The organism is Pseudomonas kielensis, assembly GCF_030505375.1.
Taxonomy (GTDB): domain Bacteria; phylum Pseudomonadota; class Gammaproteobacteria; order Pseudomonadales; family Pseudomonadaceae; genus Aquipseudomonas; species Aquipseudomonas kielensis.
Genome location: NZ_CP130043.1, coordinates 1,760,650 through 1,818,000, shown reverse-complemented (window position 1 = coordinate 1,818,000; position 57,351 = coordinate 1,760,650). Strand labels below are relative to the sequence as shown.

The window sequence follows — 57,351 nt, the reverse complement described above, 5'->3', positions numbered from 1 at the left end:
CAGGTTGGTTTGTTCGGCGATGCTGTGGATCACGTCGACGATTTTCCCGATGGAATTGGAGTGCACGGTCAGTTGATCGAGATCGCTCGAGGTCTGGGTCACCAACTGCGCGATTTGCTGCATTTCAATGATGGATCGGTCCATGGCGGTCATGCCCTGGACGGTGATCTGTTCGGCTTTTTGCGTGGTATCGCGTGCTTGCACGGCACTCTCGGCGATGTGGGTGATGTTGGCCGACATCTGTTCAGCGGCCGCGGCGATGGAAGACGCGGCACTGGTCTGTTCGGCGGCCTGTTTCAGGCCTTGCTCGGACGAGGTACCCAGGCGTCTGGTCGAGGCCTCGATGTGCCGCGAGGCCTCGCGGATTTTGCCGATCATGCTGCGCAGGCTGCGTCGCATCGCCTCGACGGATTGCATGACTCCCGTAGTGGTTGCGCTGAAGGTGGGCGGTTCGAAGAGTTGGCCCTGGGCGATGTGTGTGCTGATCGCGGCCAACTCGTGGGGTTCGGCACCGAGGTAGCGCACCAGTCTGGCGCAGAAAATCGCGGCGTAGAGGCTGGCGAACAGCAGCGTCAGCGCCAGGACAATGACCTCCAGCTTCCTGTAGAACTCGTAGCGAGCTTGGCTGAGCTCGTACTGTTTTCGTGCCTCTTGCAGTTGAACGTCGGTCAGTTGCGAAAACAGCGAGGTCAACGGGTCGATCAAGGGGTAGAGCTGTTGGGCGGCGAAGTGCTCCAGGCTCGGGTTCGACAGATCACTGCGGTTGAGTAGCGCCTGCAAGTGCCGTAGCGGCGCTTCGGTTGCCTGCATCAGTGGGGCGATTTCGCCGATCAGTTGCACTTCGTCGGCAATCAAGTGCGTCGACTGGTAGCTGAGCCAGCGTTGTTCGATCTCCGGTAACGCCAGGCTGATCTGTTCAGCGGCTTGTGCGGCGGTGTAGATGCCGTCCCGGGCCTTGTGTGTGGCGTCGACGATCTGGACGGAATACAGCTCGGAAATTCTCTTCAAGTCCTGCAGCGGGATGACCCGGTCGAGGTATACCGTCTCCAGTCCCTGGACCGTGGAGCGCATCCCGTACAACCCGAGTGCGCCGATGCACATCAAGCTGGTCAGCAGGGTGCCGGCAAGCAGCAGGAGATGGGTTCTGACTTTCCACTGTTTCATTGCGGGTTCCTCGCAGGCGTGACTTCAAGGGGGGGTGGTTATGAAGTCGGCGAGGATCGGTGGCGGTAGAGTCGGACGCTTCTAATGAGGTTGTAGGGTGTTTCTGGAGTGCGCTGAATTGAGCAGCGCGTGTTACCGAACGCCCCAACGTGGCGCAAAACCACGTTGCAGTAACAACGGGCATGCCCTCGAAAACGTCCCCGCGAAAAAAATCATCCACGCAAGAACCCTTGATTCAGGCGCCCTCCAGCCCTTTCAGCGTTTTTCTTGAATGCCTGCCCGGCAAGTTGGCCGCTCGATTGCATATGCTTGTATGTACAAGTAAAGACGTATGCGTATGAGTCACGGAGACTCGACCATCGTCCACTGATTCGCTGGTGCGCATCGTTGTTCGCCGGCTTGCTCGCCCGCCGCCTGGGTTGGTTTGGATTGATTGCTGAGGAGTTCTGTTCGTGACCGAGAATAAGCCTACGAAATACCGTGACGTTGAAATCCGCGCTGCCCGCGGTAACAAGCTCACCGCCAAGAGCTGGCTGACCGAAGCGCCGCTGCGCATGTTGATGAACAACCTCGACCCGGAAGTTGCCGAGAACCCTAAAGAACTGGTGGTTTACGGCGGTATCGGTCGCGCAGCGCGTAACTGGGAATGCTACGACAAGATCGTCGAAAGCCTGACCAACCTGAATGACGATGAGACCCTGCTGGTGCAATCCGGCAAGCCGGTCGGCGTGTTCAAGACCCACACCAACGCCCCGCGCGTACTGATCGCCAACTCCAACCTGGTGCCACACTGGGCCAGCTGGGAACACTTCAACGAACTGGATGCCAAGGGCCTGGCCATGTACGGCCAGATGACCGCCGGCAGCTGGATCTACATCGGCAGCCAGGGCATCGTCCAAGGCACCTACGAAACCTTCGTCGAAGCCGGTCGCCAGCACTACAACGATGACCTCAAAGGTCGTTGGGTGCTGACCGCAGGCCTGGGCGGCATGGGTGGCGCCCAGCCTCTGGCTGCAACCCTGGCCGGCGCCTGCTCGCTGAACATCGAATGCCAGCAAGTGAGTATCGATTTCCGCCTGAAAAGCCGCTACGTCGACGAGCAAGCCAAAGACCTCGACGACGCGCTGGCCCGCATCGAAAAATACACCAAGGAAGGCAAGGCGATTTCCATCGCCCTGCTGGGCAACGCAGCTGAAATCCTGCCGGAACTGGTCCGTCGTGGTGTGCGCCCGGACATGGTCACCGACCAGACCAGCGCCCACGACCCGCTCAACGGCTACCTGCCCGCCGGCTGGACCTGGGATCAGTACCGCGAACGTGCCAAGACTGAGCCCGCCGCTGTGATCAAAGCCGCCAAGCAATCGATGGCCGTGCACGTCAAGGCGATGCTCGACTTCCAGAAAATGGGGATTCCGACCTTCGACTACGGCAACAACATCCGTCAGATGGCGCAGGAAGAAGGCGTGGAAAACGCCTTCGACTTCCCAGGCTTCGTACCGGCCTACATCCGTCCGCTGTTCTGCCGTGGTATCGGCCCGTTCCGTTGGGCTGCGCTGTCGGGCAATGCCGAAGACATCTACAAGACCGACGCCAAGGTCAAGGAACTGATCCCGGACGACGCTCACCTGCACAACTGGCTGGACATGGCGCGCGAGCGCATCAGCTTCCAGGGTCTGCCGGCCCGTATCTGCTGGGTGGGCCTGGGCCTGCGCGCCAAGCTGGGCCTGGCGTTCAACGAAATGGTGCGCAGCGGCGAGCTGTCGGCACCGATCGTGATCGGCCGCGACCACCTGGACTCCGGTTCGGTATCGAGCCCGAACCGCGAAACCGAATCGATGCAGGACGGTTCCGATGCCGTGTCCGACTGGCCACTGCTCAACGCTCTGCTCAACACCGCGAGCGGCGCGACCTGGGTTTCCCTGCACCACGGCGGCGGCGTCGGCATGGGCTTCTCCCAGCACTCGGGCATGGTGATCGTCTGCGACGGTACCGACGAAGCGGCTGAGCGTATCGCCCGTGTCCTGCACAACGACCCGGCCACTGGCGTCATGCGCCACGCCGACGCCGGTTACCAGATCGCGATCGACTGCGCCAAAGAGCAGGGCCTGAACCTGCCGATGATCACCGGCCAGTAACGCACTCCCTGTAGGAGCCGGCGGGCAAGCCAGCTCCTACATCAGTTATGTCGGCAGAGATTGCTTGTGCAGGCTGAAACCGTGGACTTACGCGGTCATCGAATAAAAAGCTGAGTGGAGCCCACCGCATGACAGCAGTGAAGCTCAATTGGAAGTGGACAGGCCTGGATGCCTCTTGACTGCCGTAAGCCAATTCCTGAATAGGAGCGTCATACAATGAAAATCAACAAGACTCTGCTGGGCACTTTGATTGCTGTAGGCCTGTTGGCCAATGCTGGCGCCTCCCAGGCGGCCGGCTGGTGTGAATCAGGCAAACCAGTGAAATTCGCCGGGCTGAACTGGGAAAGCGGCATGCTGCTGACCGACGTGATGCAGGTGGTGCTGGAGAAAGGTTACGACTGCAAGACAGACAGCCTGCCAGGCAATTCCATCACCATGGAAAACGCCCTGAGCAGCAACGATATTCAAGTCTTCGCTGAGGAGTGGGTTGGCCGCAGCGAAGTCTGGAACAAGGCCGAGAAGGCCGGCAAGGTCGTCGGTGTCGGCGCCCCGGTGGTCGGCGCCGTTGAAGGCTGGTACGTGCCGCGCTACGTGATCGAAGGCGATGCCAAGCGCAAGCTGGAAGCCAAGGCGCCGGACCTCAAGGCCATCGCTGACCTGGCCAAGTACGCCAGCGTGTTCAAGGATCAGGAAGAGCCGAGCAAAGGCCGTTTCTACAACTGCCCGGCCGGCTGGACCTGTGAGCTGGACAACAGCGAGATGCTCAAGAGCTACGGCCTGGAAAGCAGCTACACCAACTTCCGCCCAGGCACCGGTCCGGCGCTGGATGCCGCGGTGCTGTCGAGCTACAAGCGTGGCGAGCCGATCCTGTTCTACTACTGGTCGCCAACCCCGCTGATGGGCCAGGTCGACCTGGTGAAACTGGAAGAGAAGCCCGGTGTGGACAAGAGCGTGGACATCAAGGTCGGCCTTTCCAAGACCTTCCACGAACAAGCACCCGAACTGGTGGCCGTGCTGGAGAAGGTCAATCTGCCGATCGACCTGCTGAACCAGAACCTGGCCCGCATGACCAAAGAGCGGATCGAGTCGCCAAAACTGGCGAAGATCTTCCTCAAGGAACATCCTGAAGTCTGGCGCGCCTGGGTCAGTGAAGACGCTGCCAAGAAAATCGACGCGGCCTTGTAGTTCGAGCCTTTCCGGCGGTCTGCAAGGGCCGTCGGACGCTTGATCACAACCCCTTGATTGAGAGTCTCCTATGTTTCCTGAAAGCTTTACCTTTTCCATCGCCGACTGGGTCAACAGTTGGGTCGATTCGCTGGTGACCAACTACGGCGATGTGTTCCGGCACATCTCCGACACCCTGCTCTGGGCCATCGTCAACCTCGAAGGCCTGCTGCGTGCGGCGCCCTGGTGGCTGATGCTGGCCATCGTCGCGGGCGTGGCCTGGCACGCCACCCGCAAAGTGCTGACCACGAGCGTGATCGTCGGCCTGCTGTTCCTGGTCGGTGCCGTTGGCCTGTGGGACAAGCTGATGCAGACCCTGGCGCTGATGATGGTGGCCACGGTCATTTCGGTGCTGATCGGCATTCCGCTGGGGATTCTCTCGGCGCGCAGCAACCGCCTGCGTTCGGTGTTGATGCCGCTGTTGGACATCATGCAGACCATGCCCAGCTTCGTGTACCTGATCCCGGTGCTGATGCTGTTCGGCCTGGGCAAGGTGCCGGCGATTTTCGCCACCGTGATCTACGCCGCGCCGCCACTGATCCGCCTGACTGACCTGGGTATTCGCCAGGTTGACGGCGAGGTTATGGAGGCCATCAACGCCTTCGGTGCCAACCGCTGGCAACAACTGTTTGGTGTGCAACTGCCACTGGCCCTGCCGAGCATCATGGCCGGGATCAACCAGACCACCATGATGGCCCTGTCGATGGTGGTGATCGCCTCGATGATCGGTGCCCGTGGCCTGGGTGAGGACGTGCTGGTGGGTATCCAGACTCTCAACGTTGGGCGGGGCCTTGAAGCCGGTCTGGCGATCGTGATTCTCGCTGTGGTCATCGACCGCATTACCCAGGCCTACGGCCGGCCACGGCATGAGGTGAGCAAATGAGCAACGCAGCCAAGATCGAAGTCAAAAACGTCTTCAAGATTTTCGGCAATCGTTCCGCCGATGCGCTGAACATGATTCGCCAGAACAAGAGCAAGGACCAGGTACTGGCCGAAACCGGCTGCGTGGTCGGGGTCAACGACCTGTCGCTGAGTATCGGCAGCGGTGAGATCTTCGTGATCATGGGCCTGTCGGGTTCCGGCAAGTCGACCCTGGTCCGCCACTTCAACCGCCTGATCGACCCGACCAGCGGCGCGATCCTGGTGGACGGCGTGGACATCCTGCAATACGACATGGACGCGCTGCGCGAATTTCGTCGGCGCAAGATCAGCATGGTGTTCCAGAGCTTCGGCCTGTTGCCACACAAGAGCGTGCTGGACAACGTCGCCTACGGCTTGAAAATCCGTGGCGAAAGCAAAGCCATGTGCTCCGAGCGTGCGCTGCACTGGATCAACACCGTGGGCCTGAAGGGGTACGAAAACAAATACCCGCACCAGCTGTCCGGCGGTATGCGTCAGCGGGTGGGCCTGGCCCGTGCCCTGGCGGCAGACACCGACATCATTCTGATGGACGAAGCCTTCAGTGCCCTCGACCCGCTGATCCGCGCTGAAATGCAGGACCAGTTGCTCGAGCTGCAAAAGACGCTGCACAAGACCATCGTGTTCATCACCCACGACCTCGACGAAGCCGTGCGCATCGGCAACCGCATCGCGATCCTCAAGGACGGCCGCCTGATCCAGGTCGGCACGCCGAAAGAGATCCTGCACTCGCCGGCCGACGAGTATGTCGACCGCTTCGTGCAGCGGCGGGCGGCGGTGGTTTAAGAGGTTTGTGGCGACTGTGCCGGTCTCATCGCGAGCAAGCTCGCTCCCACAGGGGAATGCATTTCAAATGTGGGAGCGAGCTTGCTCGCGATGGGGTCGGCAGGGCTGCATCAATATTCAGGTTGTACACGCGAGGTTGAAGATGTCCCAGGCTGAAAAAATCGTTATCACCGAAGCGCAGGTAACTTGGCAGGACGTCGTCGCTGTCGCCCGTGATGGTGCACCGCTCGAGCTGTCGGCGCCGATCTGGGCGCGCATCGAAAACGCGCAGGCCATCGTCCAGCGCATCGTCACCAGCGGCGAACGTGCCTACGGTATCAACACCGGCCTGGGCGCGCTGTGCAACGTATCGCTGCAAGACGAACAGCTCAGCCAGTTGTCGCGCAACACCTTGCTCAGCCACGCTTGCGGCGTGGGTGCGCCGCTGACGAACGAGCAGACCCGCTCGATCATGTGCGCGGCCATCGTCAACTACAGCCACGGCAAATCCGGCCTGCACCGTCAGGTCGTCGAAGCGCTGCTGGCGCTGCTCAACCGGGGCATCACCCCGCAAGTGCCGTCACAAGGTTCCGTGGGCTACCTGACTCACATGGCACACATCGGCATCGCGCTGCTGGGCGTGGGCAATGTCAGCTATCGCGGGCAGATCGTTTCCGCGCAGCAAGCGCTGGCCGAAGAAGGCCTGCAACCCGTCAAGCTCGGGGCCAAGGACGGCTTGTGCCTGGTCAACGGCACGCCGTGCATGAGCGGCCTGAGCTGCCTGGCGATTGCCGATGCCACGCGCCTGCTGGAATGGGCCGACGTGATCGGCGCCATGAGCTTCGAAGCCCAGCGCGGGCAGATCGATGCATTCGACGCAGAAATCATCGCGCTCAAGTCGCACCCGGGCATGCAGCAAGTCGGGATCAACTTGCGGGCCTTGCTCGACGGCAGCGAAGTGATCGCCCAGAGCAAAGGCATTCGCACCCAGGATGCCCTGAGCATCCGCTCGATCCCGCAGGTGCACGGTGCTGCGCGCGATCAACTGGTGCACGCGATCAAACAGATCGAAACCGAACTCAACGGCGCCACCGACAACCCGCTGGTGCTGGGCACCGCGGACAATTACCGCGTGGTTTCCCAGGCCAACCCCCACGGCCAGTCGGTGGCCCTGGCGGCCGACCTGCTGGCGATTGCCATGGCGGAGATCGGCTCGATTGCCGAGCGCCGTCTCGACCGCCTGATCAACCCGCACGTCAGTGGCCTGCCGGCGTTCCTGGTGGCCAACCCCGGGGTGAACTCGGGGATGATGATCGTGCAGTACGTCGCGGCTTCGCTCTGCGCGCAAAACCGCCAGTTGGCGCAACCGGCGGTACTGGACAACTACGTGACTTCGGGCCTGCAGGAAGACCACCTGAGCCTGGGCACCAACGCTGCGCTGAAACTGCACGGGGTGCTGGAGAACTGCACACAGATCCTGGCCATCGAGTACCTGCTGGCGGCCCAGGCGTTTGAATTCCTCAAGGACCAGGGCTTCGGCGTTGGCACCGATACCGCCTGGCGCCTGTTGCGCGAGCGGGTTGCCGCCTACGACCAGGACCGTTGGTTGGCGCCGGACATCGCCAGTGCCGCCGCGCTGTTGAAAGACCCGGATTTGCTGCAAAAGACATTTGCCGATTTGTACTGATTTCTAACAAAGCCAGCGTGCCAAGGCGCCACCCCTCAAAAGCGGGAAGCGACGGACAACGGACACTTCCGGAGCGTCTGGTTAATAAAACTCTCAAAAGGAGAATGAATGTGACTGCGCTGAACCTTATCCCAGGCCAACTGAGCCTTGCCCAACTGCGTGCCGTGTATCAACAGCCGGTGCGTGTGACCCTGGACGACAGTGCCTCGGCACAGATCGACGCCAGCGTGGCCTGCGTGGAACAGATCCTCGCGGAAAACCGCACCGCCTACGGCATCAACACCGGTTTCGGCCTGCTGGCCTCGACCCGCATTGCCAGCGAAGACCTGGAAAACCTGCAGCGCTCCCTGGTGCTGTCCCACGCCGCCGGTGTCGGCGAGCCGATCAGCGATGCGCTGGTGCGCCTGATCATGGTGCTCAAGGTCAACAGCCTGAGCCGTGGTTTCTCCGGCATTCGCCGGGTGGTGATCGACGCCTTGATCGCCCTGATCAATGCCGAGGTGTACCCGCACATCCCGCTCAAAGGTTCGGTTGGTGCATCCGGTGACCTCGCGCCCCTGGCCCACATGTCGCTGGTCCTGCTGGGCGAAGGCAAGGCCCGCTACAAAGGTGAATGGCTGGAAGCCACCGAGGCGTTGAAAGTCGCCGGCCTGGCGCCGCTGACCCTGGCCGCCAAAGAAGGCCTGGCGCTGCTGAACGGCACCCAGGTCTCGACGGCCTACGCCCTGCGTGGCCTGTTTGAAGGTGAAGACCTGTTCGCCGGTGCCCTGGCCCTGGGCGGCCTGACCGTGGAAGCGGTGCTGGGTTCGCGCTCGCCGTTCGACGCGCGCATCCACGCAGCCCGTGGCCAGAAAGGCCAGATCGACGCGGCCGCGGCCTACCGCGACCTGCTGGGCGAGCGCAGTGAAGTGTCTGATTCGCACCAGAACTGCGACAAGGTCCAGGACCCGTACTCCCTGCGTTGTCAGCCACAAGTCATGGGCGCCTGCCTGACTCAGTTCCGTCAGGCCGCAGAAGTGCTGGCCGTCGAAGCCAACGCCGTGTCCGATAACCCGCTGGTCTTCGCCAGCGAAGGCGATGTGATCTCCGGCGGTAACTTCCACGCCGAGCCAGTGGCCATGGCCGCCGACAACATGGCCCTGGCCATCGCGGAAATCGGCTCCCTGAGCGAGCGCCGCATTTCGTTGATGATGGACAAGCACATGTCGCAGCTGCCGCCGTTCCTGGTGGCCAACGGTGGCGTCAACTCCGGCTTCATGATTGCCCAGGTGACGGCAGCGGCCCTGGCCAGCGAGAACAAGGCCTTGGCCCACCCGCACTCGGTAGACAGCCTGCCGACGTCGGCCAACCAGGAAGACCACGTGTCCATGGCCCCAGCGGCAGGTAAGCGCCTGTGGGAAATGGCTGAAAACACCCGTGGTGTTCTCGCAGTCGAGTGGCTGGCTGCCTGCCAGGGCCTGGACCTGCGCGACGGCCTGAAAACCTCGTCGAAGCTGGAACAAGCCCGCACCATCCTGCGCGCCAAAGTGCCGTTCTACGAGAAGGACCGCTTCTTCGCGCCGGACATCAACGCGGCCAGCGAGCTGCTGGCTTCGCGCTGCCTGAATGAACTGGTGACGGCCAAGTTGCTGCCAAGTCTGTAAGGGACCCATCACGGGCAAATCGAATCGTCGCACCGCCACTCCCACAAGGATTGCGCTGAACCTGTGGGAGTGGGTTTGTTGGTGATGCGATTATTGCGTCGATAAGAATAATTAGGGACGAGCAATGCAACAGCCAGACAAAGGCTTGAAACGCGGGCTATCCGCCCGACATATTCGCTTCATGGCACTGGGGTCGGCGATCGGCACCGGGCTTTTCTACGGTTCCGCCTCGGCCATCCAGATGGCCGGCCCCGCCGTGCTGCTGGCCTACCTGATTGGTGGTGCCGCCGTCTTCATGGTCATGCGCGCCCTCGGCGAGATGGCCGTCCACAACCCGGTCTCGGGCTCCTTTGGCCATTACGCCAGCACCTACCTGGGCCCCATGTCCGGCTTCATCCTCGGCTGGACCTACGCCTTCGAGATGATCATCGTCTGCCTGGCCGACGTCACCGCCTTCGGCATCTACATGGGCTTCTGGTTCCCGGAAGTCGCACGCTGGATCTGGGTGCTGGGCATCGTGCTGCTGATCGGCGGGCTGAACCTGTGCAACGTCAAGGTCTTCGGCGAAATGGAGTTCTGGCTGTCGCTGCTGAAAGTCGCCGCCATCGTGGCGATGATCCTCGGCGGTTTTGGCATCATGCTCTTCGGCATCGGCACGGCCGGCACTGAACAGGCTCCCGGCCTGAGCAATCTGTGGGCCCACGGTGGTTTCATGCCCAATGGCGTCGGCGGTTTGATCGCCTCCCTGGCGGTGGTGATGTTCGCGTTCGGCGGCATCGAGATCATCGGCATCACCGCCGGTGAAGCCAAGGACCCACAACGGGTGATTCCACGGGCGATCAATGCGGTGCCCCTGCGGATCCTGCTGTTCTACGTGCTGACCCTGTTTGTGCTGATGGCGATCTACCCATGGCCACAGATTGGCAGCCAGGGCAGCCCGTTCGTGCAGATCTTCGACAGCCTGGGCATCGGCGCGGCGGCGACCGTGCTCAACATCGTGGTGATCTCGGCGGCCGTGTCGGCGATCAACAGCGACATCTTCGGCGCCGGGCGCATGATGTACGGCCTGGCGCAGCAGGGCCACGCACCCAAGGGGTTTGCGCGGCTGTCGAAACAGGGTGTGCCGTGGATGACCGTGGTGGTCATGGGCGCAGCGTTGCTGGGCGGCGTGGTGTTGAACTACCTGATTCCCAAGGATGTGTTCCTGGTGATCGCCTCGATCGCGACCTTCGCCACCGTCTGGGTGTGGTTGATGATCCTGGTTACCCAGGTGGCCATGCGCCGTTCGATGACCCGCGAGCAAGTCGCCGAGCTGAAATTCCCGGTACCATTCTGGCCTTATGCGCCGGCGGCCGCGATTGTGTTCATGCTGTTTGTCTTTGGTGTGCTGGGTTACTTCCCGGACACCCAGGCAGCGCTGGTGGTCGGTGCGGTGTGGATCGTCCTGCTGGTGATTGCCTATAAATTGTGGGTCAAGCCCGCTGCCCCAACGGCGGTCGAGGTCACCTGCGAACCTTCCATGTCCCATCGATAACCTAACGGAGGCCTGGGATGAAAACGCTCTGGCAACACTGCCACGTTGCAAGCATGGCCCAAGGCACGTACTCGATCATCGAGGACGCCGCCATCGTGACGTCTGGTGCGCACATTGAGTGGATCGGCCCACGTGGCGAGCTGCCGTCCGATTATTACCCCGAAGTCCATGACCTCGCGGGGGCCTGGGTGACCCCGGGCCTGATCGACTGCCACACGCACACCGTGTTCGGCGGCAACCGCAGCGGCGAATTCGAACAGCGCCTGCAAGGGGTCAGCTATGCCGAGATCGCTGCCGCCGGCGGTGGCATCGCCAGCACCGTGCGCGCCACCCGTGCCGCAACGGAGGACGAACTGTTCGCCAGTGCCGCCAAACGCCTGAAAAGCCTGCTGCGCGACGGCGTCACCAGCATCGAGATCAAGTCTGGCTATGGTCTGGACCTGGCCAGCGAGCGCAAGATGCTGCGGGTCGCCCGGCGCCTCGGTGAGGCGTTTGCGGTCAGCGTGCGCACCACCTGCCTGGCGGCCCACGCCTTGCCACCGGAGTACGCCGATCGCAGCGATGACTACATCGAACACATCTGCAGCGAGATGCTCCCGGCCCTGGCGGCTGAAGGGCTGGTGGATGCGGTGGATGCGTTCTGCGAATACCTGGCGTTTTCGCCCGCGCAGGTGGAGCGGGTGTTCATCACCGCGCAGAAGCTGGGCCTGCCGGTGAAGCTGCACGCCGAGCAGTTGTCGTCGTTGCACGGCGCAAGCCTGGCGGCGCGGTATCAGGCGTTGTCGGCCGACCACCTGGAGTTCATGACCGAAGACGACGCCATCGCCATGGCCAAGTCCGGTACTGTCGCGGTGCTGTTGCCCGGCGCCTTTTACTTCCTGCGCGAAACCCAGTTGCCGCCGATGGATGCCCTGCGCAAGCACGGGGTGAAAATCGCCATCGCCAGCGACCTCAACCCCGGCACTTCGCCGGCCCTGTCGGTGCGCCTGATGCTGAACATGGCCTGCACCTGCTTTCGCATGACGCCAGAGGAAGCCTTGGCCGGCGCGACCATCCACGCCGCCACGGCGCTGGGCATGGCCGACACCCACGGTTCGCTGGAAGTGGGCAAAATGGCCGACTTCGTTGCCTGGCAGATCGAACGTCCGGCCGACCTGTCGTACTGGTTGGGTGGTGACCTGGAAAAACGCGTCGTGCGTCACGGCGTTGAAGTCGAGATTTAGGAGAACAGCTGTGGATAAGGTTCTGAACTTCCAACAAGGCCGGGTGCCGCTGCTGATCAGCATGCCCCATGCCGGTTTGCGCCTGACGCCGGCTGTCGAGGCCGGGTTGATCCCCGCCGCGCAAAGCCTGCCGGACACCGACTGGCACATTCCGACACTTTACGAGTTCGCCCAGGAGCTGGGCGCCAGCACCCTGGCGGCGGAGTATTCGCGGTTCGTCATCGACCTCAACCGTCCGTCCGACGACAAGCCGTTGTACGTCGGCGCCACCACCGGCCTGTACCCGGCAACGTTGTTTGATGGCGTGCCGTTGTTCCGCGAAGGCCTGGAGCCGTCTGCCGAGGAGCGCGCACGCTATCTGGAGCAGGTCTGGACCCCGTATCACCGCACGCTGCAACAGGAGCTGGCGCGGCTCAAGGCCGAGTTTGGCTACGCCATGCTGTTCGATGCGCACTCGATCCGCTCGGTGATCCCGCACCTGTTCGAGGGCAAGCTGCCGGACTTCAACCTCGGCACCTTCAATGGCGCCAGTTGCGATCCGACGCTGGCCACCGAGCTGGAAGCGATCTGTGCGCGTCACAGCGATTACAGTCACGTGTTGAACGGGCGCTTCAAGGGCGGCCACATCACCCGTCATTACGGCAACCCGGGCGAAAACATCCATGCGGTGCAACTGGAGCTGGGGCAGTGCACCTATATGGAAGAGTTCGAGCCGTTCCGCTACCGCCCCGACCTGGCGGCCCCGACCCAGGTGGTGCTCAAGCAACTGCTGCAAGGGATGTTGGCCTGGGGTCGGCAGCGATACGGTTGAGGGGAAGCTCTCAAGATCGTTTGATCCTGGGTTTGTGGGTTTATCCGTTGTTTACCCCTGACGTACGGCCCCTCGCTCAGGCTCGGGGTACCTTCGCTACGGTATCGATCCGGGGGCATCGCCTCCGGTTTGCTGCGCTGCACTTCCTCTCGATGTAGGCGGCTTCGCCGCACGGCGCTACGCGCCTCCCCCCGGATGCATGCCTTCGCTCAGCCTGCCGATGGGGCGGGTGCATCAAGATCAAGAGCCAGGGCACGGCGAGGCGGTCTACCGGCCGGCCTGCTTTCCCACAGTGACTCGGGGTGTTTGCAGATTGTGCATGCGCCCTGCAAGTTTGCGTGGGAAAGGACCCTCGCCGGCGCCGCAAAACCGTATTTTCTTCAGGGACATGCTCATTGCGCTATTCGGGTTTATGATGCCCAACGGCAGAATAATAGAAGTCCCCCCAGGGATGACCTCGACCCCTTACGGAGCGCGCAATGCAGACTTTGTACCCGCAGATCAAACCCTACGCCCGGCATGATCTGGCCGTCGATGAAACCCATACCCTGTATGTCGACGAAAGCGGATCACCGGAAGGTTTGCCGGTAGTGTTCATTCATGGTGGCCCCGGGGCGGGCTGCGACGCGATGAGCCGACGTTACTTCGATCCGAACCTGTACCGCATTGTCACCTTCGACCAGCGCGGTTGTGGCCGCTCCACGCCCCACGCCAGCCTGGAAAACAACACCACCTGGGACCTGGTCGCCGACCTTGAGCGGATTCGCCAGCACCTGGGCATCGACAAATGGGTGCTGTTCGGGGGCTCCTGGGGTTCGACCCTGGCCCTGGCCTACGCGCAAACCCACCCTGAGCGCGTGCACGGCCTGATCGTGCGCGGGATTTTTCTCTGCCGCCCGCAGGAAATCGAATGGTTCTACCAGGCGGGCGCCAGCCGTCTGTTCCCCGACTACTGGCAGGACTACATCGCGCCTATCCCACAGGACGAGCGCGACGACCTGCTCAAGGCCTTCCACAAGCGCCTGACCGGCAACGACCAGATTGCCCAGATGCACGCGGCCAAGGCCTGGTCGCTGTGGGAAGGGCGCACCGCGACCCTGCGTCCGAATCCGCTGGTGGTCGATCGCTTCTGCGAGCCACAGCGTGCGCTGTCGATTGCCCGCATCGAATGCCACTATTTCACCAACAATGCTTTCCTCGAGCCTAACCAGCTGATTCGCGACATGGGCAAGATCGCCCACCTGCCTGGCGTCATCGTGCATGGTCGCTACGACGTGATCTGCCCGCTGGACAATGCCTGGGAATTGCATCAGAACTGGCCCAACAGTGAGCTGCAGGTGATCCGCGACGCCGGGCACGCTGCCTCCGAGCCGGGTATTACCGATGCCCTGGTACGGGCGGCCAGTCAGATGGCGCGGCGTTTGCTCGATCTGCCGCCTGAAGAAGCATGAAGGGCCTGTTGCAGCGCGTGCGTGGCGCGCGCGTCGAGGTGGCGGGGGAGGTTGTCGGCTCGATCGACCAGGGCTTGCTGGTGCTAGTGGCCGTGGAACCCGACGATACCCGGGCCAGCGCCGACAAACTTTTGCATAAGCTGCTTAACTATCGGGTATTCAGCGACGCTGAGGGCAAGATGAATCTGTCCTTGGCCGATGTCGGTGGGGGGTTGCTGCTGGTCTCGCAGTTCACCCTGGCCGCCGACACCAAAAATGGCCTGCGCCCGAGCTTTTCGACCGCTGCCCCTCCGGCACTGGGCGAAGAGCTTTTTGACTATCTATTAGGCAAGGCGCAACAGTTGCATGGCAATGTGGCATCAGGCAGATTTGGCGCGGATATGCAGGTGCATCTGGTCAATGATGGCCCGGTGACCTTCCTGTTGCAGACCTGAAAGTGTTTGAAACATCTTTTCAGGGCTGTTTCGGGGCGAAACAGGGGTTTTTCGCAATAAATACTTTGTTACCCCTGATGCGTTGTAACGCGGGCTACTAGATAATCCCGCGCTACGGGGATCAGCGTTCGTTGGCCCATTTTTGACTTAGGTAGAGACTTGTTCGCGACCGTTTGGGGAATCATTTTGCCCCATCGGAGTCGGAACAATGCTCGCCAACCTGGCATATAGATAGCTGGCCGTTGGTTTTTTGATCTGTTTTCGGCGAGGGTTGCTCGTGATTGTTAGTCCCTGTACTGCACCAAAATTGTCTGCCAAACGGTTACGAAACGCACTGGCGACAGGCTCTGCCCTGTTTTGCCTGCTCAGCGCCGGCCAGCTTTGGGCATTCAATCTGAACGATGTGTCGGCCAAGGCAAAAGAGCTGGCGGGGCAGAAATACGAAGCTCCGCGCAGCAATCTGCCGAACGAATTCCGCGAAATGAAATTCGCGGACTACCAGAAAATTCGTTTCCTGACCGAAAAAGCCGAATGGGCCGATAAAAAGACCCCGTTCAAGCTGTCGTTCTATCACCAGGGCATGCATTTCGACACGCCGGTGAAAATCAACGAAATCACGGCCAACACCGTCGAAGAGATCAAGTACGACCCAAGTCGTTTCGATTTCGGCGACGTCAAGTTTGATCCCAAGGCCACCGAACAACTGGGTTACGCCGGTTTCCGCGTGCTTTACCCGATCAACAAGGCCGACAAGCAAGACGAAATCATGACCATGCTGGGCGCGAGCTATTTCCGCGTCGTCGGCAAGGGCCACACCTATGGCCTGTCGGCCCGCGGCCTGGCGATCGATACCGCGCTGCCGTCGGGTGAAGAGTTCCCGCGTTTCACCGAGTTCTGGATCGAGCAGCCGAAGCCAGGCGACAAGCACCTGGTGATTTTCGCCCTGCTGGATTCGCCACGTGCCACCGGTGCCTACCGCCTGACCCTGCGTCCTGGCAGCGACACCATTGTCGACGTCAAGGCGCAGATGTTCCTGCGTGACAAGGTCAGCAAGCTGGGCATCGCCCCGCTGACCAGCATGTTCCTGTTCGGCGCCAACCAGCCATCGAAGGTCCTCAACTACCGTCGCGAGCTGCACGACTCCAGCGGCCTGGCGATCCATGCCGGCAATGGCGAGTGGATCTGGCGTCCGCTGAACAACCCGAAACACCTGGCCGTGAGCAACTTCTCGGTTGAGAACCCGCGTGGTTTTGGTCTGCTGCAACGTGGCCGCGACTTCAGCCACTATGAAGACCTCGACGACCGCTACGACAAGCGCCCAAGCGCCTGGATCGAGCCAAAAGGCGATTGGGGCAAGGGTTCGGTCGACCTGGTGGAAATTCCTACCGCCGATGAAACCAACGACAACATCGTGGCTTTCTGGAGCCCGGAAAAACTGCCGGAACCTGGCCAGCCGCTGGATGTAGCCTACCGCCTGCACTGGACCATCGACGAAGCAGCCCTGCACGCCCCGGACAGCGCCTGGGTCAGCCAGACCCTGCGTTCCACCGGCGACGTCAAGCAGTCCAACCTGATTCGTCAACCAGACGGCAGTGTGGCCTACCTGATCGACTTCGAAGGTCCATCCCTGGCAGCTCTGCCGCCGGAGGCCGACGTTCGTAGCCAGGTCAGCGTGGGTGACAATGCCGAGCTGGTCGAGAACAGCGTGCGCTACAACCCTGAAACCAAGGGCTGGCGCCTGACGCTGCGGATGAAGATCAAGGACCCGAGCAAGTCGACCGAGATGCGTGCCGCCCTGGTGCAGCCCATCGTGCCGGCGGACCTGACCAAGACTTCGCTGCCAAGCTCCAATTCCTCGGTGGCCAAGGCCGACAAAGTGGCCGCCAAGCAGCAAGAGAAAGCGGACAAGGAAGCCAAGCAGGCAGAAGCCAAGCAAGCGGACGCCAAACAGGCTGACGCCAAGAAGCCCGCTGCCGAGAGCAAGACCAAGGACAACAAAGACGCCAAGCAGCCCGTTGCTGCCGACGCGGCCCCAGCCACACCGGAATCGGCGCCGACTGAAGAAGTCTTGACCGAGACCTGGAGCTATCAGTTGCCTGCCGATGAGTAATTCCCACGTACAGCCAGAGTCGCTCAGCGAGTACCTGGCGCATTTGCCGATGACCGATGAGCAGCGCGCCGAACTGGCGGGCTGCAAATCCTTCAGCGAACTGCATGAACGCTTGTCCTCGTCGACCTTCGACGCACCGACGGAGGCCGCGCAGGCCTCGGTCGGCCGCCGCCTGACCCTCAACTCCGCCGAAGAGCTGGAAGAGGCCGAGATGCTGGTGCTCGACGCCAGCGGCCGGGTGTGCCTGAAAGCCACCCCACCGATCCGTCGGACCAAGGTCGTGCCCGAGCCGTGGCGCACCAATATCCTGGTGCGCGGCTGGCGTCGGCTGACCGGTCGCACCAATCCGCCGGCACCGCCCAAGGACGAACGTGTGCTGCCGGCTGCGCGCTGGCGCACCGTCGGTTCGATTCGTCGCTATATCCTGCTGGTGCTGATGCTGGGCCAGACCATCGTTGCTGGCTGGTACATGAAAGGCATCATGCCGTACCAGGGCTGGGCGTTCGTCGACCTGGAAGAGGTGCTGCATCAACCCCTGATGCAAACCGCTACCCAGGTGCTGCCGTATGCCTTGCAGACCAGCATCCTGATTCTGTTCGGGATCCTGTTCTGCTGGGTCTCGGCCGGTTTCTGGACCGCGCTGATGGGCTTCCTCGAGTTGCTGACCGGCCACGATAAATACCGCATCTCCGGTAAAAGTGCCGGTAACGAGCCGATTCCGAAAGACGCACGCACCGCCCTGGTGATGCCGATCTGCAACGAAGACGTGCCGCGGGTGTTTGCCGGTTTGCGCGCCACTTTCGAGTCCGTGGCCGCCACCGGCGACCTCGACCGTTTCGACTTCTTCGTGCTCAGCGACAGTAACGACACCGATATCTGTGTTGCCGAGCAGCAGGCCTGGCTGGACGTCTGCCGCGAAGCCAAGGGCTTTGGCAAGATCTTCTATCGCCGCCGTCGCCGTCGGGTCAAACGCAAGAGCGGCAACCTCGACGACTTCTGCCGTCGCTGGGGGGGTGACTACAAGTACATGGTGGTCCTCGACGCCGACAGCGTAATGAGCGGTGAGTGCCTGACCAGTCTGGTGCGCTTGATGGAAGCCACGCCGGACGCCGGGATTATCCAGACCGCGCCACGGGCGTCGGGCATGGACACCCTGTATGCGCGCATGCAGCAGTTCGCCACCCGGGTGTACGGCCCGCTGTTCACCGCCGGCCTGCACTTCTGGCAGTTGGGCGAGTCCCACTACTGGGGGCACAACGCGATCATCCGCATGAAGCCGTTCATCGAGCACTGCGCCCTGGCGCCGTTGCCCGGTAAAGGCGCGTTTGCCGGTGCCATCCTTTCCCACGACTTCGTTGAAGCTGCGCTGATGCGCCGTGCCGGCTGGGGCGTCTGGATTGCCTACGACCTGCCGGGCAGCTATGAAGAACTGCCGCCCAACCTGCTGGACGAACTCAAGCGTGACCGTCGCTGGTGTCACGGCAACCTGATGAACTTCCGGCTGTTCCTGGTCAAGGGCATGCACCCGGTGCACCGTGCGGTGTTCCTGACAGGCGTGATGTCCTACCTGTCGGCGCCGTTGTGGTTCTTCTTCCTGGTGCTGTCGACGGCCTTGCTGGCGGTCAACACGCTGATGGAGCCGCAGTACTTCCTGGAGCCGCGCCAGCTGTATCCGCTGTGGCCACAATGGCACCCGGACAAGGCCATCGCGCTGTTCTCGACCACCATCGTGCTGCTGTTCCTGCCCAAGCTGCTGAGCATCATCCTGATCTGGGCCAAGGGCGCGAAAGAGTTCGGCGGCAAGTTCAAGGTGACCTTGTCGATGCTCCTGGAGATGCTGTTCTCCATGCTGCTGGCGCCGGTGCGGATGATTTTCCACACCCGCTTTGTGCTCGCCGCGTTCCTCGGTTGGGCCGCGACCTGGAACTCGCCACAGCGTGACGATGACTCCACGCCCTGGAGCGAGGCAGTCAAGCGCCACGGTCCGCAGACCTTGCTGGGCTTCTTCTGGGCCTTGCTGGTGATCTGGCTGAACCCGAGCTTCCTGTGGTGGCTGGTGCCGATCGTCGGTTCGTTGATGCTGTCGATCCCGGTATCGGTGATCTCCAGCCGTGTGGGCCTGGGCCTGAAGTCCCGTGACGAGAGCCTGTTCCTGATTCCTGAGGAATACAATCCGCCACAGGCCTTGCTGGCGACTGACCAGTACACCCACGAGAACCGTTGGCACGCGCTGAACGACGGCTTCATCCGTGCCGTGGTCGACCCGCAGCAGAACGCCCTGGCGTGTGCGCTGGCGACGTCGCGTCACGGTCAGGCCGAGCCGATCGAGTGGTTGCGCGCCGAGCGGGTGCGCCATGCGTTGAAAGTCGGCCCGGCCGGCTTGAACAACCATGAGCGGCTGCAGTTGCTCAGCGACCCGGTCGCCCTGGCTCGCCTGCATGAGCAGGTCTGGAGCGAAGGCCATGCGCAATGGCTGGACGCCTGGCGGGCTTCGGTGAAAGCCGACCCCCATGCGCCGCTGTTGCCGCTCAAGCCCTTGAGCTTGCAGGCCCAACCGGCCTGATGAAAAAGCCCCGCCAATCCGCGGGGCTTTTTTTTGCCTGAAACTTCGTAAGCACTTGTGCAAACGGCCGAGTGCGTTAGCATCGCTCCCTTCTTTGGTGTGCCCGGACACCCTTTGTGTCCGTATCGGCTGTTTTCCACAAGAAAGCGTTCGATTGCACGCCTTACTACAAAAAGATTGGGGACTTTGATGATGAAGAAGTATCTCTCGATGCTGATGCTCGGCGTCTCGGCACTGGTAGCAGTCAACGCGGCGCAGGCCGGCGCCATCGACGACGCGGTCAAGCGTGGCACGTTGAAAGTCGGCATGGACCCGACCTACATGCCCTTTGAAATGACCAACAAGCGCGGCGAAATCATCGGCTTCGAAGTCGATCTGCTCAAAGCCATGACCAAGGCCATGGGCGTCAAGCTGGAACTGGTGTCCACCGGTTACGACGGCATCATCCCGGCCTTGCTGACCGACAAGTTCGACATGATCGGCAGCGGCATGACCCTGACCCAGGAACGCAACCTGCGCCTGAACTTCAGCGAACCCTTCATCGTGGTCGGCCAGACGCTGCTGATCCGCAAGGAGCTGGAAGGCACCATCAAGTCCTATAAAGACCTGAACAGCGCCGAATACCGCATCACCTCCAAGCTGGGCACCACGGGCGAAATGGTCGCCAAGAAGCTGATGTCCAAAGCCAAGTACCACGGCTACGACAACGAACAGGAAGGTGTGCTCGACGTGGTCAACGGCAAGGCTGACGCCTTTGTCTACGACGCGCCGTACAACGTGGTGGCGGTGAACAAGGTCGGCAACGGCAAGCTGGTGTTCCTCGACAAGCCATTCACCTTCGAGCCACTGGCTTTCGGCCTGAAGAAAGGCGACTACGACAGCCTGAACTTCATCAACAACTTCCTGCACCAGATCCGCGAAGACGGCACCTACGATCGCATTCATGACAAGTGGTTCAAAGACACCGCTTGGCAGAAGGACATGGAGTAAGGACGGTTAGATAGACCGCGTCGTTCCCAATCGCCAACAGGCTGGCTCCCACAATGAAATGCATTCCCCTGTGGGAGCCAGCCTGCTGGCGATGAGGGCCTCCAAGGCAACACAAATCCCGGAATGTGCAATGAAACATAAAAAAGCCCAATGGCCCTGGCACGTCCTGACCGTGCTGGTGCTGGTCGGCATGGCCGGCGCGTTGTACTACGCCACCTCGCTGATGTCCTACGAATGGCGCTGGAACCGCGTACCGCAGTACTTCGCCTACCAGGCCGAAGACGCCCAGCGCGCCGCTGATCTCTCCACCGTCAGCGAACTGGTGCGCCAGGGCGACAAGGCTAAAGTGACCCTGCGCAACGACGCCGGCACCGAGCAAGTGCTGACGGTCGACGACAACAGCCTGCAAGTGGCCCGTGGCGACGAAGTGGCCGAAGGCGATGTGGTTGGTGTCACCCGGCATTGGGCCGCAGGACCGCTGTTGTGGGGCCTGTGGACAACCTTGTGGCTGTCGCTGGTCTCGGGTGTGCTCGGGCTGTTGATCGGCCTGGCAACCGGCCTGTGCCGGCTGTCGAACAACCCGACCCTGCGCGACCTGTCGATCGTCTACATCGAGCTGGTGCGCGGAACGCCGCTGCTGGTGCAGATCTTCATTTTCTACTTCTTCATCGGCACGGTCCTGAACCTCTCTCGCGAGTTCGCCGGGATCGCCGCGCTGTCGCTGTTCACCGGCGCCTACGTGGCCGAAATCATTCGTTCCGGGGTGCAGTCGATTGCCCGTGGGCAAAACGAAGCCGCGCGCTCCCTGGGTCTGAATGCCAGCCAGTCGATGCGCCATGTGGTCCTGCCGCAAGCCTTCAAACGTGTGCTGCCGCCATTGGCCGGGCAGTTCATCAGCCTGGTCAAGGACACCTCGCTGGTGTCGGTCATCGCCATCACCGAGCTGCTCAAGAGTGGCCGTGAAGTCATCACCACCTCGTTCTCGCCGTTCGAAATCCTGTTCTGCGTGGCCGGGCTGTACCTGTTGATCAACCTGCCGCTGTCGAAAATGGCCAGCCGGCTTGAGCGGAGGCTCGCGCAAAGTGATTGAAGTCCGCGATCTGATAAAAGTCTTCGACACCCGTGGCCAGGTGGTGCGCGCGGTGGACAACGTCACCACCCAGGTGGCCAAGGGCGAGGTGCTGGTGGTCATCGGCCCGTCTGGCTCCGGCAAGTCGACCTTCCTGCGCTGCCTCAACGGCCTGGAAGAGTTCGATTCCGGCTCGGTGAGCATCGACGGCCTGCAGCTGGCCGATCCGAAAACCGACGTGAATGCCTACCGGCGTGAAGTCGGCATGGTGTTCCAGCACTTCAACCTGTTCCCGCACATGACCGTGCTGGAGAACCTGTGCCTGGCGCAGAAGGTGGTGCGCAAGCGTGCCAAGAAGGAGCGCGAGGCCAAGGCCATGGCGCTGCTGGAGAAGGTCGGTATTGCCCAGAAGGCCCACGAGTTCCCGTCGCGCCTGTCTGGCGGTCAGCAACAACGGGTGGCGATTGCCCGGGCGCTGGCGATGGAGCCCAAGGTCATGCTGTTCGATGAACCGACCTCGGCCCTGGACCCGGAAATGGTCGGCGAAGTGCTGGACGTGATGAAGACCCTGGCGGTGGAAGGTATGACCATGGTCTGCGTCACCCACGAAATGGGCTTTGCCCGGGAAGTGGCGGACCGGGTGCTGTTCTTCGATCACGGCAAGCTGCTGGAAGATGCCTCGCCAGCCGAGTTCTTCGATGCACCGAAGGATCCACGGGCCCAGGCATTTTTGCGCCAGGTACTTTAAGGGCGGTACTAAATCACTGGCCGGTCGAAACGTTTATCAAGGATTCCACGGAAGGGGTCTACAACATGGACTGTATCTTTTGCAAAATGCTCGCCGGCCAGGCGCCCATGCACCTGATCTGGGAGGACGATGCCCACGTGGCCTTCCTCTCCAGTCGTCCCAATACCCCGGGTTTTTCGGTGGTTGTACCCAGGCAGCACGTTGGCAGCTATGCGTTCGCACAGCCTGACGAAGTGTTGTCGGGGTTGATGATCGCCGCGAAAAAAGTCGCGCTGCTGATCGACCGGGCGCTGCCGGATGTGGGGCGCACGGGCCTGATGCTCGAAGGCTATGGCATCGACCACTTGCACGCCAAGCTGTTCCCCATGCATGGCACAGGCGATTCCAGCGCCTTCAAACCCATCAGCTCCAACGTCGACACATTCTTCGAGCGTTACGAAGGCTATATCTCGTCCCATGACTTCAAGGGCGAGGTCAACCATGACCTCGCGGCCCTGGCGCAGCACATCCGTCAGACAGGCGCATGCGACGCCTGAATCGGGAGGCTGTTGCCAGCCTCGCGTGTGCCACCGATCAGACCCTGAATTTACCCACCAGCATCTGCAGGTGAGTCCCCAACCGCGCCAGCTCAACGCTGGAGGCGGCGGTCTCCTCGCTGGCGGCAGAGGTCTGCTCGGACACATCACGCACATTGAGCACGCTGCGGTTGATCTCTTCGGCCACCGCGCTCTGCTGTTCGGCGGCCGCGGCGATCTGCTGGTTCATGGCCTGAATCGCTGAAACGGTGCGGGTGATGTTGTCCAGCGAGCCACCTGCACGGCGGGTGAGTTCGACGCTGCTGTCGGTCAGGCTGCGGCTGTTGTCCAGGATGGTGGCGACCTGTTGGGTGCCGCTCTGCAGGCCAACGATCAGCTCTTCGATCTCCTCGGTGGACTTCTGCGTGCGTTGCGCCAGGCTGCGCACTTCATCGGCGACCACGGCAAAACCCCGGCCGGCTTCACCGGCCCGCGCGGCCTCGATGGCGGCGTTGAGGGCCAGCAGGTTGGTTTGCTGGGCCACGGACTTGATCACGTCCAGGACGCTGCCGATCTTGTCGCTCTCGCGCTTCAAATGACCCATGGCTTCGGTGGAGTGGCCGACCTCGGTGGCCAGGCGCTCGATCTGGGCGATGGCTTCGCCGACCACCTTGTCGCCTTCGCGGGCCTGCTGGTCGGCGGCGACGGCGGCTTCGGAGGCCTCTTCGGCGTTGCGCGCGACTTCCTGCACGGTGGCGGCCATTTCGTTCATGGCGGTGGCGACCTGGTCGGTCTCGACCTTCTGGCTGTTGACCCCCGCGCTGGTCTGCTCGGTCACCGCCGACAGCTCTTCGGCGGCGCTGGCGATTTGCGTGACGCCATCGCTGATCCCGCCGATCAGCTCGCGCAGGCTGACGATCATGCTCTGGATCGCGCGCTGCAGTTGGCCCAGTTCGTCGCGGCGCTGGGAGATCAGGTTGTGGGTCAGGTCGCCGACGGCCACCCGCTCGGCGGCCTTGAGGGCCTGGTTCAGCGGGATGATGATCTGCCGGGTGATGGCCCAGGCAGCGAGCAGGCCGAACACCAGGGCCAGCAGCGTGGTCAGCAACAGGGTGTTCTTGGCGTGGGCGGCGTCGGTATCACGGACGACTGTCTGCGACAGCGTGAGTTTTTTGCTCAGTTCCAGCAGGACGTCGCCTTGGTGGGCCATGTCCTTGAGTGCGTTGGCGCTGGCCACCTGGGAGTCGCGATACTGGCTGACGGCCGCGCGGTAGCCGATCAGCGAGTCGCTGGCTTGTTGCAGGTTGCCGACGTGCTGCTCGGGCAGTTGCGCGGGCAGGGCCTTGAGGTAGTTGAGGGCGGCGTCGATGGCGGCCAGGGCGGGTTGCTCGGCCTCGGCCTTGCCGCTGTAGGTGTAGCCGCGGACCTGGAAGCGCGCCTGCTGGAGCAGTTTGCTGAGGTCGATGACGCTGTTGAACTGCGCCACGTTATCGCCTTGCAGCAGGGCTTTTTCCACGTCGTTGACGCGGGCCACGGCAGCGTCGGCAGTCGCCCCGAGCTTGGCCCTGGCGGCCTCACGATTGGCGCTGGCCTGGGTCATGTCGGCAAAGGCGTGCCGGTACTCGCTGACGGCTTCCAGTTGCTCATTGAGTATGGCGGTGTCGGCGGGCTGCTCGATCATCGTCAGGGCGCTCTTGAGGCCCTGGTCGAGGTTGTTCAACACCTCGTTCACGGCCGCCGGCCCTTGCTCGCCGTGGTGCATTTCATAGTCCAGGCGGGCAATGCGCAGGTCTTTGGTCAGTGCGTTGAGGCTGGAGATGAAGCCGAGCTTGTCGCCCCGGCTGATGATGCTGCTCATGCCCGACCAGCCGTTGACGGTGATCAGCAGGGTCATGAGCAAGACCAGGCCGAAGCCGATGCCCAGCTTGCGATTGACGCTCACATTGCCAAGGTTCTCGGCTAACCATCGGTACATGCTGCAGACTCCCCATTGATTCGAGTTATGGAGAGTCTATCGGCCGACTAAAGAGAATCTGTAGGTGCGCCTACGATCCTGGGGATCAGAATAGGCGCGCGAGCAGTGCGGTGACCGCGGTTTCTACCCGCAGGATACGCTCGCCGAGCTGTACCGGTTGCAGCCCGGCCTTGCCCAGCAGGTCGATTTCGTAGGGGATCCAGCCACCTTCCGGACCGATGGCCAGGGTTACCGGCTCGGCCAGCCCACGGGGGCAGGGCGGGTGGTTGCCGGGGTGGCCGACCAGCCCGAGGGTGCCCTCGACGATGGCCGGCAGGCGGTCCTCGACGAAGGGCTTGAAGCGTTTTTCGATGACGATTTCCGGCAGCACGCTGTCGCGGGCCTGCTCCAGGCCGAGGATCAGTTGTTCGCGAATCGCCTCGGGTTCAAGGAAGGGGGTCTGCCAGAAGCTCTTCTCGACCCGGTAGCTGTTGACCAGGATCACCTTGGGCACGCCCATGGTGGCCACGGTCTGGAACACCCGGCGCAGCATCTTCGGTCGGGGGAGCGCGAGGATCAGGGTCAGGGGCAGCTTGGCCGGCGGTGGCTGGTCGAGGCTGACCCGCAGCTCGGCTTCGCCGGGCTCCAGGCGCAGCACGTGGGCCGCGCCCATCAGCCCGCCGATGCGTCCGACCCGCAGGCTGTCGCCGACCGCGACCCGATGCACTTCCTGCATGTGGGTCAGGCGTCGATCGCGCAGCACGACCCGGTCGGGCGCAATGAAATCGGCCTCTTCGAGGAGCAGCAGGTTCACGGTTGGGTCGCTGGCGGCTGGTCGTTGTGATCGTCCGCCGGCTGGTCGTCCGGGTGTTCGCCACGTTTGCTGATCAGGCTGCCGAACAGGATGCCGATCTCGAACAGCATCCACATCGGCACGGCCAGCAGGGTCTGGGAGAAGATGTCGGGCGGGGTGAGGATCATGCCCACCACGAAGCAGCCGATGATCACGTACGGGCGGATCTTGCGCAGGTACTTGACGTCGACCACGCCGATCCACACCAACAGGACCACGGCCACCGGGATCTCGAACGCCACGCCAAAGGCGAAGAACAGCGTCATGACGAAATCCAGGTAACTGGTGATGTCGGTCATCATTTCAACGCCGGCCGGGGTGGCGGCGGCGAAGAACTTGAAGATCAGCGGGAACACCAGGAAGTAGGCGAACGCCATGCCGGCGTAGAACAGCACGATGCTCGACACCAGCAACGGCACGGCGATGCGCTTCTCATGCTTGTACAGGCCCGGCGCGATGAAGCCCCAGATCTGGTGCAGGATCACCGGGATCGCCAGGAACAGCGAGACCATCATGGTCAGCTTCAACGGCGTCAGGAAGGGCGACGAAACGTCGGTGGCGATCATCGTCGCACCGGCCGGCAGGTAGGCCCGCAGCGGTGTCGAGACGAAGGTGTAGATCTGCTGGGTGAAGGCAAACAGCCCGGCGAAGATCAGGAAGATCGCCGCGACACAGCGCAGCAGGCGGGTGCGCAACTCAGTGAGGTGCGAGACCAGCGGCATGTGTTGGTCGTTCTCTGGAATATCGCTCATGGGGCTCGCGGCGCCGGTGTTGGGTCGTGGGGAGCAGGCGCAGCGGTGGCCGCCGGCTCGGTGACAGGTGCGCTGACGGTCGCAGGCGTTGGCTCGACTGTCGCGGTGCTCACCGCAGGGGCAGGCGTGGCCGGTGTGATCGGCGTTTCAGCTGGCGTCGGCTGCTGCTGGAGCGGATTGAGGATTTTGCGCGCCTCTTGCTCCAGCGACAGAATGTGCTCGTTGTGCAGTTGCCGACGGATTTCGTCGGCACCGATTTCACGCTCAACTTCCTGTTTGATCGCGTTGAAGCTGCGCTTCAGGCGCCCGACCCACAGGCCGGCGGTGCGCGCAGCGCCCGGCAGACGCTCGGGGCCCAGCACCAGCAGGGCAACGAGGCCGACAAGCAGCAGTTCAGAGAAGCTGATACCAAACATTAGTCTGTGCTCACGAGTCTTTGCGGGTCGGCTCTTCGACTTTCTGGGCCTGCACGTCAATGGTGTGCGGCTGGTTCAGGGTCGAAGCCTGTGGCTGCACGGGGGACGCTGGCTGTGCGGTCGGTGGCACTACCGGCTCGGCCGGCTTTTCGTCGTCGTTCATGGCCTTGCGAAAGCCCTTGATCGATTCGCCGACGTCGGTGCCGAGGTTTTTCAGTTTTTTGGTGCCGAACACCAGCACTACCACCACCAGAATGACGACCCAGTGTTTCCAGTCAAAAATGCCCATCTTGCTGCTCCTCTCTAATCGTTATTCAGTTGGATGGACGCGAGGCTTTCTCGTCGTGCCCGGACAGGCCGAAGCGGCGGTCCAGTTCGTCGAGTACCGCCTGCGGATGCTGCCCTAACTGGGCCAGCATGACCATGCTATGGAACCACAGGTCGGCGGTTTCGTAGATGACATCGCTGCAATCTCCGCTGACGGCGGCGTCTTTGGCGGCAATGATGGTCTCGACCGACTCTTCGCCGACTTTCTCCAGAATCTTGTTCAGGCCCTTGTGGTAAAGGCTGGCGACATAGGAGCTGTCGGCGGCGGCGCCTTTACGCTCTTCCAGCACCTGGGCCAGGCGGGTCAGGGTGTCACTCATGGCTGTGTCCTGCTGAGTAAATGGCGTGCGGGTCCTTGAGTACCGGGTCGACGATTTTCCAGTCACCGTTCTCATAGACGCGGTAGAAGCAGCTCTGGCGCCCGGTATGACAGGCGATGTCGCCGATCTGCTCGACCATCAGGATGATCACGTCGGCGTCGCAGTCCAGGCGCAGCTCATGCAGGGTCTGCACGTGGCCGGACTCTTCGCCCTTGCGCCATAGCTTGCCACGCGAGCGTGACCAGTAGATGGCGCGGTTCTCGGCAGCGCTCAGCTCCAGGGCTTCGCGGTTCATCCAGGCCATCATCAGCACGCGCCCGGTCTTGTGGTCCTGGGCGATCGCCGGCACCAGGCCGTCACTGTCCCATTTGATCTCGTCCAGCCAGTTTTTCATCTTCGACTCCGACAGCCGGGCCCAACATCTTCGCTGGGCCTGGGCGATTTGAAACAGTGTGCCAGCCGACAACCCGGCTGGCTATCGGCGAACGACCAGATACAAACCCACCGCGAGCATAATTGCACCCGGCCAGTGACCCAGTTCGTTCAGTGGACCACCGGCCAGCAGGATCGCACCGCCGGCCAGGTGCGCGGCGCCGAGCAGGCGCAGGAACCAGTCGTCCGAACGCCGGTGCCAGGCCACGGGTGGGTTGGCGGCGTGGGGCTGGGTCATGCGTTCGAGCAGGTCGCGGGTCATGTTGGCCAGGTGCGGCAGTTGCTCGACCTGGTTGTGCAGGTTGCCCAGCAGGGTTTTCGGGCTGACGCGCTCACGCATCCAGCGTTCGAGGAACGGCTGGGCGGTGTTCCACAGGTCCAGGTCGGGGTACAGCTGGCGGCCCAGGCCTTCGATGTTGAGCAGGGTCTTTTGCAGCAGGACCAACTGCGGCTGGACTTCCATATTGAAGCGCCGGGCAGTCTGGAACAGGCGCATCAGCACCTGGCCGAAGGAAATATCTTTTAACGGTTTTTCAAAGATCGGTTCGCATACCGTGCGGATTGCCGCTTCGAATTCGTTGAGCTTGGTTTCCGCCGGCACCCAGCCCGAATCGATGTGCAATTGGGCGACACGCCGGTAATCGCGCTTGAAGAAGGCAAACAGGTTGCGCGCCAGGTAGTCCTGGTCTTCGGGCGTCAGGCTGCCGACGATGCCGCAGTCGATGGCAATGTACTGCGGGCTCCACGGGTTGACCGTGCTGACGAAGATGTTGCCCGGGTGCATGTCGGCATGGAAGAAACTGTCACGGAACACCTGGGTGAAGAAGATCTCCACGCCGCGCTCGGCGAGCATTTTCATGTCGGTGCGCTGGTCGGCCAGGGTCGCCAGGTCGGTGACCTGGATCCCGTAGATACGCTCCATTACCAGCACTTTTGGCCGGCACCAGTCCCAGTAGACCTGGGGCACGTACAGCAGGGGCGAACCGTCGAAATTACGCTTGAGCTGGCTGGCATTAGCCGCTTCACGCAGCAGGTCGAGCTCGTCGTAGATAGTTTTCTCGTAGTCCTGGACCACGTCCACCGGGTGCAGCAGGCGCGCATCGGCGGAGAGTTTTTCCGCCGTTCGGGCGAGGATGAACAGCCAGGCCAGGTCCTGCGCGATGATCGGCTTGAGGCCTGGGCGAATGACCTTGACCACCACCTCTTCGCCGCTTTTCAGTTGTGCGGCGTGCACCTGGGCCACCGACGCCGAGGCCAGCGGCTCGATGTCGAAGCGGCTGAACACCTCGCTGATCTTTTTCCCCAGTTGCTCTTCGATCAGTTTGACGGCCAGTTGCGAGTCGAAGGGCGGTACCCGGTCCTGCAGCAGCATCAGCTCATCGGCGATGTCTTCGGGCAGCAGGTCGCGCCGGGTGGACAGGATCTGCCCGAACTTGATGAAGATCGGCCCCAGGTCCTGCAAGGCCAGGCGCAGGCGCGCACCCCGGCTCAGTTCCAGGGTCTTGCGCGGGAACCAGCGCCACGGCAGGGCATAACGCAGGGCCAGGAGGAACCAGGGCAATGGCAGGGCGAACAGCAGGTCATCGAGGCGGTAGCGGATCACGACGCGCTGGATGCGCAACAGACGGCGGACGGCGAGCAGCTTCATGCGTTATCGCTTGAGTCGAGGGATCGGGAAAGACGCTCCAAGCGCGCCTCAAGACGTTCCAGATCGAGTTTGATCTGGTCCAGCTCACTGAACCGCGCTTCGGCTTCGCGTTGCCCGACCAGGGTGCGCGACTCTTCGGCGAGGTACTCGGCCAGGTTCTGGTTCAGGCTGGTGAAACCTTGTTGATACCAGCGTGCGCGGCTGCGCAGATGGCCGCCGAGCAGTTGCGTGGCCACCGGGCCCAGCCAGCGTGAGAGTTCGTACTCCCAGTCCAGTTCCAGGTCCTGCAGCACGCCAGCCAGCTCCAGCAGCACGCCGCTGTCGCCGTCCAGTTCGACTTGCGGGCTGTGCAACACCGCGGTCTTGTCCTTGCTGATGGCCAGCTTGAGCAGGCTGGCCGCCGGTGCGCGCAAGGTGCAGTCGGCTTCGCTTGCCCAATGGGACGCCAGCATCAGGCCCTCATCGCTGGGCAGGATGAACAGCTGCAACGCCGGGCTGCGGCACTCGACGGCAATGACCTTGCCGTTCAAATGGCCCAGGCGCGGCAGCGCCGTGCTGTCGAGCCGCAGGACCCGGTTCAGACCGAGTTCGACGCTGGCGAGCAGGCCGGCGAGCAACATCAGGGCTTGATGCCGCGGTGCAGGGCGACGATGCCTGAGGTCATGTTGTGGTAGGTCACGCGGTCGAAACCGGCCTCGACCATCATCGACTTCAGGGTTTCCTGGTTCGGGTGCATGCGGATCGACTCGGCCAGGTAGCGATAGCTTTCCGGGTCATTGAGGATCAGTTTTCCGACCATCGGCATGAAGGCGAACGAGTAGGCGTCGTAGACCTTGGACATCAGGGCGTTGGTCGGTTTGGAGAACTCCAGCACCAACAGGCGGCCGCCAGGCTTGAGCACACGCAGCATCGAGCGCAGGGCGTCTTCCTTGTGGGTGACGTTGCGCAGGCCGAAGGCGATGGTCACGCAATCGAAATGGTTGTCCGGGAATGGCAGCTTTTCCGCGTCGGCCTGGACGAACTCGATGTTGCCGGCCACACCTTTGTCCAGCAGGCGGTCACGACCGACCTTGAGCATGGATTCGTTGATGTCGGCCAGCACGACCTGGCCGGTCGGGCCGACCAGATGGGAGAACTTGGCCGCCAGGTCACCGGTACCGCCGGCGATATCCAGGACCCGATTGCCAACGCGTACACCCGACAGTTCGATGGTGAAACGCTTCCACAGGCGGTGCATGCCGCCGGACAGCACGTCGTTCATCAAGTCGTACTTGGCCGCTACCGAGTGGAACACCTCAGCGACTTTTTCCGCTTTCTGGCTTTCCGGAACGTTTTTGAAGCCGAAGTGTGTGGTGGGTTCGGCATCGCTGCCTTTGCGCTGATCAGTCATATCGCCGTCACCAAAAGAGAATGCGCGACATTCTAATCCCCAGGGCCTGCTTTGTCTTGGCAAGGCTGAATGTAAGATAGGCAACCGCCGGGACCTTTTGACGCAGTCGGGGTCAAGATGTCTTGAGCAAGTCCCGATCAATCAGGAGTCAATCAATGGCCCGTATTAGTGTTGAACGTGCCCATGGCCTGGGCAAGGAAGCGGCGCGCGAGAAAGCCGACAAACTGGCCGAGAAGCTGGCGGCACAATATGGCCTGGAGCCCAAGTGGGCGGGCGACACCCTCAATCTCAAGCGCTCGGGGGTCAAGGGCGCAGTGCATGTGGGCGAGGATTCGATCCGGGTCGATGTCGAGCTCGGTCTGCTGATGTCAGCGATGAGCGGGACCATCAAGGCGGAAATCGAAAAAGCCTTGGATAAAGCTCTGGTCTGATTGTGAAGTATCCAGCATCGATGCGGCCTGACACGCCGCCATCGGTTTGTGTCGGTTCTTAGGGTGCCGTTTCTAATTATTCTCCCTACCTTGTGCCTGAGCCCGACACTTTTGCGGGCAGTTCCTCAAACCTTCTGCGCGTGAGGTGCACCATGGCCAAAGTTACTTTGAAGAAAAAAACTGACGTTCAACCGACTCCGGTGAATGAAGTGAAATCTTATGCCCGCAAGATCTGGCTGGCAGGCCTGGGGGCCTACGCCAAGGTCGGTCAGGAAGGCAGCGAATACGTTCAAGAGTTGATCAAGGCTGGTCAATCTGTTGAAAAGAAAGGCAAAAAAGTTGTGACGGAACAACTTGAAGCCGCTAACACTCAGATTGATAACGTCAAAGGCGATGTAGTCAGTCTCAAGGACCGTGTTGAAGTGCAGCTTGATAAAGTCGAGAAGGCTTTTGATACGCGTGTCGCCAGTGCCTTGAATCGTGTCGGCATTGCGTCTAAACATGACGTTGAGACACTCTCTGCTAAGCTCGATGAGCTAACGGCATTGCTCGAACGTGTCGCGCGTAAACATTAAGGAGAACGGGATGGCTGGTAAAAAGAATACTGAAAAAGAAGGCAGCTCGTGGATTGGGAAGGTCGAAGACTACTCCCGCAAAATCTGGCTTGCTGGTTTAGGCGTGTACTCGAAGATCGACACTGACGGTAGCAAACTCTTCGATGCACTGGTCAAGGATGGCGAGAAAGCCGAGAAGCTCACCAAGAGCGCTGTCGGTAAAAAAGTCGACGCCGCCAAGGACACCGCTTCTTCGGCCAAGTCGCGCATCAGTGGGGTCAAGGATCGCGCGCTGGGCAAATGGGACGAACTGGAAGGTGCTTTCGACAAGCGCTTGAACAGTGCAATTTCCCGTCTCGGTGTGCCGAGCCGCAACGAAGTCAAAGCCCTGCACAGCAAGGTCGATACCCTGACCAAGCAAATCGAAAAACTCACCGGCGCCAAGGTTGCCCCTGTAGCGGCCAAAACCGCCGCAGCCAAACCGGCAGCCGCCAAGCCTGCTGCCAAGCCACTGGCCAAGGCTGCAGCTAAACCTGCTGCCAAGCCAGCCGCCAAGCCTGCTGCCAAAACCGCAGCCGCCAAGCCAGCCGCAGCCAAGCCCGCGGCCAAACCGGTTGCCGCCAAAGCCGCAGCCAAGCCCGCCGCCAAACCTGCGGCAAAAACTGCAGCAGCGAAACCTGCCGCCAAGCCCGCCGCCGCGAAAAAGCCGGTAGCCAAGAAGCCAGCAGCCCCCAAAGCTGCCGCGCCGAAAGCACCAGCGGCCGCTGCCAAGCCAGCCACTCCGGCTGCTGCGGTCAGCCCGGCGAACTCCGCCGCCGCGCCAGCACCTGCTGCTACCCCGACTGCCACGCCAGCACCTTCGGCGCCAACCAGTCAGTCCTGATCTTCCCGGGACAATCAAAAACGCCCGGCCTGCGAAGGTCGGGCGTTTTTGTTTGCGCACATCGCCAGTCAACCCTTACGCCTGGCCTTCGAGGTATTGCAGCGCCAGGCGTTCGGTGGCGAGTTTGGCCGGTGGCATCAGGTGAGGGGCGACCAGCATCATGATCTGGTAGACCACCACGCGCACTTCGCCCTCGCGGTCGAGAATCCGCTGGTAGTCCAGGGAGAACAGCAGGGTCATGGTGATCTGTTCGACCAGTTGCCCCAGGGCCTGGGTGTCGCTGACCAGTTGGCCTTCGGCCTTGAGCCGGGCCAACAGCGAGGCCAGGGTGCGCTTGAGGGCGTTGAGCAGGTTGCGGATGCCCTTGGCCAGTTTCGGCAGGCGTCCGGCCAGGTTCGACAAGTCCTGGAACAGGAAGCGGTAGTGCGCCAGGCGCTCGATGATCAGGTGCAGGAACAGCCAGTAGTCTTCCGGTGCCAGCCGGGCGTCCGACGGCGGGTCGAGCAACGGGGTCAGTTCACACTGGAAGCGTTCGAACAATCCCAGGATCAACGGCTCCTTGCCGTGGAAGTGGTAGTAGAGGTTGCCGGGGCTGATCCCCATTTCGTTGGCAACTTCCATGGTCGAGACATTGGGTTCGCCCTTCTGGTTGAACAACAACAGGGCACATTCGAGAATCCGGTCGCGGGTTTTCATCCAGTCTTCTTAGTTGTCGAGCCTTGAGTGCCACGGCCTGTATCCCGGCCGTGGCGCCGAGAAAAATCAGCGCACCCGCACGTAGGTACCGGGTGCCGCCTCCATGGGGGGGTAGTGCTGATTGCCCAGGGCCATCAGGGTTTCCCGTTGTGCGCCGGAGCGTTCCTGGATCCAGGTCAGCCATTGGGTCCACCAGCTGCCGTCGACCTGGCTGGCGTCGTAGTACCAGGCCCGTGGGTCGCTGGTCAGTTTTTCACTTTCGACGAAGTGGGCCTTGGGGTTGCCCGGCGGGTTGAGGATGCTCTGCACGTGACCGCTGTTGGACAGCACGAAGCGGCGGTTGCCGCCCAGCAGCAGCGTCGAGCGGTACACCGCGTCCCAGGGGGTGATGTGGTCGTTGATCCCGGCCACGCTGAAGCTGTCGACGTTGACCTTCTGCAGGTCGATCGGCGTGCCGCACACTTCCAGGCCACCCGGGTGGGTCAGCGGGTTGTGCTTGAAGAAGTCCAGCAGGTCGCCGTGAAAGGCGGCCGGCAGGCGCGTGTTGTCGTTGTTCCAGTAGAGGATGTCGAACGCCGGCGGCTCCTTGCCCAGCAGGTAGTTGTTGACCCAGTAGTTCCAGATCAGGTCGTTGGGGCGCATCCAGGCAAACACCTTGGCCATGTCGCGGCCCTCGAGCACACCCTGCTGGTAGGAGCGTCGCTTGGCCGCTTCCAGGGTCTGCTCGTCGGCAAACAGGGTGGCGGGGCTGTCCAGCTGGCTGTCGAGCAGGCTGACCAGGTAAGTGGCGCTGGAGATACGCCGCAGTTGCCGTTTGGCTTGCAGGTGGCCCTGCAGCGCGGCGATGGTCAGGCCGCCGGCACAGGCCCCCATCAGGTTGACCTCGCGGCTGCCGGTGATCGCCCGGCACACGTTCATGGCTTCTTCCACGGCTTCGACGTAGCTGGACAGGCCCCATTCACGGTGGCGCACGTCCGGGTTGCGCCAACTGATCATGAACACCTGCAGGCCGTTTTTCAGGGCGAACTGGACGAAGCTGTTGCTGGGGCTCAAGTCAAAGATGTAGTACTTGTTGATCTGCGGCGGCACCACCAGCAACGGCTTGGCGTACTGCTTTTCGCTCATGGGCTTGTATTGCATCAGCTCCAGCAGTTCGTTGCGAAACACCACCGCGCCGGGAGTGGTGGCAACGGTCTTGCCGACCTCGAAGGCGTGCTTGGTGATCTGGCTGGGCAGCCCGTTGTTGTGCATCAGGTCATCGAGCAGATGGCTCAGGCCGCGGACCAGGCTGTGGCCGCCGGAGTTGAACAGTTCCTTGATCGCCAGCGGGTTGAGCAGGGTGTTGGAGGGCGATACGGCATCGTTGAGCAAGGTGAAGGCAAAATGCGCGCGGGCGCGATCGTCATCGGGCATGTCGCTTTCGTCGATCCAGCGTTTGACCTGTTTCTGCCAGCTCAGGTAAGCCTGCAGGCTGCGTCGGTAGAACGGATTGAGGGTCCAGCTGGGGTCGGCAAAACGAGTGTCGGCGGCGTTGGGCTGGTGCAGGGTCTCACCCAGCAACACACGGCCCAGTTGCCCACCCAGCGCCAGTGCGTGCCGGGCGCTGTGCACCGGATGGCGCAAGCCGTGGGCGGCGACGTTGCGCAAGGTCGAGAGCAGGTCCCGGCCGCGCAGACCGGTGATCGCACTCTGGGCATTGATGAATGCAGCGGCTGTGGGCAAGGTGCCCGGCGCTGGTTTGTCTCGCATGAGTCAACACTCCTTCGTCAAGCCGTGAACTAGTACCTCATTCCCGCCAGCGCACCTCAGGTGCTGCCATGGGGCGTCGGGTGCGGGTGCATCACCGCCCGTTGCCGTTCTTCCTGAAGAAACTTCATGATGATCGGGGCGACAGCCTCGGCCCGGGTGATCAGGAATAAATGGCCGTCGTCGATTATGTGTAGCTGGGCGTTGGGAATACGCCAGGCGAGCAGGCGCATATTGACCAGCGGGATCAACGGGTCGTCGTCACCGGCCAGCACCAGGGTGGGCTGACGAATCGTGTGCAGCCAGTGGATGCTGGTCCAGCCCAGGCCTGCGAAGAGCTGCCAGTAGTAGCCCAGCTTGCCGGCCGAACGGACTTTGCTGGCGTGGTCGGCGGCCAGGTTGGGGTCACGGCGAAACGAGCCGCCATAGATCATCGGCGCAATGCGAATGACGTGGGATGGTTGGATGTAGCGCCTTGGGCTGGCCATCATCCACAGCACTTTCGGCTTGCCCGGCACCATCACCGCGCCGGCCGCTGTGGCCGCCAGCACCAGCTTCTTGCAGCGCTCGGGGTAGTCATGGGCGAACTGCTGCGCCAGGGCGCCGCCCCAGGACACGCCGATCACATTGACCTGGCCGTAGTCGAGGTAGTCGAGCATCCGCGCGGTCAGCTTGGCCAGGCCGGGAAAGCGATAGGGCCGGCGCGGCGTCGATGAGCCGCCGACACCCGGCACGTCGAAGGCAATCACTTCCAGGTCCGGGTCCAGCGCCTGGATGAACGGAAACACCAGCTCCAGGTTGGCGCCGATGCCGTTGAAAATCAGCAAGGGCGTCAAGTGAGGCTTGCCGGGGCGTACCGCGGTGCGGAGGGTCTGGCCATCCAGGTCGACGGTACGAAAAATGAACGGTTGCGGCATGCTTCAAGCCCTGTGTGTCACGTTCTCAAATTCATCCTCGGCTCCCTGTGGGAGCGGGCGGGCCCGCGATAGCGGTGTAGCCGTCAGCACATTGACTGAGGCGGCTGCCGTCATCGCGGGCCAACCCGCCCCTACAGTGGGGCGAGGTGGGTCAGTTATCGTTCGTGTACGTAGGTCCCTGGTGCGGCTTCACCCGCGGCAAAGGTCTTGTTGCCGAGTGCGGTCGGGGCTTTTTTCAGCTTGCCCGCGCGCTCGGCCTGCCAGGCCTGCCAGTGCAGCCACCAGGAGTCGGTGTGCTTGGTGGCGTTTTCTTGCCACTGATCGGCGTTCGACGCCGTCTCGGTGCTGGTCATGTAGCGCGATTTCGGGTTGCCCGGCGGGTTCAGGATGCTCTGGATGTGGCCGCTGCTGGACAGCACGAACTCGACCTTGCCACCAAACAGCTGGGCCGACTTGTAGCAGGACTTCCACGGGGTGATGTGGTCGTTGGTGCCGGCCAGGGAATAGACATCGGCCGTGACCTGACTGAGGTCGATGGGCGTGCCGCACACTTCCAGTGCGTTGGGGCGGATCAGTGGGTTGCTTTTGAACATTTCGATCAGGTCGCCGTGGAACGCGGCCGGCAGGCGGGTGGTGTCGTTGTTCCAGAACAGAATGTCGAAGACCGGCGGTTCGTTGCCCAGCAGGTAATTGTTGACCCAGTAGTTCCAGATCAGGTCGTTGGGGCGCATCCAGGCGAAGACCTTCGCCATGTCGCGACCTTCAAGCACACCGGCCTGGTAGGAATGGCGCTTGGCGGATTCCAGGGTCTGCTCGTCGACGAACAGCGCCACCTGGGAGTCCAGGGTGGTGTCCAGGACGCTGACCAGCAGGGTCAGGGCGTTGACCTTCTTCTCGCCGATCGCCGCGTAGTGGCCGAGCAGGGCGGTGCAGGTGATGCCGCCGGAGCAGGCGCCCAGCATGTTGATGTCTTTGCTGCCGGTGATCGCGGTGACCACGTCGACCGCTTCCTTGAGCGCCTCGATGTAGGTCGACAGGCCCCATTCGCGTTGCGCCTTGGTCGGGTTGCGCCAGCTGACGATGAAGGTCTGCAGGTTGTTGCGCAGGCAGAATCGCGCCAGGCTTTTTTCCGGGCTCAGGTCGAATACGTAGAATTTGTTGATCTGTGGCGGGACCACCAGCAGGGGGCGCTCGTGGACCTGTTCGGTGATGGGCCGGTACTGGATCAGCTCCAGCACGTCGTTGCGGAAAATCACCGCACCTTCGGTGGTGCCCAGGCTTTTGCCGACTTCGAAGGCGCCCATGTTGACCTGGCTCGGCATGCCGCCGTTGTGTACCAGGTCCTTGGCCAGGTGGGAGAGGCCGTCGAGCAGGCTCTTGCCACCGGTCTCGAAGAAACGTTTGACGGCGGCGGGGTTGGCCGCGCTGTTGGTCGGGGCCATGGCTTCGGTCATCAGGTTGATCACGAAGTGCCCGCGGTTGATGTCCTGCTCCGACAGGTTGCTGTCGCCGATCCAGTCGTGGAGCTCCTTGCGCCAGGCCAGGTAGGTTTGCAGGTAGCGTTTGTAGAGCGGGTTCTGGCTCCAGGCCGGATCGTTGAAGCGACGGTCATCGCCTTCGGGTTGCAACTCGGATTTGCCAAACATCACATTCTTCAGCTCGAGGCCGAAATGGGCCACGTGCTTGACGCTGTGGATGGGTTGTTTGATGGCCTGGGCCAGCACCATGCGGGCAGAAGTAAGCAGATCTTTGCGGCGCAAGCCGATGACAGGATTGAGCCCCAAGGTGTTTTCCGAGGCTTGGCGTTTCAGGTCATCGTTATTCTTGTTACTCATCTACGACGCTCCATTGTCCTGAGACGAGTACCTGAGGCCTGCTGTGTAGTCACACAGCCAATGCCAGGTACTACTGCTCGGGTGACCGTTAATTGCACATCGCTGACTTTTTACATCAGGGAGCGCTGCACAGAACTTGCCAGCTCCATTGGTTACCCGAGTTTAATTTTTTTCGCAAGCGGGCCAATGACGGGTCCTGGGCGGGAGCATTCAAGCAGATGAAATTAGAAAATGCCTTCTAATGAGCGTAAGCCCCGGTCTAGAGCATCAGCTTGACGACGGACTCACTCGGATCGCGGGACTTTCCGGCGGCTTTGAGTTCACCAAGATAATCCTCCCAGAGGGCGTCCTGGCGCTGTGCCAACTGGTAGAGGTAATCCCAGGTGAAGAGGCCGCTGTCGTGGCCGTCGTCGAATGTCAGTTTCAGTGCGTACTGGCCGGCCGGTTCGACCTTGCTCAGGCCTACGCCGATCTTGCCAAATTGCAGGATAGGTTTGCCGTGGCCCTGGACCTCGGCGGAGGGGGAGTGCACGCGAAGGAACTCGGCGCTCAGTTGATATTCCTCGCCGGACGCATATTTGAGCGACAGGGTTTTCGAGGCTTTGTGCAGTTTGATGTCGGTGGGAAGCGGGGTCGTCATGGGGCTGGTCGTCCGTCATTGCGAGGGACCTGTGGGCGCGAGCCGGCTCGCTCCCACAGGTCCTCTATCGCAGTAGAAGTGACCTACAGGATATAACGGGACAGGTCTTCGTTCTGCGCCAATTCGCCCAGGTGGCTGTTGACGTAGTCGGCGTCGATGCGGATCGGCTGGTCGCTGTGGGCGCTGGCCAGGTCGCCGGCACTGAACGACACCTCTTCGAGCAGGCGCTCGAGCAGGGTGTGCAGGCGACGGGCACCGATGTTCTCGGTCTTCTCGTTGACCTGCCAGGCGATCTCGGCCAGGCGCTTGATGCCGTCCGGCTGGAATTCGATGGCCAGGCCTTCGGTTTTCAGCAGGGCGCAATACTGCTCGGTCAGGGAGGCGTGCGGCTCGCTGAGGATGCGCTCGAAATCTTCCGGCGACAGGGCCTTGAGTTCAACGCGGATCGGCAGGCGGCCTTGCAGTTCAGGCACCAGGTCGCTCGGCTTGCTCAGGTGGAACGCACCGGAGGCGATGAACAGGATGTGGTCGGTCTTGACCATGCCCAGTTTGGTGTTGACGGTGCAGCCCTCGATCAGCGGCAGCAGGTCGCGTTGTACACCTTCGCGGGACACGTCGACGCCACCGGCATTGCCGCGTTTGGCGACTTTGTCGATTTCGTCGATGAACACGATGCCGTGCTGCTCGACCGCTTCCAGGGCCTTGGCCTTGAGTTCTTCGTCATTGACCAGGCGGCCGGCTTCTTCGTCGCGGACCAGCTTGAGCGCTTCCTTGACCTTGAGCTTGCGGTTCTTGCGCTTGCCCTTGCCCATGTTGGCGAACAGGCTCTGCAGCTGATTGGTCATTTCTTCCATGCCCGGTGGCGCGGAGATATCGACGCCCGAGGCTTCGGCAACTTCGATTTCGATCTCTTTGTCATCCAGCTGGCCTTCGCGCAGGCGCTTGCGGAACAGCTGGCGGGTGTTGGAGTCCTGGGCCGGGGCTTCTTCGCTGTTGAAGCCGGTGCGCGCCGGTGGCAGCAGGGCATCGAGGATGCGCTCTTCGGCGGCGTCTTCGGCGCGATGGCGGACTTTGATCATTTCCTGTTCGCGCAGCAGCTTGATGGCGGCATCGGCCAGATCACGAATGATCGACTCGACGTCGCGGCCAACGTAGCCGACTTCGGTGAACTTGGTCGCTTCGACCTTGATGAACGGCGCGTTGGCGAGCTTGGCCAGGCGACGGGCGATTTCGGTTTTGCCGACACCGGTCGGGCCGATCATCAGGATGTTCTTGGGGGTGACTTCGACGCGCAGCTCTTCGGGCAGTTGCATCCGGCGCCAGCGGTTACGCAGGGCGATGGCGACGGCGCGCTTGGCGTCGTCCTGGCCGATGATGTGGCGATTGAGTTCGTGGACGATTTCACGGGGAGTCATGGACATAATAATTGGCGGACCTCAGGCAAGAGTGAGCGGTGGCGCGCAGCCACGCACGCTTACTCGGCGCAGTCCTGCTCCTCAATGGTCTGGGTGTGGTTGGTGAAGACACAGATGTCGCCGGCGATGCCGAGGGCTGTTTCGACGATTTCCCGGGCCGACAGGTCGGTTTTTTTCAGCAGGGCGCTGGCGGCCGCCTGGGCATAACCTCCGCCGGAACCCATGGCGATCAGGCCGTTCTCGGGTTCAACCACATCGCCGTTGCCGGTGATGATCAGCGAGGCGTCTTTGTTGGCCACCGCCAGCATTGCTTCGAGGCGGCTCAGGGAGCGGTCGGTACGCCATTCTTTGGCGAGCTCGACGGCGGCACGGACCAGGTGGCCCTGGTGTTTTTCCAGTTGGCCTTCAAAACGCTCGAACAGGGTAAAGGCGTCGGCGGTGGCGCCAGCGAAACCGGCGATGACCTGGCCGTGGTACAGGCGACGAACTTTTTTCGCGTTGCCTTTCATCACGGTGTTGCCCAGGGAAACCTGGCCGTCGCCGCCCATGACGACTTTGCCGTGGCGGCGAACTGAAACGATGGTGGTCAAGGGAAGAGTCTCCACGCAGCGGGGCGAAAATGCCTTATGCAAACTCATATGGGGGTGCTGTGGCGTTTTTCAACTGCGGGGTGTGGCGGGGGACGGGCGGTGGTGGGTGGCAGATCATCCGTGTGGGGGCGAGCCTGCTTGCGAAAGCGTTGTATCAGTCGCCATCAATGTTGACTGAATCCAGGCCTTCGCGAGCAGGCGCAGCGCCGCCCGACGCGCTCCCGCAGGAGGGGAGTTGATCGTTCTGTCAGCGGCTCTGGCGTTGTTGTAACAACAGGTTGCTGAAGCCGCTGCCCGCCAGTTGTTTCTGGGCGGTGGTCAGTTGTTCGCGGTTGCTGAACGGGCCGACCAGCACGCGATACCAGGTTTCGTCCTTGACCGTGCCGGACTCGACCGAAACCGCCTGGCCGAGCAGGATGATCTGCGCACGGACCTTGTCGGCGTCGGCCTCCTTGCGGAACGAGCCGGCCTGCAGGAAGAACTTGGTCACCGGGGCCGCCTTGGCCACCGGAGGCGCCGGCGGCGGGGTCAGGCCGCTCAGGGCGGCCTGGGCGCGCGCGGTGTCGATCTTCGCCGCTTCTGCCGGCGTGACCGGTGCCACAGGCGCGGTCTGCGGTGTTGGCAGGGTTTTTTCAGGCACGGCATCCGGCGGCACAATCACTTCCGATTCCGGCAGCAAGGTGTAGAAGTCGTACTTCGGCTTCACCGGTTGCTGTGGGCTCGGCGGGGTCTTGTTGGCCTCGGCCATGCGCGTGGCTTTCTGTTCTTCCTGCTTGACCCGCTTGACGTCATCGCCCTTGCCCGGCTCCAGCTTCATCAGGAACACGATGAAGGCGCCCACGGTCAGGCCGATGGCCATCCATAGCCAACCCGGAATCGGCTGTTTTGCAGGAGCTTGGTAACGGCTGGCGCCACGCTTGGGTGCAGGTTTTTTCTTGGCAGCCAACTTACATACGCTCCAGAGTTTCCAGGCCCAAGAGTTCCAGGCCTTGCTTGAGGGTGCGACCGGTCAGCGCGGCGAGGCGCAAGCGGCTCTGCATCTGTGCCGGGGTTTCGGCGCTGAGGATCGGGCAGTTCTCGTAGAAGCTGGAGAACAGCCCGGCAACGTCGTACAGGTAAGTGCACAGGATATGCGGTGTGCCTTTCTCGGCCACGTTGTTCAGCACTTCGCCGAACTGTGCCAGCTTGGCCGCCAGTTCCTGTTCGTGCGCGGCCTCGAGAACGATCCGCCCTTCGACTTCGCTGAAGTCCTTGCCCAGTTTGCGGAACACGCCAGCCACGCGGGTGTAGGCGTACAGCAGGTAGGGGGCGGTGTTGCCTTCGAAATTGAGCATCAGGTCGAAGTTGAAGCTGTAGTCGCTGGTGCGGTGCTTGGACAGGTCAGCGTATTTCACCGCGCCGATGCCCACCACCTTGGCGATGTTGCGCAGGTCGGCTTCGGCCAGCTCGGGGTTCTTTTCCTTGACCAGGGTGTAGGCGCGCTCCTTGGCTTCGTTGAGCAGGTCGATCAGCTTCACGGTGCCGCCATCACGGGTCTTGAACGGACGGCCGTCAGCGCCGTTCATGGTGCCGAAGCCCATGTGTTCCATTTCCATCGGGTGGGTCACGAAGCCGGCCATGCGCGCCACGGCGAATACCTGCTGGAAGTGCAGTGCCTGGCGCTGGTCGACGAAGTACAGGGCGCGGTCGGCCTTGAGCACGCCGCTGCGGTAGCGCACGGCAGCCAGGTCAGTGGTGGCGTACAGGTAGCCGCCATCGGCCTTGACGATGATCACCGGCAGCGGGTCGCCGTCGGCATTCTTGAATTCGTCGAGGAACACGCACTGGGCGCCGTTGCTCTCGACCAGCATGCCCTTGGCCTTGAGGTCGTTGACCACATTGATCAGGTCGTCGTTGTAGGCACTTTCGCCCATGACGTCGGCCATGGTCAGCTTGACGTTCAGTTGTTCGTAGATTTTCTGGCAGTGCGACAGCGAGATGTCCTTGAACTTGGTCCACAGGGCCAGGCATTCCGGGTCGCCGGCTTGCAGCTTGACCACCAGGCCACGGGCGCGGTCGGCGAACTCTTCGGACTCGTCGAAACGCTGCTTGGCGGCGCGGTAGAAGTTCTCCAGGTCCGACAGTTCGTCGCTGGTGATCGGGTTTTCCTGCAGGTAGGCCATCAGCATGCCGAACTGGGTGCCCCAGTCACCTACGTGGTTCTGGCGGATCACGGTGTCGCCGAGGAACTCCAGTACGCGGGCCACGCCGTCGCCAATGATGGTCGAGCGCAAGTGGCCGACGTGCATCTCTTTGGCCAGGTTCGGGGCCGACAGGTCAACCACGGTGCGCTGCACGGGACCGGCCTTGCGCACGCCGACCTTGGCGTCGGCCAGGGCTGCGTCCAGGCGCGATGCCAGGGCCTGGGTGTTCTGGAAGAAGTTGAGGAAACCCGGGCCGGCGATTTCTGCCTTGGTGACGTTTTCGTCGGCCGGCAGGGCGGCGATGATTTTTTCCGCCAGGTCGCGGGGCTTCATGCCGGCAGGCTTGGCCAGCATCATGGCGATGTTGCTGGCGAAGTCACCGTGGGTCTTGTCACGGGAGTTCTCCACCTGAATCGCCGGCGTCAGGCCTTCAGGCAACACACCGTCGGTAACGAGTTGGGTGAGGGCTTGCTGGATCAACTGGCGAATGGTGTCTTTCATGGTCTTCTCTTTCAACCGCAAAGCGGCGGCGCGTCAATGCGCAGGTGGAAAAACTGGGCATTATCCGTTGCGAAGTCGGGCTTGCCAACCTTAGCAGGCCGGTTACGGACATGTGGTGACAATTCGGCTGCCTTCGCGAACAGGGCAACAGAGAGCCGTATAAGAGCGAGCCTGCTCGCGATGGCGTCCTGGCGGTCAATACAAATCGACAGGATCGACATCCAGTGACCAGCGCACCGCGCGTGCACTGGGCATTTGCTCCAGCACCAGCAGCCAGCTGCTCAACAGGCGATGCAGGGGCGCCCGGGCCGTGGCTTGCAGCAGCAGTTGCGCGCGATAGCGCCCGGCGCGGCGCTCCATCGGCGCGGGCACCGGGCCCAGCAGTTCGATGCCGCTGAGGTTCTGCTCGGCCAGCAAACGCTCCGCCTCGCTGCACGCCTCGTCGAGGAAACCTTCGGCCTGCCCGGGCTTGTGCGCTTCGGCGCGCAGCAATGCCAGGTGGGCAAAAGGTGGAAGCCCCGCGGCGCGACGTTCGCTCAGGGCCTGTTCGGCAAAGGCGAAGTAGCCCTGTTCGGTCAGTTGCACCAGCAGCGGGTGGTCCGCCAGGTGGGTCTGGATGATCACCTTGCCTGGCTCTTCGGCCCGCCCGGCGCGTCCCGCGACCTGGACTATCAACTGGGCCATGCGCTCGCTGGCGCGGAAGTCGCCGGAAAACAGGCCGCCGTCGGCATCGAGAATCGACACCAGGGTGACGCGGGGAAAGTGGTGTCCCTTGGCGAGCATCTGGGTGCCCACCAGAATGCACGGCTGGCCTTTCTGGATGGTGGCGAACAGCTGGTTCATTGCGTCCTTGCGCGACGTACTGTCGCGGTCGACCCGCAGCACCGGGTAGTCCGGGAACAGGATGCCCAGGCGTTCCTCTGCGCGTTCGGTGCCAGCACCCACCGGGCGTAAATCGACTTTGCCGCACTTGGGGCAATGCCGCGGGACGCGTTCGACATAACCGCAATGGTGACAACGCAGCTCGCCGGAGCGTTGGTGCACGGTCATCCGCGCATCGCAGCGCTGGCATTCGGACATCCAGCCACAATCGTGGCACAGCAGGGTCGGGGCAAAACCGCGGCGATTGAGAAAGACCAGCACTTGCTGGCCGGCGGCGAGGGTCTGGCCAATGGCTTGCTGCATCGGCCCTGAAATGCCGCTGTCCAGTGGTCGGCTTTTCACATCCAGGCGCAGGAAGCGCGGCTGCTTTGCGCCGCCGGCGCGCTCGTTCAGGCGCAGCAGGCCGTAACGACCGGTGTAGGCGTTGTGCAGGCTTTCCAGGGACGGCGTCGCGGAGCCGAGGACGATCGGGATGTTTTCCTGGCGGGCCCGCACCAGTGCCAGGTCGCGGGCGTGGTAGCGCAAGCCTTCCTGCTGTTTATAGGAGCCGTCGTGCTCCTCGTCGATGATGATCAGGCCAGGGTTCTTCATGGGCGTGAACAGTGCCGAGCGAGTGCCGATGATGATGTCGGCATCGCCGTCGCGGGCCGCCAGCCAGGCCTCCAGGCGCTCGCGGTCGTTGACGGCCGAGTGCACCAGGGCGATCCGTGCGTTAAATCGTTGCTCGAAGCGCGCCAGGGTCTGCGGCCCGAGGTTGATCTCCGGGATCAGCACCAGCGCCTGTTTACCGGCCTCCAGGGTTTTGCGGATCAATTGCAAATACACTTCGGTCTTGCCGCTGCCGGTCACGCCGGCCAGGAGGAAGGCATGGAAACTGTCCAGGCCGGCGCTGATGGCTTCGTAGGCGGCGCGCTGCTCCGGATTCAAGGGCAGTTCCGGCTGGGCCAGCCAGTGTTCGTGACGCTCGCCGGGGGCGTGCTTGCGGATTTCCACCTGCACCAGTTCCTTGGCCAGCAGCAGGTCGAGGCTGTCCTTGCTCAGCATCAGCTTGCTCAGCAACTGATGGGCCACGCCGTGGGGATGCTGGGCCAGGGTCGCCAGGGCCTCGCGCTGGCGCGGGGCGCGGGCGATGCGCGGGTCGTCGAGCCTGGCCCCGGGGCTGATCGACCAGAAACGCTCCTGGCGCGCCTCGGCCAGTTCGCCCTGGCGCAGCAGGACCGGCAAGGCCCAGCTCAAGGTGTCGCCGAGGCTGTGCTGGTAGTACTGGGAGGTCCACAGGCACAGCTTGAACAGTGACGCCGGCAGCGGTGGCGTGGCATCGAGCAGCGCCAGGGCTGGCTTGAGCTTTTCTGCCGGGACTTCGCTGTGGTCGGTGACTTCGACCAGGATGCCGATCATCTCGCGACGGCCGAACGGTACCCGCAGGCGCATCCCCGGGTGCAACTGCGCCCGCAGCACGCCCGCCGGGGCGCGGTAGTCGAACAGGCGGCGCAAGGGCGAAGGCAGGGCGAGGCGCAGGATGGCGTCGGGCACGCGGGGGATTCTCTATAGGGCGGGCGGTGAAGAAGGGCCGGAGCCTAGCAGACGGTCGGCATCAGGGACAGCTTGCGTGATTTGGAAGGTCTGGTAGAATCCGCGGCCTAATTACGTGCGGTATTCAACAATGGTGTTGAGTGGCGGCACGCTAGCCTGAGGAATCACCATGAAAGCCGATATCCATCCAACATACGAAATCACCGCAGTTACCTGCAGCTGTGGCAACAAGTTCGAAACTCGTTCGAACCTGGCCAAGCCTCTGGCGATCGACGTATGCAACGAGTGCCACCCGTTCTACACCGGTAAGCAGAAGACTCTGGATACTGGCGGCCGTGTACAGCGCTTCGCAGATCGCTTCGGTGCTTTCGGCGCGAAAAAGGCCTAAGGCCAATCAGCCTGGAAAGCCATCGCGGCTTTTGCAGATTGATGAAAAAGGCGTCCCTGGTGGGCGCCTTTTTTTATGCCCGGAATTTGTCGCGGGGCCTGAAGGGCGTCTGTCGGGGTGCTGCCCAGGCACTCGCGGGAAGATTTGTATAAATAATTGTAGACATTTTTTATATCGATTGTAGACAGTTGAGCCCTTGTGTTCCGTGGCTCTTGGGCCAAAGTCGTAGGGCGGGGCGCTTGACAGGGGTGACTGGTCAGTCTTGTGGGGACTTTGCCAGGCGCGTATCCTCGCTGACCAGTCTGTCCAACAGTAAAAAGCGGAATGCCCACATGTCTGATCTGAAAACTGCCGCTCTCGAATATCATGCCCATCCTCGTCCAGGGAAGCTGAGTGTCGAGCTCACCAAGGCCACCGCTACCGCTCGCGACCTGTCGCTGGCCTACAGCCCCGGCGTAGCCGAACCGGTTCGCGAAATCGCCCGCGATCCTGAGCTGGCCTACAAGTACACCGGTAAAGGCAACCTGGTTGCAGTGATTTCCGATGGCACCGCGATTCTCGGCCTGGGTAACCTCGGCCCATTGGCTTCCAAGCCTGTCATGGAAGGCAAGGGTGTACTGTTCAAGCGTTTCGCTGGTATCGACGTGTTCGACATCGAAGTCGACTCCGAGAGCCCGCAAGCCTTCATCGACACCGTCAAGCGCATCTCCATCACCTTCGGTGGCATCAACCTGGAAGACATCAAGGCCCCTGAGTGCTTTGAGATCGAACGTGCTCTGATCGAGCAGTGCGACATTCCGGTGTTCCACGATGACCAGCACGGCACCGCGATCGTGACCGCGGCCGGCATGATCAATGCCTTGGAAATCGCTGGCAAGACCCTTGCCGATGCCAAGATCGTTTGCCTGGGTGCAGGCGCTGCGGCCATCTCCTGCATGAAATTGCTGGTGAGCATGGGCGCCAACATCGAAAACATCTACATGGTTGACCGTACCGGCGTGATCCACTCCGGCCGTGACGACCTGAACCAGTACAAGGCTGTCTTCGCTCACGCGACCGACAAGCGCACCCTGGCAGACGCCCTGCAAGGCGCAGACGTGTTCGTTGGCCTGTCCGGTCCGAACCTGCTGAGCGCTGAAGGCCTGAAGTCCATGGCGGCCAACCCGATCGTGTTCGCCTGCTCCAACCCTGATCCAGAGATCGCCCCGGAACTGGCGCACGCCACCCGTGACGACGTGATCATGGCCACTGGTCGTTCGGACTACCCGAACCAGGTCAACAACGTACTGGGCTTCCCGTTCATCTTCCGTGGTGCCCTGGACGTTCGCGCCAAGCGCATCAACGAAGAAATGAAAGTGGCTGCGGCCAACGCCCTGCGTGAACTGGCCAAGCTGCCTGTGCCTCAGGAAGTGTGCGACGCCTACGGCGGTATCAAGCTGGAATTCGGTCGTGAGTACATCATCCCGAAACCAATGGATGCCCGCCTGATCACCGTGATCTCCGATGCCGTGGCCAAGGCCGCCATCGAGACCGGCGTAGCGACCCTGCCGTATCCGAAGAACTACCCGCTCAAGAGCGTGGATGATGTGTTCAACGGCTAAGCCCGTTTAGCGCTTCAACAAAAAAGCCCCGGCTCCTGCGAGTCGGGGCTTTTTTCGTTGTGGGGGCGGGCTTCTCGGGAGCGCCGCAGCGCAGAGTCCCTCGAGTCCTGCGCCAGTGCTGGCGCGCTGTAGGAGTCGGCGCAAAAAAAGCCCCGCGCTTGTGTCCAGGGCGGGGCTTTTTCAGGGGGGTGGCATCAGAACAGATCGATCGGCGCCACTTCGTCTGCCGGCAGCGGGCTGCCCGGCGCGCTGCCGTTGCCCAGCTCGCTGCCGGTCGGCGGCGTGTCTTCGGCCTTGAACAGCTCGAAGTAGGCGCCTGGCGTGCCTGGGGAGGCGGCGCGACCGCTGACCGGGTCTACCCGCAGGCTGAGGATGCCCTCAGGCTCTGGTTGGGTGTGCGGCGGCTTGTCCTTGAGAGCGGCGCCCATGAAGCTCATCCAGATCGGCAGCGCGACAGTACCGCCGAACTCGCGACGGCCGAGGCTTTCCGGTTGGTCGAAGCCGGTCCAGACGGTGGTCACGTAGTCGGCGTTGTAGCCGGAGAACCAGGCGTCCTTGGACTCGTTGGTGGTCCCGGTCTTGCCGGCGAGGTCGCTGCGGCCCAGCGCCAGCGCACGACGCCCGGTGCCGCGCTTGATCACGTCTTCCAGCATGCTGTTGAGGATGTAGGTGGTGCGCGGGTCGACGATGCGTTCCGCGATCGCCGGTGCCTGCTCGGGTGCTGGCGCGGTCGGCGCTTCGCCTGGCACGGCGTTGACGGTAAAGCTCTCACCGGTGGGCGCGGCGATGCCATTGCTGGCGACGTCGCCCTTGGGCACGCTCGGCGGGTTGGCGACGAACAGCGTGTCGCCATTACGGCTTTCGATCTTCTCGATGATGTACGGGGTGATCTTGTAGCCGCCGTTGGCGAACGTGCTCCAGCCGGTGGCGATCTCCATTGGCGTCAGGGTCGCGGTGCCCAGCGCCAGCGACAGGTTCGGCGGCAGATCCTGCTTGTTGAAGCCGAAGCGGCTGATGTAGTCGATGGTCTTGCTGACGCCCATCGCTTGCAGCAGGCGGATCGAGACCAGGTTACGCGACTTGTACAGGGCTTCGCGCATGCGGATCGGGCCGAGGAAGGTATTGGTGTCGTTCTTCGGACGCCAGACCTTGTCCAGGTACTCATCGACGAACACGATCGGCGCATCGTTGACCAAAGTCGCTGCGGTGTAGCCGCTATCCAGCGCGGCACTGTAGACGAACGGCTTGAAGCTCGAGCCCGGCTGGCGCTTGGCCTGCATGGCGCGGTTGTAGTTGCTCTGCTCGAAGGCGAAGCCGCCGACCAGGGCGCGGATCGCGCCGTTTTGCGGGTCCAGCGACACCAGTGCGCCCTGGGCGACCGGAATCTGTTTGAAGTGCAGGCTGTTGTCGGGCTGGCGCTGGACGCGGATCAGGTCGCCGACCTGGGCCACATCGGACGGCTGGCGCGGATTAGGCCCCATGCTGTTGGTGTTGAGGAATGGCCGGGCCCATTTCATGCTGTCCCAGGCCACGTGCTCTGCGCCGGTGCGGGTCAGGACCTGCAGGCCATTCTTGTCGACCTCGGTCACGATGGCCGGCTCAAGGCCGCTGATGGTGCGCTGCTTGGTCAGTTCGCTGGCCCAGGCGTCGGGCGTCTTGCCAGGCAGGCGGGATTCGGGGCCGCGGTAGCCGTGACGCTGGTCGTAGGTGATCAGGCCTTCATGTACAGCCGTGTTGGCCATTTCCTGAAGGTTGCTCGGCACGGTCGTAGTGACGCGGAAGCCTTCGGTGTAGGCGTCGCTGCCATAGCGCCCGACCATTTCGGCGCGGGCCATTTCGGCGATGTAGGGGGCGTTCACTTCCGGAGTCGGCACGTGGTAGCTGGCATTCAACGGCTCATTGACCGCCGCTTGATACGCCGCCTCGTCGATTTTACCGAGCTTGTACATGCGCCCCAGGATCCAGTCGCGACGTTCCTTGCTGCGCGCCGGGTTGGCCAGCGGGTTGAAGCGCGAAGGGGCCTTGGGCAGGCCGGCAATCATCGCCATCTGCGCCAGGCTGACGTCGCGGATCGACTTGCCGTAATACACCTGTGCCGCCGCCTCGATGCCGTAGGCGCGGTTACCCAGGTAGATCTTGTTGACGTAGAGCTCGAGGATTTCGTCCTTGGTCAACTGGCGCTCGATCTGCAGGGCCAGGAGGATCTCGGTGGTCTTGCGCGAGAAGCTGCGTTCGCTGGTCAGGAAGAAGTTCTTTGCCACCTGCATGGTGATGGTGCTGCCGCCGGACTGGATGTGTCCGCTTTTTACCAACTGGGTGGCGGCACGCATCAGGCTGCTCGGGTCGACGCCGTAGTGGTTGGCGAAGTTGTCGTCTTCAGCACTTAGTAACGCATTGATGAAGTTGGGCGGAATGTCGGCGAAACGTATGGGATTGCGGCGCATTTCGCCGAATTCGGCGATCAATTTGTCGTCGCTGCTGTAGACCCGCAGAGGAATCTGCAACTGGATACTTCGCAGTGCCTCCACCGACGGCAGTCCCGGGCTAAGGTAGAGAAACGCCCCGCTCAGACCCAGCAGCAGTCCGCAGAAAACAGCGACGATGGACCACCCGAAAAATTTCAGCAGACGAATCAAGGCTTTTGGATATCCAGGGCAAAGAATGAATTTGGCGTCAGGGCAGTCAGGGAAAACAAGGAGCGGCCTGCGCTTGGAGAAAGCGGAAAAAAACGCTGGGCATTATAAGCATTTTTCCGCTCAAAGCGCATTTGGCCGCGCTGTCAAGACGCGGCGATTGCCTGCAAGGCCGGCAAAGCACGCGTAACTCACGGAAAGTCATAAGGAATTGACTGTGTCACGACTCTTCAGGAAAAAACCTAGCACACTCTTGGGTATCGATATCGGCGCCACCTCGGTCAGGCTGGTCGAATTGAGCCGCTCAGGCACGTGTTATCGGCTCGAGGCCTACGCAATAGAGGCGTTGCCGGCGAACGCGGTGGTCGAGTCCGCCATTGTCCAGGTGGAGGTCGTGGGGCAGGCATTGGCCCGCGCGTGGCTGAAAGCCGGGACCCGGGTACGCAATGTTGCGGTGGCAGTTTGCGGATCGACGGTCATCACCAAGACCCTGGAAATGCCAGCGGGCATGTCCAGCGATGACCTGGAAATCGAACTAAAGCTGGACGCGGACCAGTACATCCCCTATCCCCTCGGTGACGTGGCCCTGGATTTTCAGATCCAGGGAATCTCGCGGCACAATCCGGGGCAGGTCGAGGTGTTGCTGGCGGCCTGTCGCAAGGACCATGTCGAGCTGCTTGAGGCCGTGTTGGAACTGGCCGGGCTGACGGCGCGGGTGGTGGATGTCCAGGCGCATGCGCTGGCGCGTTGCGTGGATCGGCTGGCAGCGCAACTGGGCGGTGTCCGGGGACTGTCGTTGGTGGCGCTGGTCGAGATTGGCAACGGACTGTCGACAGTCAGCGTGATAGGCGATGGCCAGATCCTGTACGCCCGCGAGCTGCTGCCGGGTGCGCACCCACTGAGCCAGGTCAGTGAGCCGAGCTACGGGGTCGAATTCGAGCCGGCAGGATGGGCGACGCAGCCGGACGGGCAGGACCTGCTTCCCGATGCGCAGGCATTGGCGCACCAGCTGTCGCACGCATTGCAGGCGTTTTTCGCCCTGGGCCAGCACAGCGCAGTCGAGCATATCCTGCTGGCCGCAGAGGCCTGTGCGGTGGCCGGGCTGGATCGCCTGCTCGAACAGCACCTGGGCATCCCGACCCGCGTGGCCAACCCTTTTGCCGGCATGACGCTGGGCAGTGCGGTCGATGCTACGGCGCTGGCCCACAACGCGCCCGGGTTGCTGGTCGCCTGCGGTCTGGCGTTAAGGAGCTTTGACTGATGGCCGGGATCAATCTTCTGCCATGGCGTGATAGGCAGCGTGCGGCGCGGCACCAACATTTCTTGTGTCTACTGGTCGGGATCGCCGTGGTTGGGACAGGCCTCATCGCGCTGGGCGAGCGTGTTCTTGACCGCGCCACCGAGCAGCAAACCTCGCGCAACGCCTACCTCGCTACCCGGATCGCCAACCTGGATGAGCAGGTCGGCCAGATCAACGATCTGCACGCCCGGCGCGAGCAGTTGCTGGCGCGGCTGCAGATCATTCAGGGCCTGCAAGGCAATCGACCGGCCAGCGTCAGGCTCTTCGATCAATTGGCCCGCGTGCTGCCCGATGGTGTGTATTTCACCGAGTTGGGGAGGCGCGGCAAAACGCTGTCGATCAGCGGTGTGGCCGAGTCCAATCACCAGGTTTCGCGGCTCCTGCGTCGCCTTGCGGCCGCGGGCGACCTGGCTGTTCCTGTGCTGGAGGAGGTCAAGGCGCAGAGCGCTGGCGACGAAGGCTCGGCCAGTGTTTTCCGCTTGACCGTGGCCCAGGCGCAAGCGGGCGCGCAGGCATGAGGCGGTTGTCTTGGTCGAGTCTCGATAGCCTGGACATGCACAACGTGGCGGCCTGGCCGGTGCTGGGTAAAACCCTGCTGGGCGTGCTGGTGATGGTGGTGGTGCTGGTCCTGGGGTACAGCTTTCACCTGCGTGAACTGCAGGCGCGCCTGGTATTTGCCCGTGCCGGGGAGGCCGAGCTGAAGCAGGTCTTTGTGAGCAAGGCGCATCAGGCAGCCCATTTGCAGGCTCACCTCGAACAGATGAGGGCTATGGAAAGCGACTTCGCCACGCTGTTGCGACAACTGCCCGGCGACAGTGAAGTGCCGGGGTTGCTGGAGGACATCAGTCGCACTGGCTTGGGCAGTGGTCTGGAGTTCGAAGAGATCAAGCTGTTGCCTGAGGTCGATCAGCCGTTCTACATCGAGCTGCCTATCCAGATCCGCGCGACGGGGTCCTACCATGACCTGGCGACGTTCGTCAGCGCTGTCTCGGCCTTGCCGCGCATCGTCACCCTGCACGACTTCAGCATTCGCCCGCTGGATTCGAGCGAGGGGCCGACGCTGCGCATGAATCTTCTGGCAAGAACCTATCGCTCCGCCGACAAGGGGCAGCAACCTTGAGCGCGGCACGTTGCTGGTGCTCGGCGTTGTTGTTGGGTGGCCTGGCTGGCTGTGGCGGCGAGCGCGATTTCAGTGACCTGGACAGCTTCATGGACGACGTGCGCCTTTACTCCCCCAGTCCTCTGGAAACCATGCCGACGTCGGCGTCGTACCCAGTGTTCAGTTACGGCGCGGCGTCGCTGCGCAGTCCGTTCTCGGCGCAGGTTGCGGCGGGCGAAGAGGGGCTGGTGCGGGGCGAACAAAGGGGTGAGCCGGATCGGCAACGACCCCGCCAGTACCTCGAACGCTTCAGCATCGAGCAGTTTGAAATGGTCGGCACCATGGTCAGTGCCTCGGGAGCGTATGCCTTGTTGCGCGGTGCGGGTGCGGTGCATCGGCTCAAGGTGGGTGACTACCTGGGGCGTAACGAGGGTCGGGTGGTGTCGGTCAGCGAGAGCCGGGTCGAGGTGGTCGAGTTGGTGCCCGATGGCCAGGGTGCCTGGCTGGAACGACCGCGCAGCCTTTCCTTGAACACGCACTCCTAGTGGAGCTCTAACCATGTACAGGATTTTTTCGACCCTCGGTGTGGTGCTTTGGATGGCGCTGCTGTCACCGGGGTTGCAGGCCAATTCCAGGGCGCTGGATCTTGTCGCGCCGCCGGGCGATCAGCACACCGAGGGTCTTGCCTATGGCGGTGAAAGGCTGTCGTTGAATTTCCAGGACATCGAAGTGCGTTCGGTACTGCAACTGATCGCCGACTTCACTGGCCTCAACCTGGTGGCCAGCGACTCGGTGCAGGGCAGCATCACGCTGCGCCTGGATAACGTGCCCTGGGACCAGGCGCTGGACCTGGTACTCAAGACCAAGGGCCTGGACCAGCGTCGGGTCGGCAACGTCCTGCTGATCGCCCCGGCACAGGAAATTGCCGCCCGTGAGCGTCAGACGCTGGAGTCGCAGCGGCAACTGGCCGAGCTCGCCCCGCTGCGGCGTGAGCTGTTGCAGGTCAACTACGCCAAGGCCGCTGACATAGCCCGGCTGTTCCAGTCAGTCACCAATGCCCAGGACCGGCCCGACGAGCGAGGCACGCTGACGGTGGATGAGCGGACCAACCACCTCATCGCCTTCCAGACCCAGGATCGACTGGACGAACTGCGTCGGATCGTCACGCAGCTGGATGTGCCGGTACGCCAGGTGATGATCGAGGCGCGGATCGTCGAGGCCAATGTCGATTACGACAAGAGCCTGGGCGTGCGCTGGGGTGGTGCGATGAGGAGGGGCAACTGGAGTGCCTCCGGGGTTGGCGGCAATGAAGCGGCTCTGCTCGGCTCCGGCAGCGCGCCATTCGTCGATATGGGGGCGGTGGGGGCTACCTCGGGACTTGGCATTGCCTTCATTACCGACAACCTGTTGCTCGACCTTGAGCTGTCAGCCATGGAAAAGACCGGCAACGGCGAAGTCGTCTCGCAACCCAAGGTGGTGACTGCCGACAAGGAGACCGCGAAGATCCTCAAGGGCACCGAAATCCCCTATCAGGAGGCCAGTTCCAGCGGCGCCACTTCGGTGTCGTTCAAGGAGGCTTCGTTGTCGCTGGAGGTGACGCCGCAGATCACCCCGGACAACCGCATCATCATGGAGGTCAAGGTCACCAAGGACGAGCCCGATTACTTGAACAAGGTGCAGGATGTGCCGCCGATCAAGAAAAACGAGGTCAATGCCAAGGTGTTGGTGGTCGATGGCGAAACCATCGTGATAGGTGGGGTTTTCTCAAATACTCAAAGCAAGGTTGTAGATAAAGTGCCATTTCTTGGTGATGTGCCGTATCTTGGCCGCCTTTTCCGGCGTGACGTGGTGTCGGAGAAAAAATCCGAGCTGCTGGTATTTCTCACTCCGCGTATCATGAATAACCAGGCGATTGCTGTGAGTCATTGATTCTGTGCGAAATTTGATTCTTGTTGGGCCAATGGGTGCGGGTAAAAGCACCATCGGCCGCTTGTTGGCCAAAGAGCTGCGTCTGCCGTTCAAGGATTCCGATAAGGAAATTGAATTGCGCACCGGCGCCAATATCCCGTGGATCTTCGATAAGGAAGGCGAGCCCGGCTTTCGTGACCGCGAGCAGGCGATGATCGCCGAACTCTGCGAGCTCGATGGCGTGGTGCTGGCGACCGGCGGTGGCGCGGTCATGCGCGAAGCCAATCGTCGGGCACTGCACGCCGGCGGTCGCGTCGTCTATTTGCACGCCTCGGTCGAGCAGCAGGTCGGGCGCACCGCGCGCGACCGCAATCGTCCCTTGCTGCGTACCGCTGATCCGGAAAAAACCCTGCGTGACTTGCTGGCCCTGCGCGACCCGCTGTATCGGGAAATCGCCGACCTGGTGGTGCAAACCGATGAGCGGCCACCGCGGATGGTGGTGCTGGATATTCTGGAACGCTTGCAGCAGCTACCTCCCCGTTAATACGCAGGGCGAAATGCGCTATCCTCGGCGTCGCGCCATGGCGGCCGTCAGGTGTGGCGCATGGCTAGCGCGCCACGTCACACAGGCAGACGTGGCCAGTCGATAACATAAGGCAGGACGCCTGATTCCAACTTACTGTGGGGACACATGCAGACACTTAAGGTTGATCTAGGCGAGCGTAGCTACCCGATCCATATTGGCGAAGGGTTGCTGGATCAGCCCGAGTTGCTGGCGCCGCACATCGCCGGACGGCAGGTGGCAATCATCTCCAACGAGACCGTTGCCCCGCTGTACCTGGAGCGCCTGACTCGCAGCCTGGCCCAGTTCTCGGTAATTTCCGTGGTGCTGCCCGACGGCGAAGCCTTCAAGAACTGGGAAACCCTGCAAAGCATTTTTGACGGCCTGCTGACTGCGCGCCATGACCGCCGCACCACCGTGATCGCCTTGGGCGGCGGAGTGATTGGCGACATGGCCGGGTTCGCTGCCGCCTGTTACCAGCGTGGCGTGGACTTCATCCAGATACCGACCACCCTGTTGTCGCAAGTCGACTCCTCGGTGGGCGGCAAGACCGGTATCAACCATCCGCTGGGCAAGAACATGGTCGGCGCCTTCTATCAGCCCAATGTGGTGCTGATCGATACCGCCACCCTCAATACTCTGCCGGCGCGCGAGCTGTCCGCGGGCCTGGCCGAAGTCATCAAGTACGGCTTGATCTGCGACGAGCCGTTCCTCTCCTGGCTTGAAGAAAACGTTGACCGGCTGCGGGCCCTGGACCAGGAGGCCCTGACCTATGCGATCGCGCGCTCCTGCGCAGCCAAGGCTGCGGTGGTCGGTGCCGACGAGCGAGAGACCGGCGTGCGCGCCACTCTCAACCTGGGGCACACCTTCGGTCACGCCATCGAAACCCACATGGGCTATGGTGTGTGGCTCCATGGTGAGGCAGTCGCTGCTGGCACCGTAATGGCCCTGGAAATGTCCTCGCGCCTGGGCTGGATCACTCCCGAGGAGCGTGACCGTGGCATTGCCCTGTTCCTGCGCGCCGGGTTGCCGGTGGTTCCGCCGCCAGAGATGAGCGAAGCCGATTTTCTCGAACACATGGCAATCGACAAGAAAGTAATCGACGGGCGCCTGCGCCTGGTGCTGTTGCGCCGCATGGGCGAGGCAGTCGTGACCGACGATTATCCGAAAGAGATTTTACAGGCAACGCTGGGAGCGGATTACCGCGCCCTGGCTCAGCTGAAAGGTTAATAAGATCACAATGACCAGTTTGCATGCCGACGAGGCGTTCCTAGGCCACTACCAGTTGAACCACGACCCTTTTGCTCCGCGGGTGCCTGGCTTCAAGTTTTTCCCTGCCCAGCGCAAGCCGGTGCTGGGGCAACTGCATCACCTGGCCCGCTACAGCCAGTTGTTGCTGGTGGTCACTGGCCCGCTGGGCAGTGGCAAGACCCTGTTGCGTCAGGCGCTCGTGGCCAGCACCAACAAGCAGTCGGTGCAGAGCGTGGTGGTTTCCGCCCGTGGTGCCGGCGACGCGGCGGGTGTGCTGCGTCAGGTCGCCCAGTCCCTGGACGTCGCCCAGGCGGAAGTCGGTGCGATCCTCAAGCAAGTGGTGCAACTGGCGCTGACTGGCCAGGAAGTCTATCTGCTGGTGGATGACGCCGAGCAGCTCGACGAATCGGCGCTTGAGGCCTTGCTGGCCCTGGCTGCTGGCGCCCCGGAAGGCCGTCCGCATGTGTTCCTGTTTGGCGAGCCTTCGCTGATCGCCGGGCTTGAGCAGTTGAGCACCGAGGAAGAGCGCTTCCACGTGATCGAACTGCAGCCCTACGCGGAAGAAGAAACCCGCGAATACCTGGCCCAGCGTCTTGAAGGGGCGGGCCGGGGAATCGAACTTTTTACCGCTAATCAGATCTCTGAGATTCACGAAAGCTCCGACGGCTGGCCTGGAAACATCAACCAGGTTGCCCGCGATGCGATGATCGAAGCCATGATTGCTAGC

General features: G+C 62.3%; 51 protein-coding genes and 2 pseudogenes (2 of these 53 cut by a window edge). 30 read left to right on the top strand and 23 right to left on the bottom strand.

Translation table 11 applies throughout. The features are described from left to right. On the bottom strand, positions 1–1,164 hold the 5' portion of the coding sequence (locus Q1W70_RS08540) for a methyl-accepting chemotaxis protein (RefSeq protein ID WP_302098759.1). 474 nt of this gene lie to the left of the window's left edge; only the first 1,164 of its 1,638 coding nucleotides appear in the window; it begins with the start codon at positions 1,162–1,164; the stop codon falls past the left edge of the window. Positions 1,165–1,616: 452 nt separating this feature from the next. Between Q1W70_RS08540 and hutU the strand changes: the two genes are divergently transcribed. From hutU to Q1W70_RS08455, 17 genes are all read left to right on the top strand, one after another. After that, positions 1,617–3,299 carry a urocanate hydratase gene (hutU, locus tag Q1W70_RS08535; RefSeq protein ID WP_265537070.1) on the top strand — a complete coding sequence of 561 codons (1,683 nt, stop codon included), beginning with the start codon at positions 1,617–1,619 and terminating at the stop codon, positions 3,297–3,299. A 216-nt stretch (positions 3,300–3,515) separates the two neighbouring features. Beyond that, a complete protein-coding gene (locus Q1W70_RS08530; protein WP_166592151.1) occupies positions 3,516–4,484 on the top strand; it encodes an ABC transporter substrate-binding protein in 969 nt (322 codons plus the stop codon). A gap of 70 nt (positions 4,485–4,554) precedes the next feature. Continuing rightward, the gene (locus tag Q1W70_RS08525; RefSeq protein ID WP_166592152.1) at positions 4,555–5,406 is read left to right on the top strand and encodes an ABC transporter permease; all 852 of its coding nucleotides are present in this window, start codon (positions 4,555–4,557) and stop codon (positions 5,404–5,406) included. Beyond that, positions 5,403–6,227, top strand: coding sequence for a quaternary amine ABC transporter ATP-binding protein (locus Q1W70_RS08520; RefSeq protein ID WP_166592153.1), 825 nt, complete (start codon positions 5,403–5,405; stop codon positions 6,225–6,227). Before Q1W70_RS08525 ends, Q1W70_RS08520 begins: the two co-directional genes overlap by 4 nt. 142 nt (positions 6,228–6,369) lie before the next feature. Beyond that, complete coding sequence (locus Q1W70_RS08515) at positions 6,370–7,893, top strand: HAL/PAL/TAL family ammonia-lyase (protein WP_302098758.1); 1,524 nt, start codon at positions 6,370–6,372, stop codon at positions 7,891–7,893. 104 nt (positions 7,894–7,997) lie between these two features. Next, positions 7,998–9,536 (top strand): histidine ammonia-lyase, encoded by a 1,539-nt coding sequence (hutH, locus tag Q1W70_RS08510; RefSeq protein ID WP_166592155.1) that lies wholly within the window; start codon positions 7,998–8,000, stop codon positions 9,534–9,536. 124 nt (positions 9,537–9,660) lie between these two features. Beyond that, positions 9,661–11,070, top strand: a complete 1,410-nt coding sequence (locus Q1W70_RS08505; RefSeq protein ID WP_166592156.1) for an amino acid permease — start codon at positions 9,661–9,663, stop codon at positions 11,068–11,070. A 17-nt stretch (positions 11,071–11,087) separates the two neighbouring features. Next, the gene (gene hutI, locus Q1W70_RS08500) at positions 11,088–12,293 is read left to right on the top strand and encodes an imidazolonepropionase (protein ID WP_166592157.1); all 1,206 of its coding nucleotides are present in this window, start codon (positions 11,088–11,090) and stop codon (positions 12,291–12,293) included. A 10-nt stretch (positions 12,294–12,303) separates the two neighbouring features. Then, positions 12,304–13,104: an N-formylglutamate deformylase gene (gene hutG, locus Q1W70_RS08495; RefSeq protein ID WP_166592158.1), complete on the top strand. Its 801-nt coding sequence runs from the start codon at positions 12,304–12,306 to the stop codon at positions 13,102–13,104. A 479-nt stretch (positions 13,105–13,583) separates the two neighbouring features. Continuing rightward, complete coding sequence (pip, locus tag Q1W70_RS08490; RefSeq protein ID WP_166592159.1) at positions 13,584–14,555, top strand: prolyl aminopeptidase; 972 nt, start codon at positions 13,584–13,586, stop codon at positions 14,553–14,555. Next, a complete protein-coding gene (dtd, locus tag Q1W70_RS08485; protein ID WP_166592160.1) occupies positions 14,552–14,989 on the top strand; it encodes a D-aminoacyl-tRNA deacylase in 438 nt (145 codons plus the stop codon). Before pip ends, dtd begins: the two co-directional genes overlap by 4 nt. Before the next feature lie 334 nt (positions 14,990–15,323). Beyond that, the gene (locus tag Q1W70_RS08480) at positions 15,324–17,099 is read left to right on the top strand and encodes a glucan biosynthesis protein G (protein ID WP_218585233.1); all 1,776 of its coding nucleotides are present in this window, start codon (positions 15,324–15,326) and stop codon (positions 17,097–17,099) included. Continuing rightward, positions 17,092–19,662, top strand: coding sequence for a glucans biosynthesis glucosyltransferase MdoH (gene mdoH / locus Q1W70_RS08475; RefSeq protein WP_166592162.1), 2,571 nt, complete (start codon positions 17,092–17,094; stop codon positions 19,660–19,662). Before Q1W70_RS08480 ends, mdoH begins: the two co-directional genes overlap by 8 nt. A 192-nt stretch (positions 19,663–19,854) precedes the next feature. Continuing rightward, complete coding sequence (locus tag Q1W70_RS08470) at positions 19,855–20,652, top strand: transporter substrate-binding domain-containing protein (RefSeq protein ID WP_166592163.1); 798 nt, start codon at positions 19,855–19,857, stop codon at positions 20,650–20,652. A gap of 130 nt (positions 20,653–20,782) precedes the next feature. Beyond that, a complete protein-coding gene (locus tag Q1W70_RS08465) occupies positions 20,783–21,742 on the top strand; it encodes an amino acid ABC transporter permease (protein WP_166592164.1) in 960 nt (319 codons plus the stop codon). Continuing rightward, on the top strand, positions 21,735–22,469 hold the full coding sequence (locus Q1W70_RS08460) for an amino acid ABC transporter ATP-binding protein (protein ID WP_095167305.1): 735 nt from the start codon (positions 21,735–21,737) through the stop codon (positions 22,467–22,469). Before Q1W70_RS08465 ends, Q1W70_RS08460 begins: the two co-directional genes overlap by 8 nt. Before the next feature lie 65 nt (positions 22,470–22,534). Beyond that, positions 22,535–23,005 (top strand): HIT family protein, encoded by a 471-nt coding sequence (locus Q1W70_RS08455; RefSeq protein WP_166592165.1) that lies wholly within the window; start codon positions 22,535–22,537, stop codon positions 23,003–23,005. A gap of 37 nt (positions 23,006–23,042) precedes the next feature. Here the strand turns inward: Q1W70_RS08455 and Q1W70_RS27265 are convergent, their stop codons facing one another. From Q1W70_RS27265 to ubiE, 11 genes and pseudogenes are all read right to left on the bottom strand, one after another. Further along, positions 23,043–23,756 carry a methyl-accepting chemotaxis protein gene (locus tag Q1W70_RS27265; RefSeq protein WP_371917580.1) on the bottom strand — a complete coding sequence of 238 codons (714 nt, stop codon included), beginning with the start codon at positions 23,754–23,756 and terminating at the stop codon, positions 23,043–23,045. A gap of 141 nt (positions 23,757–23,897) precedes the next feature. Next, a pseudogene (locus tag Q1W70_RS27260) lies at positions 23,898–24,842 on the bottom strand (methyl-accepting chemotaxis protein); the annotation flags it as partial. A gap of 202 nt (positions 24,843–25,044) precedes the next feature. Further along, positions 25,045–25,752 carry a 16S rRNA (uracil(1498)-N(3))-methyltransferase gene (locus Q1W70_RS08445; protein WP_166592167.1) on the bottom strand — a complete coding sequence of 236 codons (708 nt, stop codon included), beginning with the start codon at positions 25,750–25,752 and terminating at the stop codon, positions 25,045–25,047. Further along, complete coding sequence (gene tatC / locus Q1W70_RS08440; protein ID WP_095167298.1) at positions 25,749–26,543, bottom strand: twin-arginine translocase subunit TatC; 795 nt, start codon at positions 26,541–26,543, stop codon at positions 25,749–25,751. The genes Q1W70_RS08445 and tatC overlap by 4 nt, the downstream gene beginning before the upstream one ends. Continuing rightward, complete coding sequence (gene tatB, locus Q1W70_RS08435; RefSeq protein WP_166592168.1) at positions 26,540–26,959, bottom strand: Sec-independent protein translocase protein TatB; 420 nt, start codon at positions 26,957–26,959, stop codon at positions 26,540–26,542. The genes tatC and tatB overlap by 4 nt, the downstream gene beginning before the upstream one ends. Before the next feature lie 10 nt (positions 26,960–26,969). Then, positions 26,970–27,248 (bottom strand): twin-arginine translocase TatA/TatE family subunit, encoded by a 279-nt coding sequence (locus Q1W70_RS08430; RefSeq protein ID WP_166592169.1) that lies wholly within the window; start codon positions 27,246–27,248, stop codon positions 26,970–26,972. Between the two features lie 25 nt (positions 27,249–27,273). After that, positions 27,274–27,606, bottom strand: a complete 333-nt coding sequence (locus tag Q1W70_RS08425; protein WP_166592170.1) for a phosphoribosyl-ATP diphosphatase — start codon at positions 27,604–27,606, stop codon at positions 27,274–27,276. After that, positions 27,599–28,000 carry a phosphoribosyl-AMP cyclohydrolase gene (gene hisI, locus Q1W70_RS08420; RefSeq protein ID WP_166592171.1) on the bottom strand — a complete coding sequence of 134 codons (402 nt, stop codon included), beginning with the start codon at positions 27,998–28,000 and terminating at the stop codon, positions 27,599–27,601. The genes Q1W70_RS08425 and hisI overlap by 8 nt, the downstream gene beginning before the upstream one ends. Before the next feature lie 81 nt (positions 28,001–28,081). Then, the gene (gene ubiB, locus Q1W70_RS08415; RefSeq protein ID WP_166592172.1) at positions 28,082–29,686 is read right to left on the bottom strand and encodes a ubiquinone biosynthesis regulatory protein kinase UbiB; all 1,605 of its coding nucleotides are present in this window, start codon (positions 29,684–29,686) and stop codon (positions 28,082–28,084) included. Beyond that, positions 29,683–30,306, bottom strand: coding sequence for a ubiquinone biosynthesis accessory factor UbiJ (locus Q1W70_RS08410; protein WP_166592173.1), 624 nt, complete (start codon positions 30,304–30,306; stop codon positions 29,683–29,685). The genes ubiB and Q1W70_RS08410 overlap by 4 nt, the downstream gene beginning before the upstream one ends. After that, positions 30,306–31,076 carry a bifunctional demethylmenaquinone methyltransferase/2-methoxy-6-polyprenyl-1,4-benzoquinol methylase UbiE gene (gene ubiE, locus Q1W70_RS08405; RefSeq protein WP_166592174.1) on the bottom strand — a complete coding sequence of 257 codons (771 nt, stop codon included), beginning with the start codon at positions 31,074–31,076 and terminating at the stop codon, positions 30,306–30,308. Before ubiE ends, Q1W70_RS08410 begins: the two co-directional genes overlap by 1 nt. Before the next feature lie 155 nt (positions 31,077–31,231). On the opposite strand from ubiE, the gene Q1W70_RS08400 reads away from it, so the two are divergent. The 3 genes from Q1W70_RS08400 to Q1W70_RS08390 all read left to right on the top strand — a co-directional run bounded on the left by Q1W70_RS08400 (position 31,232) and on the right by Q1W70_RS08390 (position 32,944). Beyond that, entirely contained in the window at positions 31,232–31,507 is a 276-nt protein-coding gene (locus Q1W70_RS08400) for a polyhydroxyalkanoic acid system family protein (RefSeq protein WP_095167283.1), read from the top strand. Between the two features lie 152 nt (positions 31,508–31,659). Beyond that, the gene (locus tag Q1W70_RS08395) at positions 31,660–32,082 is read left to right on the top strand and encodes a phasin family protein (RefSeq protein ID WP_166592175.1); all 423 of its coding nucleotides are present in this window, start codon (positions 31,660–31,662) and stop codon (positions 32,080–32,082) included. Positions 32,083–32,092: 10 nt separating this feature from the next. Further along, entirely contained in the window at positions 32,093–32,944 is an 852-nt protein-coding gene (locus Q1W70_RS08390) for a phasin family protein (RefSeq protein ID WP_166592176.1), read from the top strand. Positions 32,945–33,019: 75 nt separating this feature from the next. On the opposite strand, the gene Q1W70_RS08385 is transcribed toward Q1W70_RS08390, so the two are convergent. The 10 genes from Q1W70_RS08385 to Q1W70_RS08340 form a co-directional block, all read right to left on the bottom strand. Beyond that, a complete protein-coding gene (locus Q1W70_RS08385) occupies positions 33,020–33,640 on the bottom strand; it encodes a TetR/AcrR family transcriptional regulator (RefSeq protein ID WP_166592177.1) in 621 nt (206 codons plus the stop codon). 66 nt (positions 33,641–33,706) lie between these two features. Further along, the gene (phaC, locus tag Q1W70_RS08380) at positions 33,707–35,389 is read right to left on the bottom strand and encodes a class II poly(R)-hydroxyalkanoic acid synthase (protein WP_166592178.1); all 1,683 of its coding nucleotides are present in this window, start codon (positions 35,387–35,389) and stop codon (positions 33,707–33,709) included. 56 nt (positions 35,390–35,445) lie between these two features. Then, positions 35,446–36,303, bottom strand: a complete 858-nt coding sequence (phaZ, locus tag Q1W70_RS08375) for a poly(3-hydroxyalkanoate) depolymerase (RefSeq protein ID WP_166592179.1) — start codon at positions 36,301–36,303, stop codon at positions 35,446–35,448. A gap of 155 nt (positions 36,304–36,458) precedes the next feature. Beyond that, positions 36,459–38,138, bottom strand: coding sequence for a class II poly(R)-hydroxyalkanoic acid synthase (phaC, locus tag Q1W70_RS08370; protein ID WP_166592180.1), 1,680 nt, complete (start codon positions 38,136–38,138; stop codon positions 36,459–36,461). A 259-nt stretch (positions 38,139–38,397) separates the two neighbouring features. Next, the gene (locus Q1W70_RS08365) at positions 38,398–38,778 is read right to left on the bottom strand and encodes a gamma-butyrobetaine hydroxylase family protein (protein WP_166592181.1); all 381 of its coding nucleotides are present in this window, start codon (positions 38,776–38,778) and stop codon (positions 38,398–38,400) included. Positions 38,779–38,861: 83 nt separating this feature from the next. After that, complete coding sequence (gene hslU / locus Q1W70_RS08360) at positions 38,862–40,199, bottom strand: ATP-dependent protease ATPase subunit HslU (protein WP_166592182.1); 1,338 nt, start codon at positions 40,197–40,199, stop codon at positions 38,862–38,864. Between the two features lie 53 nt (positions 40,200–40,252). Beyond that, a complete protein-coding gene (gene hslV / locus Q1W70_RS08355) occupies positions 40,253–40,783 on the bottom strand; it encodes an ATP-dependent protease subunit HslV (RefSeq protein ID WP_093425160.1) in 531 nt (176 codons plus the stop codon). 247 nt (positions 40,784–41,030) lie between these two features. Beyond that, entirely contained in the window at positions 41,031–41,729 is a 699-nt protein-coding gene (locus Q1W70_RS08350) for an SPOR domain-containing protein (protein ID WP_166592071.1), read from the bottom strand. 1 nt (position 41,730) lies between these two features. Then, positions 41,731–43,467, bottom strand: coding sequence for an arginine--tRNA ligase (gene argS, locus Q1W70_RS08345; protein ID WP_166592072.1), 1,737 nt, complete (start codon positions 43,465–43,467; stop codon positions 41,731–41,733). Between the two features lie 195 nt (positions 43,468–43,662). Next, positions 43,663–45,882 carry a primosomal protein N' gene (locus tag Q1W70_RS08340; RefSeq protein WP_302098757.1) on the bottom strand — a complete coding sequence of 740 codons (2,220 nt, stop codon included), beginning with the start codon at positions 45,880–45,882 and terminating at the stop codon, positions 43,663–43,665. 169 nt (positions 45,883–46,051) lie between these two features. Here Q1W70_RS08340 and rpmE point away from each other — a divergent pair, with 169 nt between their 5' ends. Both rpmE and Q1W70_RS08330 read left to right on the top strand, forming a co-directional pair. Continuing rightward, positions 46,052–46,270, top strand: coding sequence for a 50S ribosomal protein L31 (gene rpmE / locus Q1W70_RS08335; RefSeq protein ID WP_095167258.1), 219 nt, complete (start codon positions 46,052–46,054; stop codon positions 46,268–46,270). A gap of 332 nt (positions 46,271–46,602) precedes the next feature. Beyond that, positions 46,603–47,871 (top strand): malic enzyme-like NAD(P)-binding protein, encoded by a 1,269-nt coding sequence (locus Q1W70_RS08330; RefSeq protein WP_159993264.1) that lies wholly within the window; start codon positions 46,603–46,605, stop codon positions 47,869–47,871. A gap of 194 nt (positions 47,872–48,065) precedes the next feature. On the opposite strand, the gene Q1W70_RS08325 is transcribed toward Q1W70_RS08330, so the two are convergent. Then, complete coding sequence (locus Q1W70_RS08325; RefSeq protein WP_409258943.1) at positions 48,066–50,504, bottom strand: penicillin-binding protein 1A; 2,439 nt, start codon at positions 50,502–50,504, stop codon at positions 48,066–48,068. A 217-nt stretch (positions 50,505–50,721) separates the two neighbouring features. Here Q1W70_RS08325 and pilM point away from each other — a divergent pair, with 217 nt between their 5' ends. From pilM to Q1W70_RS08285, 8 genes and pseudogenes are all read left to right on the top strand, one after another. Further along, the gene (gene pilM, locus Q1W70_RS08320) at positions 50,722–51,765 is read left to right on the top strand and encodes a type IV pilus assembly protein PilM (protein WP_302098756.1); all 1,044 of its coding nucleotides are present in this window, start codon (positions 50,722–50,724) and stop codon (positions 51,763–51,765) included. Beyond that, positions 51,765–52,322, top strand: a complete 558-nt coding sequence (locus tag Q1W70_RS08315) for a PilN domain-containing protein (RefSeq protein WP_302098755.1) — start codon at positions 51,765–51,767, stop codon at positions 52,320–52,322. Before pilM ends, Q1W70_RS08315 begins: the two co-directional genes overlap by 1 nt. Next, positions 52,319–52,924: a type IV pilus inner membrane component PilO gene (locus Q1W70_RS08310; RefSeq protein ID WP_166592077.1), complete on the top strand. Its 606-nt coding sequence runs from the start codon at positions 52,319–52,321 to the stop codon at positions 52,922–52,924. Before Q1W70_RS08315 ends, Q1W70_RS08310 begins: the two co-directional genes overlap by 4 nt. Beyond that, a complete protein-coding gene (locus Q1W70_RS08305; protein WP_302098754.1) occupies positions 52,921–53,448 on the top strand; it encodes a pilus assembly protein PilP in 528 nt (175 codons plus the stop codon). Before Q1W70_RS08310 ends, Q1W70_RS08305 begins: the two co-directional genes overlap by 4 nt. A gap of 139 nt (positions 53,449–53,587) precedes the next feature. After that, positions 53,588–54,832 (top strand): annotated as a pseudogene (locus Q1W70_RS08300) (type IV pilus secretin PilQ); the annotation flags it as partial. A gap of 4 nt (positions 54,833–54,836) precedes the next feature. Further along, the gene (gene aroK, locus Q1W70_RS08295; RefSeq protein ID WP_166592079.1) at positions 54,837–55,355 is read left to right on the top strand and encodes a shikimate kinase AroK; all 519 of its coding nucleotides are present in this window, start codon (positions 54,837–54,839) and stop codon (positions 55,353–55,355) included. Positions 55,356–55,502: 147 nt separating this feature from the next. After that, positions 55,503–56,603 carry a 3-dehydroquinate synthase gene (aroB, locus tag Q1W70_RS08290; protein WP_166592080.1) on the top strand — a complete coding sequence of 367 codons (1,101 nt, stop codon included), beginning with the start codon at positions 55,503–55,505 and terminating at the stop codon, positions 56,601–56,603. Between the two features lie 10 nt (positions 56,604–56,613). Further along, positions 56,614–57,351, top strand: the start of a protein-coding gene (locus tag Q1W70_RS08285; RefSeq protein WP_166592081.1) for an SPOR domain-containing protein. 855 nt of this gene lie beyond the right edge of the window; the window shows 738 of its 1,593 coding nt (coding positions 1–738); it begins with the start codon at positions 56,614–56,616; its stop codon lies off the right edge, out of view.

Excerpts from the sequence above, each read along its gene's own strand:
- hisI (WP_166592171.1), bottom strand. The coding sequence starts at position 28,000 with ATGAAAAACTGGCTGGACGAGATCAAATGGGACAGTGACGGCCTGGTG.
- Q1W70_RS08310 (WP_166592077.1), top strand. The coding sequence starts at position 52,319 with ATGAGGCGGTTGTCTTGGTCGAGTCTCGATAGCCTGGACATGCACAAC.
- Q1W70_RS08330 (WP_159993264.1), top strand. The coding sequence starts at position 46,603 with ATGTCTGATCTGAAAACTGCCGCTCTCGAATATCATGCCCATCCTCGT.
- phaC (WP_166592180.1), bottom strand. The coding sequence starts at position 38,138 with ATGAGTAACAAGAATAACGATGACCTGAAACGCCAAGCCTCGGAAAAC.
- Q1W70_RS08470 (WP_166592163.1), top strand. The coding sequence starts at position 19,855 with ATGAAGAAGTATCTCTCGATGCTGATGCTCGGCGTCTCGGCACTGGTA.
- hutI (WP_166592157.1), top strand. The coding sequence starts at position 11,088 with ATGAAAACGCTCTGGCAACACTGCCACGTTGCAAGCATGGCCCAAGGC.
- Q1W70_RS08390 (WP_166592176.1), top strand. The coding sequence starts at position 32,093 with ATGGCTGGTAAAAAGAATACTGAAAAAGAAGGCAGCTCGTGGATTGGG.
- tatC (WP_095167298.1), bottom strand. The coding sequence starts at position 26,543 with ATGAGCGATATTCCAGAGAACGACCAACACATGCCGCTGGTCTCGCAC.
- Q1W70_RS08430 (WP_166592169.1), bottom strand. The coding sequence starts at position 27,248 with ATGGGCATTTTTGACTGGAAACACTGGGTCGTCATTCTGGTGGTGGTA.
- Q1W70_RS08515 (WP_302098758.1), top strand. The coding sequence starts at position 6,370 with ATGTCCCAGGCTGAAAAAATCGTTATCACCGAAGCGCAGGTAACTTGG.
- Q1W70_RS08465 (WP_166592164.1), top strand. The coding sequence starts at position 20,783 with ATGAAACATAAAAAAGCCCAATGGCCCTGGCACGTCCTGACCGTGCTG.
- Q1W70_RS08520 (WP_166592153.1), top strand. The coding sequence starts at position 5,403 with ATGAGCAACGCAGCCAAGATCGAAGTCAAAAACGTCTTCAAGATTTTC.
- Q1W70_RS27265 (WP_371917580.1), bottom strand. The coding sequence starts at position 23,756 with ATGAACGAAATGGCCGCCACCGTGCAGGAAGTCGCGCGCAACGCCGAA.
- phaZ (WP_166592179.1), bottom strand. The coding sequence starts at position 36,303 with ATGCCGCAACCGTTCATTTTTCGTACCGTCGACCTGGATGGCCAGACC.
- Q1W70_RS08315 (WP_302098755.1), top strand. The coding sequence starts at position 51,765 with ATGGCCGGGATCAATCTTCTGCCATGGCGTGATAGGCAGCGTGCGGCG.
- hslU (WP_166592182.1), bottom strand. The coding sequence starts at position 40,199 with ATGTCCATGACTCCCCGTGAAATCGTCCACGAACTCAATCGCCACATC.
- Q1W70_RS08505 (WP_166592156.1), top strand. The coding sequence starts at position 9,661 with ATGCAACAGCCAGACAAAGGCTTGAAACGCGGGCTATCCGCCCGACAT.
- Q1W70_RS08525 (WP_166592152.1), top strand. The coding sequence starts at position 4,555 with ATGTTTCCTGAAAGCTTTACCTTTTCCATCGCCGACTGGGTCAACAGT.
- rpmE (WP_095167258.1), top strand. The coding sequence starts at position 46,052 with ATGAAAGCCGATATCCATCCAACATACGAAATCACCGCAGTTACCTGC.
- dtd (WP_166592160.1), top strand. The coding sequence starts at position 14,552 with ATGAAGGGCCTGTTGCAGCGCGTGCGTGGCGCGCGCGTCGAGGTGGCG.
- pip (WP_166592159.1), top strand. The coding sequence starts at position 13,584 with ATGCAGACTTTGTACCCGCAGATCAAACCCTACGCCCGGCATGATCTG.
- Q1W70_RS08385 (WP_166592177.1), bottom strand. The coding sequence starts at position 33,640 with ATGAAAACCCGCGACCGGATTCTCGAATGTGCCCTGTTGTTGTTCAAC.
- ubiE (WP_166592174.1), bottom strand. The coding sequence starts at position 31,076 with ATGACTGATCAGCGCAAAGGCAGCGATGCCGAACCCACCACACACTTC.
- argS (WP_166592072.1), bottom strand. The coding sequence starts at position 43,467 with ATGAAAGACACCATTCGCCAGTTGATCCAGCAAGCCCTCACCCAACTC.
- Q1W70_RS08455 (WP_166592165.1), top strand. The coding sequence starts at position 22,535 with ATGGACTGTATCTTTTGCAAAATGCTCGCCGGCCAGGCGCCCATGCAC.
- Q1W70_RS08425 (WP_166592170.1), bottom strand. The coding sequence starts at position 27,606 with ATGAGTGACACCCTGACCCGCCTGGCCCAGGTGCTGGAAGAGCGTAAA.
- hutH (WP_166592155.1), top strand. The coding sequence starts at position 7,998 with ATGAATGTGACTGCGCTGAACCTTATCCCAGGCCAACTGAGCCTTGCC.
- Q1W70_RS08395 (WP_166592175.1), top strand. The coding sequence starts at position 31,660 with ATGGCCAAAGTTACTTTGAAGAAAAAAACTGACGTTCAACCGACTCCG.
- ubiB (WP_166592172.1), bottom strand. The coding sequence starts at position 29,686 with ATGAAGCTGCTCGCCGTCCGCCGTCTGTTGCGCATCCAGCGCGTCGTG.
- mdoH (WP_166592162.1), top strand. The coding sequence starts at position 17,092 with ATGAGTAATTCCCACGTACAGCCAGAGTCGCTCAGCGAGTACCTGGCG.
- aroB (WP_166592080.1), top strand. The coding sequence starts at position 55,503 with ATGCAGACACTTAAGGTTGATCTAGGCGAGCGTAGCTACCCGATCCAT.
- Q1W70_RS08365 (WP_166592181.1), bottom strand. The coding sequence starts at position 38,778 with ATGACGACCCCGCTTCCCACCGACATCAAACTGCACAAAGCCTCGAAA.
- tatB (WP_166592168.1), bottom strand. The coding sequence starts at position 26,959 with ATGTTTGGTATCAGCTTCTCTGAACTGCTGCTTGTCGGCCTCGTTGCC.
- Q1W70_RS08530 (WP_166592151.1), top strand. The coding sequence starts at position 3,516 with ATGAAAATCAACAAGACTCTGCTGGGCACTTTGATTGCTGTAGGCCTG.
- Q1W70_RS08410 (WP_166592173.1), bottom strand. The coding sequence starts at position 30,306 with ATGTTGCTCGCCGGCCTGCTCGCCAGCGTCGAACTCGGTCTGAACCGG.
- phaC (WP_166592178.1), bottom strand. The coding sequence starts at position 35,389 with ATGCGAGACAAACCAGCGCCGGGCACCTTGCCCACAGCCGCTGCATTC.
- Q1W70_RS08400 (WP_095167283.1), top strand. The coding sequence starts at position 31,232 with ATGGCCCGTATTAGTGTTGAACGTGCCCATGGCCTGGGCAAGGAAGCG.